The sequence below is a fragment of the Salimicrobium flavidum genome, assembly GCF_900156645.1.
Classification (GTDB): Bacteria; Bacillota; Bacilli; order Bacillales; family Halobacillaceae; genus Salimicrobium; species Salimicrobium flavidum.
In genome coordinates this window covers 1-57,671 of sequence record NZ_FTOC01000007.1, presented here as the reverse complement: position 1 = coordinate 57,671, position 57,671 = coordinate 1, and the positions used below count along the sequence as shown (strand labels likewise).

At 44.8% G+C, this 57,671-nt stretch carries 52 protein-coding genes, 2 tRNA genes, 2 pseudogenes, 1 riboswitch and 1 other annotated feature (1 of these 58 running past the window's edge); of the genes and pseudogenes, 53 read left to right on the top strand and 3 right to left on the bottom strand.

The window, feature by feature from the left end; translation table 11 throughout:
• The 9 genes from BW944_RS10375 to uvrC form a co-directional block, all read left to right on the top strand.
• Positions 1-904 carry the final stretch of an endonuclease MutS2 gene (locus BW944_RS10375; protein WP_076559404.1) on the top strand. The gene continues 1,436 nt to the left of window position 1, outside the view, so only the last 904 of its 2,340 coding nucleotides appear in the window; its start codon lies beyond the left edge, outside the window; the stop codon is at positions 902-904.
• Between the two features lie 21 nt (positions 905-925).
• Positions 926-1,333, top strand: coding sequence for a DUF350 domain-containing protein (locus BW944_RS10370; protein WP_076559402.1), 408 nt, complete (start codon positions 926-928; stop codon positions 1,331-1,333).
• A 602-nt stretch (positions 1,334-1,935) separates the two neighbouring features.
• Positions 1,936-3,630 carry a long-chain-fatty-acid--CoA ligase gene (locus BW944_RS10365; protein WP_076559400.1) on the top strand — a complete coding sequence of 565 codons (1,695 nt, stop codon included), beginning with the start codon at positions 1,936-1,938 and terminating at the stop codon, positions 3,628-3,630.
• A gap of 76 nt (positions 3,631-3,706) precedes the next feature.
• On the top strand, positions 3,707-4,291 hold the full coding sequence (locus BW944_RS10360) for a TetR/AcrR family transcriptional regulator (RefSeq protein WP_076559399.1): 585 nt from the start codon (positions 3,707-3,709) through the stop codon (positions 4,289-4,291).
• A gap of 17 nt (positions 4,292-4,308) precedes the next feature.
• Complete coding sequence (locus tag BW944_RS10355; protein WP_076559397.1) at positions 4,309-5,076, top strand: enoyl-CoA hydratase; 768 nt, start codon at positions 4,309-4,311, stop codon at positions 5,074-5,076.
• A gap of 18 nt (positions 5,077-5,094) precedes the next feature.
• Complete coding sequence (locus BW944_RS10350; RefSeq protein WP_076559395.1) at positions 5,095-5,868, top strand: electron transfer flavoprotein subunit beta/FixA family protein; 774 nt, start codon at positions 5,095-5,097, stop codon at positions 5,866-5,868.
• Positions 5,869-5,897: 29 nt separating this feature from the next.
• Positions 5,898-6,878: an electron transfer flavoprotein subunit alpha/FixB family protein gene (locus BW944_RS10345; RefSeq protein WP_076559393.1), complete on the top strand. Its 981-nt coding sequence runs from the start codon at positions 5,898-5,900 to the stop codon at positions 6,876-6,878.
• Positions 6,879-7,062: 184 nt separating this feature from the next.
• Entirely contained in the window at positions 7,063-7,377 is a 315-nt protein-coding gene (trxA, locus tag BW944_RS10340) for a thioredoxin (protein ID WP_076559391.1), read from the top strand.
• 88 nt (positions 7,378-7,465) lie between these two features.
• Positions 7,466-9,262: an excinuclease ABC subunit UvrC gene (uvrC, locus tag BW944_RS10335; RefSeq protein ID WP_076559389.1), complete on the top strand. Its 1,797-nt coding sequence runs from the start codon at positions 7,466-7,468 to the stop codon at positions 9,260-9,262.
• A 125-nt stretch (positions 9,263-9,387) separates the two neighbouring features.
• Here uvrC and BW944_RS10330 read toward each other — a convergent pair whose 3' ends face one another.
• Positions 9,388-9,822: a DUF2507 domain-containing protein gene (locus BW944_RS10330; RefSeq protein WP_076559387.1), complete on the bottom strand. Its 435-nt coding sequence runs from the start codon at positions 9,820-9,822 to the stop codon at positions 9,388-9,390.
• 269 nt (positions 9,823-10,091) lie between these two features.
• Between BW944_RS10330 and BW944_RS10325 the strand changes: the two genes are divergently transcribed.
• From BW944_RS10325 to BW944_RS10240, 18 genes are all read left to right on the top strand, one after another.
• Positions 10,092-10,712: a succinate dehydrogenase cytochrome b558 subunit gene (locus BW944_RS10325; protein WP_076559385.1), complete on the top strand. Its 621-nt coding sequence runs from the start codon at positions 10,092-10,094 to the stop codon at positions 10,710-10,712.
• Positions 10,713-10,751: 39 nt separating this feature from the next.
• The gene (sdhA, locus tag BW944_RS10320) at positions 10,752-12,503 is read left to right on the top strand and encodes a succinate dehydrogenase flavoprotein subunit (RefSeq protein WP_076559382.1); all 1,752 of its coding nucleotides are present in this window, start codon (positions 10,752-10,754) and stop codon (positions 12,501-12,503) included.
• Positions 12,504-12,517: 14 nt separating this feature from the next.
• Positions 12,518-13,276: a succinate dehydrogenase iron-sulfur subunit gene (gene sdhB, locus BW944_RS10315; protein ID WP_076559381.1), complete on the top strand. Its 759-nt coding sequence runs from the start codon at positions 12,518-12,520 to the stop codon at positions 13,274-13,276.
• A gap of 75 nt (positions 13,277-13,351) precedes the next feature.
• A complete protein-coding gene (locus BW944_RS10310) occupies positions 13,352-15,517 on the top strand; it encodes a sensor histidine kinase (protein ID WP_076559379.1) in 2,166 nt (721 codons plus the stop codon).
• A complete protein-coding gene (locus tag BW944_RS10305) occupies positions 15,495-16,151 on the top strand; it encodes a response regulator transcription factor (protein ID WP_076559378.1) in 657 nt (218 codons plus the stop codon). The genes BW944_RS10310 and BW944_RS10305 overlap by 23 nt, the downstream gene beginning before the upstream one ends.
• 165 nt (positions 16,152-16,316) lie before the next feature.
• Positions 16,317-16,754 carry a MarR family winged helix-turn-helix transcriptional regulator gene (locus BW944_RS10300; protein WP_076559376.1) on the top strand — a complete coding sequence of 146 codons (438 nt, stop codon included), beginning with the start codon at positions 16,317-16,319 and terminating at the stop codon, positions 16,752-16,754.
• A 26-nt stretch (positions 16,755-16,780) separates the two neighbouring features.
• Positions 16,781-17,596 (top strand): glutamate racemase, encoded by an 816-nt coding sequence (racE, locus tag BW944_RS10295; protein ID WP_076559375.1) that lies wholly within the window; start codon positions 16,781-16,783, stop codon positions 17,594-17,596.
• Between the two features lie 116 nt (positions 17,597-17,712).
• Entirely contained in the window at positions 17,713-18,474 is a 762-nt protein-coding gene (gene rph, locus BW944_RS10290; RefSeq protein WP_076559373.1) for a ribonuclease PH, read from the top strand.
• Positions 18,471-19,067, top strand: coding sequence for an XTP/dITP diphosphatase (locus BW944_RS10285; RefSeq protein WP_076559372.1), 597 nt, complete (start codon positions 18,471-18,473; stop codon positions 19,065-19,067). Before rph ends, BW944_RS10285 begins: the two co-directional genes overlap by 4 nt.
• A 2-nt stretch (positions 19,068-19,069) precedes the next feature.
• Positions 19,070-19,600 carry a metallophosphoesterase family protein gene (locus tag BW944_RS10280; RefSeq protein WP_076559371.1) on the top strand — a complete coding sequence of 177 codons (531 nt, stop codon included), beginning with the start codon at positions 19,070-19,072 and terminating at the stop codon, positions 19,598-19,600.
• A gap of 86 nt (positions 19,601-19,686) precedes the next feature.
• Positions 19,687-19,760, top strand: a tRNA-Gly gene (locus BW944_RS10275).
• A gap of 2 nt (positions 19,761-19,762) precedes the next feature.
• Positions 19,763-19,836 (top strand) — tRNA-Arg (locus tag BW944_RS10270).
• A 222-nt stretch (positions 19,837-20,058) separates the two neighbouring features.
• On the top strand, positions 20,059-21,039 hold the full coding sequence (locus BW944_RS10265; protein ID WP_076559370.1) for a tetratricopeptide repeat protein: 981 nt from the start codon (positions 20,059-20,061) through the stop codon (positions 21,037-21,039).
• A 145-nt stretch (positions 21,040-21,184) separates the two neighbouring features.
• Positions 21,185-22,471 (top strand): trigger factor, encoded by a 1,287-nt coding sequence (gene tig / locus BW944_RS10260; RefSeq protein WP_076559369.1) that lies wholly within the window; start codon positions 21,185-21,187, stop codon positions 22,469-22,471.
• Between the two features lie 286 nt (positions 22,472-22,757).
• Positions 22,758-24,029, top strand: a complete 1,272-nt coding sequence (clpX, locus tag BW944_RS10255; protein WP_076559368.1) for an ATP-dependent protease ATP-binding subunit ClpX — start codon at positions 22,758-22,760, stop codon at positions 24,027-24,029.
• A gap of 139 nt (positions 24,030-24,168) precedes the next feature.
• A complete protein-coding gene (lon, locus tag BW944_RS10250) occupies positions 24,169-26,502 on the top strand; it encodes an endopeptidase La (protein ID WP_076559367.1) in 2,334 nt (777 codons plus the stop codon).
• A complete protein-coding gene (gene yihA, locus BW944_RS10245; protein ID WP_076559366.1) occupies positions 26,489-27,076 on the top strand; it encodes a ribosome biogenesis GTP-binding protein YihA/YsxC in 588 nt (195 codons plus the stop codon). The genes lon and yihA overlap by 14 nt, the downstream gene beginning before the upstream one ends.
• Before the next feature lie 91 nt (positions 27,077-27,167).
• Positions 27,168-27,902, top strand: a complete 735-nt coding sequence (locus BW944_RS10240) for an amino acid ABC transporter ATP-binding protein (protein ID WP_076559365.1) — start codon at positions 27,168-27,170, stop codon at positions 27,900-27,902.
• 69 nt (positions 27,903-27,971) lie between these two features.
• On the opposite strand, the gene BW944_RS10235 is transcribed toward BW944_RS10240, so the two are convergent.
• Positions 27,972-28,439, bottom strand: a complete 468-nt coding sequence (locus BW944_RS10235) for a hypothetical protein (RefSeq protein ID WP_076559364.1) — start codon at positions 28,437-28,439, stop codon at positions 27,972-27,974.
• Positions 28,440-28,682: 243 nt separating this feature from the next.
• Here BW944_RS10235 and hemA point away from each other — a divergent pair, with 243 nt between their 5' ends.
• From hemA to BW944_RS10180, 11 genes and pseudogenes are all read left to right on the top strand, one after another.
• On the top strand, positions 28,683-30,056 hold the full coding sequence (gene hemA / locus BW944_RS10230; RefSeq protein ID WP_076559363.1) for a glutamyl-tRNA reductase: 1,374 nt from the start codon (positions 28,683-28,685) through the stop codon (positions 30,054-30,056).
• A gap of 14 nt (positions 30,057-30,070) precedes the next feature.
• Positions 30,071-30,892 carry a cytochrome C assembly family protein gene (locus BW944_RS10225; RefSeq protein WP_076559362.1) on the top strand — a complete coding sequence of 274 codons (822 nt, stop codon included), beginning with the start codon at positions 30,071-30,073 and terminating at the stop codon, positions 30,890-30,892.
• A gap of 18 nt (positions 30,893-30,910) precedes the next feature.
• The gene (hemC, locus tag BW944_RS10220; protein WP_076559361.1) at positions 30,911-31,840 is read left to right on the top strand and encodes a hydroxymethylbilane synthase; all 930 of its coding nucleotides are present in this window, start codon (positions 30,911-30,913) and stop codon (positions 31,838-31,840) included.
• On the top strand, positions 31,840-32,607 hold the full coding sequence (locus BW944_RS10215; protein WP_076559360.1) for a uroporphyrinogen-III synthase: 768 nt from the start codon (positions 31,840-31,842) through the stop codon (positions 32,605-32,607). The genes hemC and BW944_RS10215 overlap by 1 nt, the downstream gene beginning before the upstream one ends.
• 6 nt (positions 32,608-32,613) lie before the next feature.
• Positions 32,614-33,588: a porphobilinogen synthase gene (gene hemB, locus BW944_RS10210; RefSeq protein WP_076559591.1), complete on the top strand. Its 975-nt coding sequence runs from the start codon at positions 32,614-32,616 to the stop codon at positions 33,586-33,588.
• 19 nt (positions 33,589-33,607) lie between these two features.
• Positions 33,608-34,894, top strand: coding sequence for a glutamate-1-semialdehyde 2,1-aminomutase (gene hemL / locus BW944_RS10205; protein WP_076559359.1), 1,287 nt, complete (start codon positions 33,608-33,610; stop codon positions 34,892-34,894).
• A gap of 115 nt (positions 34,895-35,009) precedes the next feature.
• Positions 35,010-35,234 (top strand) — a binding site (T-box leader).
• Positions 35,235-35,277: 43 nt separating this feature from the next.
• Positions 35,278-37,914, top strand: coding sequence for a valine--tRNA ligase (locus tag BW944_RS10200; protein WP_076559358.1), 2,637 nt, complete (start codon positions 35,278-35,280; stop codon positions 37,912-37,914).
• 64 nt (positions 37,915-37,978) lie between these two features.
• Positions 37,979-39,238, top strand: a complete 1,260-nt coding sequence (locus BW944_RS10195) for a bifunctional folylpolyglutamate synthase/dihydrofolate synthase (RefSeq protein ID WP_076559357.1) — start codon at positions 37,979-37,981, stop codon at positions 39,236-39,238.
• Between the two features lie 64 nt (positions 39,239-39,302).
• Positions 39,303-39,494: a hypothetical protein gene (locus BW944_RS15055; protein WP_076559356.1), complete on the top strand. Its 192-nt coding sequence runs from the start codon at positions 39,303-39,305 to the stop codon at positions 39,492-39,494.
• An 8-nt stretch (positions 39,495-39,502) separates the two neighbouring features.
• The gene (locus BW944_RS10185; protein ID WP_076559355.1) at positions 39,503-40,600 is read left to right on the top strand and encodes a sensor domain-containing diguanylate cyclase; all 1,098 of its coding nucleotides are present in this window, start codon (positions 39,503-39,505) and stop codon (positions 40,598-40,600) included.
• 12 nt (positions 40,601-40,612) lie between these two features.
• A pseudogene (locus BW944_RS10180) lies at positions 40,613-40,987 on the top strand (GGDEF domain-containing protein); the annotation flags it as partial.
• Between the two features lie 381 nt (positions 40,988-41,368).
• On the opposite strand, the gene BW944_RS10175 reads toward BW944_RS10180, so the two are convergent.
• Positions 41,369-42,718, bottom strand: coding sequence for a PulJ/GspJ family protein (locus BW944_RS10175; RefSeq protein ID WP_076559351.1), 1,350 nt, complete (start codon positions 42,716-42,718; stop codon positions 41,369-41,371).
• A gap of 40 nt (positions 42,719-42,758) precedes the next feature.
• On the opposite strand from BW944_RS10175, the gene BW944_RS10170 reads away from it, so the two are divergent.
• The 15 genes and pseudogenes from BW944_RS10170 to BW944_RS10100 form a co-directional block, all read left to right on the top strand.
• Positions 42,759-43,253, top strand: coding sequence for a type II secretion system protein (locus tag BW944_RS10170; protein ID WP_076559349.1), 495 nt, complete (start codon positions 42,759-42,761; stop codon positions 43,251-43,253).
• A complete protein-coding gene (locus tag BW944_RS10165; protein ID WP_076559347.1) occupies positions 43,243-44,193 on the top strand; it encodes a hypothetical protein in 951 nt (316 codons plus the stop codon). Before BW944_RS10170 ends, BW944_RS10165 begins: the two co-directional genes overlap by 11 nt.
• 5 nt (positions 44,194-44,198) lie before the next feature.
• Complete coding sequence (locus BW944_RS10160; protein ID WP_076559345.1) at positions 44,199-44,873, top strand: hypothetical protein; 675 nt, start codon at positions 44,199-44,201, stop codon at positions 44,871-44,873.
• A complete protein-coding gene (locus BW944_RS10155) occupies positions 44,870-46,279 on the top strand; it encodes a VanW family protein (RefSeq protein WP_076559343.1) in 1,410 nt (469 codons plus the stop codon). The genes BW944_RS10160 and BW944_RS10155 overlap by 4 nt, the downstream gene beginning before the upstream one ends.
• A gap of 11 nt (positions 46,280-46,290) precedes the next feature.
• Entirely contained in the window at positions 46,291-47,910 is a 1,620-nt protein-coding gene (locus tag BW944_RS10150; protein ID WP_076559341.1) for a GspE/PulE family protein, read from the top strand.
• Positions 47,911-47,922: 12 nt separating this feature from the next.
• Positions 47,923-48,957, top strand: coding sequence for a type IV pilus twitching motility protein PilT (locus BW944_RS10145; protein WP_076559339.1), 1,035 nt, complete (start codon positions 47,923-47,925; stop codon positions 48,955-48,957).
• Between the two features lies 1 nt (position 48,958).
• Entirely contained in the window at positions 48,959-50,164 is a 1,206-nt protein-coding gene (locus BW944_RS10140) for a type II secretion system F family protein (protein ID WP_076559337.1), read from the top strand.
• A gap of 58 nt (positions 50,165-50,222) precedes the next feature.
• A riboswitch (cyclic di-GMP riboswitch) is annotated at positions 50,223-50,305 on the top strand.
• A 263-nt stretch (positions 50,306-50,568) separates the two neighbouring features.
• A complete protein-coding gene (locus BW944_RS10135) occupies positions 50,569-51,036 on the top strand; it encodes a competence type IV pilus major pilin ComGC (protein ID WP_076559335.1) in 468 nt (155 codons plus the stop codon).
• A gap of 67 nt (positions 51,037-51,103) precedes the next feature.
• Positions 51,104-51,844, top strand: coding sequence for a prepilin peptidase (locus BW944_RS10130; protein WP_076559333.1), 741 nt, complete (start codon positions 51,104-51,106; stop codon positions 51,842-51,844).
• Positions 51,845-51,856: 12 nt separating this feature from the next.
• Positions 51,857-52,801 (top strand): type IV pilus biogenesis protein PilM, encoded by a 945-nt coding sequence (pilM, locus tag BW944_RS10125; RefSeq protein ID WP_076559331.1) that lies wholly within the window; start codon positions 51,857-51,859, stop codon positions 52,799-52,801.
• An 18-nt stretch (positions 52,802-52,819) separates the two neighbouring features.
• A complete protein-coding gene (locus BW944_RS10120; protein ID WP_076559329.1) occupies positions 52,820-53,425 on the top strand; it encodes a hypothetical protein in 606 nt (201 codons plus the stop codon).
• The gene (gene pilO, locus BW944_RS10115; protein ID WP_076559327.1) at positions 53,403-54,038 is read left to right on the top strand and encodes a type 4a pilus biogenesis protein PilO; all 636 of its coding nucleotides are present in this window, start codon (positions 53,403-53,405) and stop codon (positions 54,036-54,038) included. Before BW944_RS10120 ends, pilO begins: the two co-directional genes overlap by 23 nt.
• A gap of 340 nt (positions 54,039-54,378) precedes the next feature.
• A complete protein-coding gene (gene radC / locus BW944_RS10110) occupies positions 54,379-54,933 on the top strand; it encodes a RadC family protein (protein ID WP_076559326.1) in 555 nt (184 codons plus the stop codon).
• Positions 54,934-55,484: 551 nt separating this feature from the next.
• Positions 55,485-57,368, top strand: coding sequence for a reverse transcriptase/maturase family protein (locus BW944_RS10105; RefSeq protein WP_076559324.1), 1,884 nt, complete (start codon positions 55,485-55,487; stop codon positions 57,366-57,368).
• Positions 57,369-57,447: 79 nt separating this feature from the next.
• A pseudogene (locus tag BW944_RS10100) lies at positions 57,448-57,594 on the top strand (JAB domain-containing protein); the annotation flags it as partial.
• Positions 57,595-57,671 lie beyond the last annotated feature (77 nt).

Below are 57,671 nucleotides of genomic sequence, written 5' to 3'. Positions count from 1 at the left end.
TGGAGTGCCCGGGAGAAGTAACGCTTTTGAAATCTCCAGGCGGCTCGGCCTGCGGGAACACGTGATCAGTGCTGCGAAGGAAAGGGTAGGGGTCGATTCAGAGAGTGTAGAATCTATGATTGCGTCCCTTGATGAAGCAAGAAGAGAAGCGGAAGCGGACTATGAAAAAGCGGAAGATGTGAGACAGGAAGCAGAGCAGGTATATAAGGAATTACGCGAACAATGGAAGCAGTTCGAAGACCGGAAAGAGAAACTTTATCAACGTGCCGAGGATAAAGCGAAACAGTCGGTAGAGAAAGCCAGACAGGAAGCTCAGGATATCGTAGATGAATTGAAGAAAATGAAGAGCTCCGCTGAACTGAAAGATCACGAATGGATTGAAGCTAAGAAAATGCTGGATGAAGCTGAACCCGAGCTTGTCGAGAAGAAGCCTGAGCGGAAGCAGACGGATGAAACGAGAGACCTGCAGGTAAATGATGAGGTGAAAGTCCTGACGTTCAACCAGCAAGGGGTCGTCGTAGAAAAGATTAGTGAAAAAGAATATCTGGTACAGGTAGGTTCGATGAAAATCAAGGCGAAGCGCAAAGATCTTGAATTCATTAAAGCACCGAAGCCTAAGCAGGAGAAGCCGCTTTCTACTGTGAAAGGGCGCTCTTCACACGTGAAGCCCGAGCTCGATCTCCGGGGTGAGCGCTATGATGAGGCTCTGCATCAATTGGAAAAATATCTCGATGATGCTCTTCTGGCCGGTTATCCGCAAGTCTCGATCATTCACGGCAAAGGAACCGGGGCTCTTCGTCAAGGTGTACAGGCGCTTGCGAAGAGACATTCAAAAATAAACGCTGCCAGAGCAGGTGGTATGAAAGAAGGAGGAAGCGGAGTAACGATTCTCGAGCTCAAGTAATCACAGGAAAGGAGGGGGAATATGAACGATTTTTGGGAAATAGCCATCGTAGACACGGCAGCTACATATAGCGTCGTCGTTCTATGTATGATCGTGTTCCTCACCGTTTTTGAAATGGTGACCAAGTATGATAACTGGAAAGAAATTAAAAAGGGGAATACCGCCGTAGCTATGGCTACTGGAGGGAAAATGTTCGGTATCTCCAACATCTTCCGTTTTTCTATTGAGCATAATGATACACTGTTCCAAACAATCGGATGGGGTGTTTTTGGATTCGTACTTCTGTTGATCGGGTATTTCATGTTCGAATTCTTGACCCCTTCTTTCCGAATTGATGAAGAGATTGAACGCGGGAATCGGGCGGTTGGACTTCTTTCTCTGATCATCTCTGCAGGGTTGTCCTATGTTATAGGCGCCACTATCATTTAGGCTCTGTTCCGACGGATGGTTGATTTTAGCACGAAAAGGAGATGTTTGGCTGCACGGGCATAAACTGACAGATACAGGAAACCAACTATATGGAATTTACTGTAATTCTGCAAACATGACCCCGGCGAGCATCCTTCTGGATTATACGGAAATCAATTATGAACGGTAACAGAGCCATTTTTTAAGGAGAGACTGGCATTGCGCACATTAGCTATTATATTGATGATCGTGGCTGTCCTGTTCTTTATTGCAGGCGTCATTTTTCTGTTGTAAGCGTTTGGAACACATGGAGTAGGGTAGCTTTAAACCTTTACCTTCAAATCGTGTACCATGAGTAGTAATAGAAGAAAAACACGGAGTTTTTGTGGGAACAGATCGTCCCTGCGGATAGCGACGTGTTTTTTTGACTATGATTTTACGATCAGAAGCAACTTTTGTCCCTGTCATTTTTGATCGCCAATATATTTCAGCTGAGTAACTACCATTTTCATAGGTGTTTAGTCCTTTGAAGAGACGATGGTTATTTAATTATTTGAAAAATTATTCATTTTTTCTAGTCCAGCCGTTATAATGTAAGTAACTCACTTAAAGGAGGGGAAGGAATGACCCAGACAGAAAAGCTGTGGCATCAACATTACCCGAAAGAGATTGAAGTCGAAAAAGAATATGAAGAGAGACCGTTGCATGATTATCTGAAAGAAAGCGCTACTGTTTACGAAAAAAAGAAAGCGCTTTATTTTTTAGGTAAAGAAATGACTTACAAGGAAGTATATGAAGAGGCTTGTCATTTGGCCGGTTACTTACAGGAAAACGGATTGAAAAAAGGAGACCGTGTCTCCATTATGCTTCCGAACTGTCCGCAGTCTGTCATCAGTTACTATGCCGTGCTTATGGCAGGGGGGATTGTCGTGCAAACAAACCCGCTTTATACAGAGCGGGAACTTCAGTATCAGCTCAAAGACTCAGGAGCCAAGATGATCATTTGCTTGGATGTGCTGTATCCGAAGGCTGCATCCGTAAAACCGGACACGGATCTTGAACACATTTTAGTTACCGGGATCAAGGATTATCTGCCTTTTCCGAAAAGTACGCTTTACCCGTTTGTGCAGAAGAAAGAGTATAAGATGATCGTGAGACCTGAACATGGCAAGGACACTCATCTATGGAGGAAGATTTTCAAATCAGAAGTCCCGGCCGTGGTCGAAGTTCCTATAGATGCCAAAAATGATTTGGCATTACTCCAATATACAGGAGGCACTACAGGTTATCCGAAAGGGGTCATGCTCACTCATTACAACCTGGTCGCGAATACACAGATGTCTGTAGATTGGATGTACAAATGTAAAAAAGGAGAAGAAGTGACGCTCGGGATGCTTCCGTTTTTCCATGTGTATGGTATGACTGCAGTTATGAACTTATCCATTATGATGGGATCCAAGATGCTTCTCATACCGAAGTTTGAGGTGGAAGATGTTCTGAAGACGATCGATAAACAGCGTCCGACCCTCTTCCCGGGAGCACCGACCATCTACATCGGGTTACTGAATCATCCGAACATCCACAAGTATGATCTGTCTTCGATCGAAGCGTGTATCAGCGGCTCAGCTCCGCTACCTGTAGAAGTGATGGAACAATTCGAACAGGTGACAGGAGGTAAACTTGTAGAGGGGTATGGCCTGACGGAAACATCTCCGGTTACACACTCCAACCTGTTATGGGGAAAAAGGGTGCCTGGAAGTATAGGAATCCCTTGGCCTAATACAGATGCGAAGATCATCGAACTGTCCGGAGAAGGAGATGCAGAAACGGGAGCGATTGGAGAAATTGCTGTAAAGGGACCTCAGGTGATGAAAGGATACTGGAATAAACCTGAAGAGACAGAAGAAGTCCTGAGTCCGGACGGCTGGTTCAAAACAGGAGATATCGGCTATATGGATGATGAGGGTTATTTCTATATCGTAGACAGGAAGAAAGATATGATCATAGCCGGAGGGTACAATATTTACCCGAGGGAAGTGGAAGAGATTCTATATGAACATAGTGATATCCAGGAAGCTGTCGTCGTAGGTGTGCCTGATCCTTACAGAGGAGAAACGGTGAAAGTTTTCGTCGTTCGTAAGGAGAACAGTACTCTTACGGAAGAAGAATTGGATGCTTTCTGCAAAAAGAATATCGCTGTCTATAAAGTACCTAAGCTGTATGAATTCAGGGATGAACTGCCGAAGACGGCTGTCGGTAAAATTCTTCGCAGGAACCTTGTGGAAGAAGAGAAAGAAAAGCTGAGTACACACAGTTGACAGAATGACTGTGTGTAAGTAGAATGAGAGATGAATGATGATTCATTCACTATTTCAAAAGGCAGGAGAACAGACCATGAAACACGATAAACCAAAATATAAACAAATCATTGATGCCGCTGTTGAAGTCATTGCCGAAAATGGATATCATTCATCTCAAGTTTCTAAAATAGCTAAACGGGCAGGAGTAGCAGATGGAACAATCTATCTTTATTTCAAAAACAAAGAAGATATTCTCGTCTCCCTTTTTCAAGAGAAGATGGGGCAATTCATAGAGAGGATCCAGAATGCAACGACCTCCAGACAGACCCCTTCCGAGAAATTATTCACACTGATCGAAAAACATTTCGAACAGCTATCTGAAGACTACCATCTTGCGGTAGTCACCCAGCTGGAGCTCCGACAGTCGAATAAAGAACTGAGACTGAAGATCAATTCTGTATTGAAAAAATACTTAGACGTCATCGACGAAATCGTCGAAGAAGGAATAAGGGAAGAAGTCTTCCGCGAAAACATAAACAGAAAACTGGTTCGTCAGATGATCTTCGGAACAATAGATGAAGTAGTCACGAACTGGGTAATGAAAGAGCAGCATTACGACATAAACAATCAGGCGAAGGAAGTACATGCGTTGGTTGTGGAAGGATTGCTCAAACGTTAAAAGCAGGGAGAGATTTTATGGAAACGTTAACGTACGAAGTGAACGACCGGGTTGCTGAAATTACGATCGAGAGCCCTCTGGCAAATGCTCTCTCAAGCACGATCTTGACAGAGTTGAATGAGATTTTGAATGAACTGGAGGCCGAAGCCTCTCTTAAAGCTGTCATTTTGAAGGGGGAAGGGAAGTTCTTTTCCGCCGGAGCTGATATCAAGGAATTCACTGAATTCCAGGGCGGAAAAGAAAATATGGCTTTTAAGGGTCAAGCGGTTTTCGATCGCATTGAACAATTCCATGCCCCTTTCATAGCAGCGATCCACGGTGCGGCCCTTGGGGGAGGGCTGGAACTGGCGATGGCCTGTCACATGAGATTTGTGACTAAAAAAGCCAAAATTGGTCTGCCGGAACTAGGACTCGGCATTATTCCCGGATTCGGTGGAACGCAGCGTCTTCCGAGATATGTAGGAGATGCAAAGGCTTATGAAATGATCCTGACGGCAGAACCGGTTGAAGGGGAAGAAGCTGCGGCGATCGGACTGGCCAATCAGGCTGTGGAAGAAGAAGAACTTCTCGATCATGTTCGGAGAATAGCTGCTTCGATCGCTTCGAAGAGCAAACCTTCGATCGAACACGTGCTGAGACTTGTCCCGAATGTGTATGAGTCCACCCTGAATGCAGGGCTCAAGGATGAGGCGGCCCGTTTTGAAGAAGTGTTCAGGACTGAAGATGCGTCTGAAGGCATCAAAGCCTTTATTGAAAAAAGAAAACCGGAATTCCGGGATAAATAGAAACAGGAGGGAACTGCAATGAATATTTACGTATTGCTGAAAAGAACCTTTGATACAGAAGAGAAAATATCCATCAGTAATGGAAAAATAGAAGATGACGGTGCTGAATATATCATCAATCCATATGATGAGTATGCTGTGGAAGAAGCTATCAATCTGAGAGACGCCCACGGCGGTGAGGTTACGGTAGTAACTGTTGGAGAAGAGGATGCCGAGAAACAGCTCCGCACGGCTCTCGCCATGGGAGCTGACAAAAGCGTACTGATCAACACGGAGGATGATCTTGAAGAAGGAGATCAGTTCACTACGGTTCGTATTCTGGAAGCATATTTCAAAGAAAATGAACCGGATATCATTCTAGCAGGTAACGTCGCTATTGACGAAGCCAGCGGGCAAGTAGGGCCACGACTGGCTGAGAGGCTCGATATACCTTTTGTCACTACAATTACTGACATATCGATTGAAGGCGACACTGTAAGTATTGAACGGGATGTAGAAGGGGATGTCGAGAAGGTGGAAACGTCACTTCCACTTCTGGTCACATGTCAACAGGGGCTGAACGAACCTAGGTATCCATCTCTTCCGGGAATTATGAAAGCGAAGAAGAAACCATTGGAAGAACTTGAGATTGATGATCTCGATCTTGAAGAAGAGGATGTAGAAACGAAAACGAGGACACTTGAAATCTTTCTTCCTCCTGAAAAACAGGCAGGAAAGATACTCGAAGGAGACGCAGACGAGCAGGTAAAAGAACTCGTAGGTCTTCTGAAAAACGAATCCAAAGTACTGTAAAGATGTATAGGAAAGGAGAAGGGTGAAAAATGAGTAAAAATATATTAGTGATTGCAGAAGCAAAAGACGGGGAACTGAGAAACGTTTCTTTCGAAGCAATAGCCCTGGGTAAAAAACTTAGTGAAGGCGGGGAAGTCATCGCGACGATCTGTGGAGATGGAAACCTTGAGAACTATGGGGAAGAACTTATTCAATATGGGGCGGACCGTGTAGTCACTGCTGTGAACCCTGAATTGAAAACGTATACACCGGATGGATTCACTCAAGCTTATAAGGCGGTTATAGACCAGGAAAACCCGGATGGTATTGTAATGGGACATACATCCATCGGGAAAGATGTCACTCCTAAACTCGCCAGCCAGCTTGAAACTGGGTTGATCTCTGATGTAACGGAGGCGGAAGAAGGCGATGATGGCTTCGTATTTACCCGTCCAATTTACTCCGGCAAAGCCTTCGAGAAGAAAATAGTGACCGAAGGACTCACCTTCGTAACTATTCGTCCGAATAACATCGCTTCTCTTGAAAAAGATGGAAGCAGGAGTGGGGATATTTCGTCCATAGACGTGGATGTACAGAATATCCGGACTATTATCAAAGAAGTCATCCGTAAGACTTCAGAGGGAGTGGACCTTTCTGAAGCGAAAGTGATTGTAGCGGGCGGTCGTGCTGTAAAAAGTTCTGAAGGATTCGAGCCTCTTCAGGAGCTTGCAGACGAACTTGGCGGCGCGGTAGGTGCTTCCCGTGCGGCATGCGATGCCGGGTATTGCGACTACTCTCTTCAAATAGGTCAGACAGGAAAGGTCGTTACACCGGACTTGTACATCGCTTGTGGAATTTCCGGAGCTATCCAGCACTTAGCGGGGATGTCGAACTCGAAAGTGATCGTTGCCATCAACAAAGATCCGGAAGCGACTATTTTCAACATTGCTGATTATGGACTCGTCGGGGATATATTTGAAATAGTCCCTAAACTGACTGAAGAAATCAGAAATATGAAAGTGAATTCATAGTAGTGTGCCGGGAGGTTACTTCCGGCATTTTCCTTTGGGAAGTTTGAGCTCCGGAAGCTTCCACCCGTAGAACGAAAATCAACAATGAACAATAACAGAGAGTTCTTTTTAAACAAATTATTAGTCACGTATCATAGTGAATGATATACTCAATACAAACATAAGTTGATAGGAGGAATTATTAATGGCAACTGTAACAGCAACAGATCAGAACTTTGAACAAGAAACGAACGAGGGGCTCGTACTGGTAGACTTCTGGGCTCCATGGTGTGGCCCTTGTAAAATGGTGGCTCCTGTACTTGAAGAAATCGATGAAGAGATGAACGATGAGATAAAAATCGCAAAACTTAACGTCGACGAAAACCAGGAAACAGCAAGCAAATACGGGGTCATGAGTATTCCGACAATGCTACTGTTCAAGAATGGTGAAGTTGTCGATCAGGTTGTCGGCTTCCAACCGAAAGAGCAGCTCACAGAAGTTATCAACAAACACGCATAAATCATATAGGCCATGCTGTTCAACGCAGCATGGCTTTTTTTGACGATTAATGCATAGACGCATTCAAATAAAAAATGGAGTGAATGGAATGAACCATGCGATCAAAGAAAAATTAGCTGTTCTTCCTGATCAGCCTGGTTGCTACCTGATGAAAGACAGGCATGGAACCATTATCTATGTCGGTAAATCGAAAGTGTTGAGAAATCGTGTACGTTCTTATTTTACCGGGGCACACGATGGAAAAACGCAACGACTGGTCAGTGAAATTACAGATTTCGAATACATTGTGACCACTTCTGAAATCGAAGCTCTCATCCTTGAGATGAATTTGATTAAAAAACATGATCCTAAATATAATGTATTGCTGAAAGATGATAAGACGTATCCGTATTTGAAGATCACAGCTGAAGACCATCCCCGGCTGATTGTTACGAGAAATCTGAAAAAAGATAAGGGGAAGTATTTCGGTCCTTACCCTAACGTCGTATCTGCCAGGGAAACGAAGAAATTATTGGACCGCTTATATCCATTGCGGAAGTGCAATACGATGCCGGATAGGGTGTGTCTTTACTATCATATGCACCAGTGTCTCGGACCTTGCGAATTTCCTGTTTCCAAAGAGCAGAACAGGGAAATCGTCCAGCAGATCACCTCCTTTTTGAATGGAGGACACGGAGAAATCAAAAAAGACTTAAAGAGCAAAATGTATGAAGCCTCCGAAAAAATGGATTTCGAACGTGCGAAAGAATTACGGGATCAGGTGACTCATATCGAGTCCGTAATGGAACAACAGAAAATGACGATGAACGATCAGGTGAACCGTGATGTTTTCGCCTATGCGTATGACAAGGGCTGGATGTGTGTGCAGGTCTTTTTCGTGCGTCAGGGGAAATTGATCGAAAGAGATGTTTCCGTGTTTCCGTTTTTCGACGATCCCGAAGAAACATTCCTTTCATCTATCGCCAGTTTCTATCTTCACCAGAATCATCTTTATCCTAAACAGGTTCTCGTACCTCTTGGCACAAACACGAAGGTTTTGGAAGGCGCTATCGACACTGAGGTCAGTGTCCCTATGAGAGGTAGAAAAAAAGAACTCGTGGAACTTGCTGAAAAGAACGCAGAAATCGCGATTCAGGAGAAGTTCGCTTTGATTGAAAGAGATGAAGAACGTACTGTGAAAGCAGTCGATGCTCTCGGGGAAGCTATGAATATAGCGGCTCCTCTCCGGATCGAAGCGTTCGATAACTCTAATATACAGGGGACCGATCCCGTTTCTGCGATGGTGACCTTTGTAGATGGGAAGCCGAGCAAGAAAGACTACCGTAAGTTCAAAGTGAAAGATGTGACTGGTCCAGATGATTATGAAACGATGCGTGAAGTTGTCAGAAGAAGGTATACAAGAGTGTTGAAGGAAGAGAAACCTCTCCCTGATCTTATACTTATTGATGGAGGGAAAGGACAGATCTCATCGGCGAAAGATGTATTGGAAAATGAGCTTGGTCTTGACATCCCAATGGCGGGCCTTGCCAAAGACGAAAAGCACAAAACCAGTGAGTTGCTTTATGGAGATCCTCCTTCTCCTGTGGATCTCGATAGAAATTCTCAAGCCTTTTATCTCGTGCAGCGGATTCAGGATGAAGTCCACAGATTCGCTATTTCTTTTCACCGCCAACTTCGTGGAAAAGGAGCTTTGCAATCCGAGCTCGATGATATACCCGGAGTGGGAGAGAAAAGGAGAAAGCTGCTTTTGAAGCACTTCAAATCTATTAGTGCGATAAGAGAGGCTGATATTAATGAAATAGTGAAATTAGGGGTTCCTGAACCGGTGGCGCGCACCGTACAGATCAATTTGAACAGCAACGAAGAAGAACCGGCAGAGGAATAGTCCGCCGGTTCTTCTTTGTACTTATTAAAATTGTTTATCATCCTATGTCGGAAAATAGAACCGTTTGTTACCCTTGGCAGATAGTTACCAGGTAGAGAGGGGAGAGCAAGGGAAAACAGAAATAATCAAAAGTGAAATGCGGTAAGCACTGCCTGATTATCCTTACCATCTATCTCTTCACTACACTCGAACAGTTCATTTTCCAAGTTGCTGAGGCATTCGGCTAAAAAGCCTGATTCAAGTTTCAAATTGATATCGAGCGTCTCCTGATTGAGCCTTTTTTCTATTACATGACCGGAGAGAGTGAACTTTCTTTCTTTGTTTGAAGCTTTCCATTCTGTAAGTTCCCCCCATCCCAGGTACTGGAAGAAATAAACGATATCTTCATAAGAGTTTATCTCGGCTTGCCTTGCTATGTTTCTTCCCATTATGTATAAAATGTTCTCTGCATCTTCTCCGAGCAGATCAGGAAGAGTGAAGTAGCGGAGGATATCGAATCCTGAGCCTGTCGTCACGAGGGAGGCAATATTTTCTGTCGTAAACGTTGGTCCATTTTTCAAGAGGAATCCTTCCTTTCTCTGTCTTATTATTACTTGAAATAACAGTTTGTGCAATAGGGGAAGAGTGGAAAGAATTGTCTTAAAGAGCAAGTTGCCTTCTTGACGGTAATGGTCTATAGAAGTACAATAAGAATGTTACAGATTGTACGTTTTCAGAAGTATAGGGAGAAAAGAATCTCCTTTCTTATTTTAAGGCTCTGATAAAGCGCTTTATTTTCTGGAAATGGGTACATAAATTCAATCACATATAGGAGTTGAGGGGGGTAAATATGGCAGGATCACGAGGCTATGTAAACAGGAGATTGCATTCACTTTTGGGGGTTATACCTCTCGGAGTATTTTTATTCCAGCATTTAACGACAAACTTTTTTGCCACGAGAGGACCGGAAGCATTCAACACGGCGGCTCATCTTATAGAAGGTTTGCCATACCGCTATGTTTTGGAAATTTTCATTATCTTTTTGCCATTGCTGTTCCACGGGATCTATGGAGTGTATATAGCATTTCAGTCCAATTTCAACGTGAACAGGCAGGGTTATTTCCGTAACTGGATGTTTGTATTGCAGCGAATCACAGGGATTCTGACGCTGATCTTTGTTGCCTGGCACATATGGGAAACAAGAGTAGCGATAGGGTTCGGATGGGAAGAGCTTAACTATCAGTTGATGGAAGATATACTGACTCAACCATTCTTTTTCTGGTTTTACATAGTGGGGATACTTTCCGTAACGTTCCACTTCGCTAACGGACTATGGTCTTTCTTCGTCAGCTGGGGGATTACAGTTACACCAAGGTCCCAACGTATAATGACCTATGTATCACTGGTAGTGTTTTTAGCGCTGGCTTACATCGGTGTCCGTACAGTAATTCAGTTCGCTTACGGCGTATAAACAATGGATAGATAGTGATCAAGGGAGTGAACTTTTATAATGTCAAATAAAAATATCGTTGTTGTCGGAGGAGGCTTAGCCGGTCTCATGGCAACAATCAAAGCAGCAGAAGAAGGGGTGCACGTGGACCTCTTATCCATGGTGCCTGTAAAACGTTCCCACTCCGTGTGTGCACAGGGTGGTATTAACGGCGCTGTAAATACAAAAGGGGAAGGGGATTCTCCTTGGGAACACTTTGATGATACCGTTTATGGAGGGGATTTCCTGGCTAACCAGCCTCCGGTCAAAGCGATGTGTGACGCTGCCCCAGGAATCATTCACCTTCTGGATCGTATGGGAGTTATGTTCAACCGTACGCCGGAAGGTCTCCTTGACTTCCGACGTTTCGGCGGAACCCAGCATCACCGTACGGCCTATGCCGGGGCGACGACAGGCCAGCAATTGCTCTATGCTCTTGACGAACAGGTGCGCAGACATGAGGTGAACGGTCTGGTAACTAAGTATGAAGGATGGGAGTTTCTGTCAGCTATAGTTGATGACGGTGGCGTGGGCCGCGGAGTCGTAGCTCAGGATATAAATAGTCATGAAATCAAAGATTTTCCCGCTGATGCCGTAATAATGGCTACTGGGGGACCTGGTATCATCTTCGGTAAATCCACCAACTCGATTATCAACACCGGGTCTGCAGCTGCTTCTCTATATCTGCAAGGCGTGAAATATGCAAACGGAGAGTTCATCCAGATCCATCCTACAGCGATCCCCGGAGACGACAAACTTCGACTGATGAGTGAGTCGGCCCGCGGAGAAGGTGGACGTGTCTGGACATATAAGGACGGAGAACCATGGTATTTCCTTGAGGAGAAATATCCTGCTTACGGAAACCTTGTTCCCAGGGATATTGCAACCAGAGAAATATTCGATGTATGTGTGAATCAGAAATTAGGTATCAACGGAGAAAACATGGTGTACCTCGACCTATCTCATAAAGATTCCAAGGAGCTGGATGTTAAGCTGGGAGGAATCATAGAGATTTACGAGAAGTTCGTAGGCGAAGACCCTCGTAAAGTTCCGATGAAAATATTCCCTGCTGTACACTATTCCATGGGCGGAATGTGGGTAGACTTCGATCAGATGACCAATATACCTGGCATCTTTGCCGCCGGAGAATGTGATTTCACTCAACATGGAGGCAACCGCCTGGGAGCGAACTCTCTATTGTCTTCTATTTATGGTGGTATGGTGGCAGGACCTAATGCCGTCAAATATACGGAAACTTTAGAAGAACATGTAGAAGATATGGACCAAGATGTATTTGATAGACAACGCCAGGCAGAGCAGGATCGTTTCGAGGAAATCATGAAAATGGATGGAGACGAAAATGCTTATCAGATTCATAAAGAGCTCGGAGAATGGATGACAGACTATGTTACTGTCGTTCGTGAAAACGACAATCTTTTGAAGACGGATGAGAAGATAAAAGAATTGATGGAACGATATGAACGCATCAATATCAATGACACATCCCGCTGGAGTAATCAGGGTGCAATGTTCACTCGACAGCTCGAAAACATGTTACAATTAGCAAGAGTGATAACATTGGGTGCTTACCATCGTAATGAAAGTCGTGGTGCCCACTTCAAGCCCGAATTTCCGGATCGTAACGACGAGGAATTCCTTAAGACGACAATCGCAACATTTGATAAAGAGAAAAACGAGCCTGTCATCAGCTATGAAGAAGTAGACACTTCGTTGATCGAGCCACGTAAGCGAGACTATTCGAAGAGTAAATAAGGAGGACCTTCATCGTGAGTGAAGAGAAGAATATAACGTTGATCGTCACAAGACAGGATGATCCTGAGAGTGAACCATATAAAGAAACCTTCAGTGTACCCTACCGACAGAATATGAATGTCATTTCGGCTCTTATGGAAATCAGGAGAAATCCTGTAAATGCAGACGGAGAAGCCACTACCCCGATATTCTGGGAAATGGGTTGTCTGGAGGAAGTTTGTGGAGCATGTTCTATGGTCATTAACGGAGAGCCCCGTCAGTCGTGTACAGCTCTTGTGGACCAATTAGAGCAGCCTATTAAATTGGAACCTATGACTACGTTCCCTGTCGTCCGCGACTTGGCTGTAGATCGAGCGAGAATGTTTGACTCACTTAAAAAAGTGAAGGCATGGGTACCTATCGACGGTACGTACGACCTAGGTCCTGGACCACGCGTGGCAGAAACAAAAAGACAGTGGGCGTATGAACTGTCCAAGTGTATGACATGCGGTGTATGCCTCGAGGCATGCCCGAATGTGAACAGCAAATCCGACTTCATCGGACCGGCTGCATTATCACAAGTACGTCTGTTCAATTCCCATCCTACTGGTGAAATGCACAAGAGTGAACGTCTTCAATCCATTATGGATGAAGAAGGGATCATGGGATGCGGGAACGCACAAAACTGTGTAGAAGTTTGTCCGAAAGGCATACCTTTGACGACTTCCCTTGCAGCCTTGTACCGTGATACGGCACTTGAATCATTCAAGAGCTTTTTCGGAAGCGACAGATAAATTCATTGCAAAAAGCTGTGTCCCTAGTGGACACAGCTTTTTTTAATCATTAAGATGAAGAAGGGAGGAATGGCTATGCATAAAAGATGGTTTTATTATTTTTTAAGTGTGACTATATTGCTCGGTGTCGTTTTGGTTATCCATTCATATGCTGAAGAAACGGCCCACCTTTTCAGGGATGAAAACCATGCGATGATCAAGTTACATGCATCAATTTCATCGTACGCGTTTTATCTTCTGTTTTTCATTATTGTTCCTTCATTTTATTTTCTGATCACCGTATTCATCAGCACGTTTATTCATCGCCGCATGCCGAATACATTCTCCATCAGGCTGTTGATCACTTTTTTTCTCCTATTGGCCCTGGGTTATATCAGTACAGGAGGAGCCATACTCGGAGTGACTTTCAATATTTTCGTGAATTCAGTCTGCTTCATCAGTGCTCCCATTCTTTTCATCCACTTTTTATATGTATATTTCAAGGAAGTGGACATGTATTTGTTTCCGAAAAAAATTTACCAGTTCGGATATATGATCCTCTTGCTATCTTTGGTGTTTGACATCTTCAGCTTAATGACAGGGAGAACCGTTCTCTGGATGGACCATGTGCAATATATTATTCTGTTGTTCTTTTATTTTTTGATGTTCGGGGTAGTCTGTTTTGGTATGATCAGGGTACGCGACACCACTTACCGTTCGTTTTTTAAATACATAAGTTTTGGTGTTACTGTAACTTTCGCTCCTTATGTGCTTTTTTATCTGATACCACGACTACTTATAGGAACGCCGATAGTAGGTATAGAGTTTGCTGCTTTCTTCCTCATAGCACTACCGATTACATTTACGTACCTGTTATCAAAGGAACAGCTGATTGATATCAATTTCATCTTCCAGCGATTAAGGTATCATGCACTGATTTCTTTGATGCCAAGTATCCTTATAGCATTCATAGCCAACTTGATTATTGATTGGTCTTTATCATTCGTAATGTTTATGCAGTTGTTGGTGTCGAGTTTCACTGTTCTTGCTTTTGTGCTTACGATAGCAGAGCTTGTTAATTTCCGTGTCCAACGTGTTCTGTTCTCCAATCGTACAAACTTTCAGGAAAGTCTTCATAAAGTCACGAAAAACTTCAAAGATCAGTATAGTGCTGTGTCTCTGATGAATGGAATATGCGGAGAAATAACAGAGACGCTGAACTTAGCAGAGACCCAGGCTTATTCGTATAATACAAACCGCGAAATGTTCTGCGTGAATGACCCGCTGCCTGAAGATCTTCTTTATCACTTGCAGCATTCTTTCCATAACAGGGAGCTAGGAGTAGGGGAAATAGTGGAAACGGAAAAAGGTTTCGGGTTAGTCGTCTCCGAGTCTTTGAATAAGGTTACAGTGATTTTCAGCAGAGGGAAGCAGGATTTCACGACGTTGAATAGGGAAGAGAAAAAGTATTTGCAAATTATTTCTATGAACGCGAACATCGCTATAGAAAATATGAGCCACATCGAAGACTTGATGAAACAATTGCAATCATTGAAAAATGAACATACCAATCAATATCCCGCCTGGCTCTCAAGATTATTGTTCCAGATAGCGGAGGAACAGAGAAAACAACTTTCGATTGACATTCACGATACGGTATTGCAGGAACTGCTTTATCTTTATCGTCGTATGGACGAGTTATACTCTAATCGGCAGGAGCTTCCGCTCACCTTACGTTCGGAACTGTCTGTCTATAAAGAACAACTTCTAGACAGTATCCATCTGACACGAGAAACCTGCAGTGAATTGCGACCTACATTTTTAAAAGAAATAGGGATCGTTCAGTCCCTCGATAATCTCATCCAACAATATCAACTCCGTTCCAATTTTACCGTTTATCTCTATGCCAAACATTTCCATGCAGAGATCGATCAGGAAATGATGTTGACGGTTTATAGAATCGTCCAGGAATTTTTATCGAACACGATGAAACATAGTGGAGCTAAGCACGTTCATTTAAGGCTTGAAGGGGACGAAGAGGAAGTGAGACTCTACTATGAAGATGATGGAGTAGGTATGGAAGATAATTACAAATGGGATGCCTTCACTCATATCGGTCTGTCGGGGATAGAACACCGGGTGAACGGACTTAGAGGTTCCCTGCATATAGATACTGCCAAAGGTGAAGGTTTCAGGGCAGAGGTAAGATTCCCGATCCAACAGAAAGGAAAAGAAAACGATGACGAATATACTGATTATTGATGATCATCCCGCTGTAGGAACAGGTACAAAAGCGATGATTGAACAGAATAGTGAAATGAAAGTGGACGTCGTGGAGAAAGCGACTGAGGTAGAGGCTATGGTAAGTCAGGGAAACTATGAAGTACTCCTGATCGATTTGTATATGCCGGGAGTGAACGGGCTTGAATTGTCGAAACGGATCAAGAAAGAATGGCCGGAGATCACTACTCTCATTTACACAGGGTTTGATCTCAGTACACATTTCAATATGCTGGTGGAAGCGGAAATTGACGGTTTTGTAAGTAAAACTGCGTCACAGGAACAATTATTGACAGCTATCCGCTGTGCTATGAGAGATGAAGTTGTGGTCCCCCTTCACCTGTTCAAGCAGCTGCGCCGGACAGAGGCGAGTGCCACTTCTATCAGAATGAACTGGACGAAAGAAGAAGAGGCCCTATCCCTGAACGAAAAAGAACAGGCGATCCTGAAAGAAGTGTCGAAGGGATTGACGAATAAGACGATTGCTACGAACCTCCACATGTCACAGCGTAGTGTGGAGTATACGCTTACAGGCATATTCAATAAATTGGATGTCCGATCCCGTACGGAAGCCCTCTATAAAGCACAGGAATTAGGACTGATTTCCAAGGTGTAGACAAAATATCTATAGATACACAAAAGGAGGTCATGTTTCCGGGGGGGGGGGGGATGGTCTATTCTGAAGAAAAGTTGAAATTGTTCATCTTTTTTCTTGATATTTCGTCAGTAACCCGAGAGAATATACTTCATAGACTTTAATTGATATGGAGGGGGACCATTCATGGCAGATAAGATCATTGAAGATCTCGAGATATATTTACGTTTTGTGGCGGCCGGTGTCAAAGACAAAGGAAGAGAAATACTTGAGAACTACCACGTATCTCCTCCTCAATTCGTAGCCCTGCAATGGGTTTCGGATGAAAAAGGCATTACGATAGGAGCCATAGCTAAACATATGCACTTGGCACATAGTACCACCACTGATATGATAGATCGGTTGGAAGACCTGGAATTGGTAGAGCGTCAGAAAGATGAAGAAGACCGCAGGGTGGTTCGTGTTTACATAACACCCTCCGGAGAAAGAGTCATCCAGGAAGTGATAGACAAACGCAGAAGTTATATGAATGAATTGCTCGAGGGCTTGGAAGAAGATGAATATCATCAATTCCTCGCGCTTATGAAACATATGCATGAAAGAATGACTCAAGTCACTAACTGAACTACAACGGGAGAAGAGGTATGAGAATGGATCGACCAATTGGAGTGATCGACTCGGGTGTAGGTGGCATGACAGTAGCCAAAGAGCTGATGCGACAGCTACCGAAAGAATCTATAAGCTATATCGGTGATACGAAACGTTGCCCTTATGGCCCCCGTACGGCAGAAGAAGTGCAGAGATTCACCTGGGAGATGGTAGAACATCTGAAGAAACACGATATCAAGATGCTCGTAGTTGCATGCAACACAGCGACGGCTTTTACGCTTAAAGAGCTCCAGCAAAAACTCACTATTCCGGTGCTTGGTGTCATAGAGCCGGGAGCGAGAGCCGCCATTTCGTTCAGCGAGAATAGACGTATAGGTGTAATCGGTACGGAAGGGACGGTCCGGAGTGAAGCTTACCCGGAAGCATTGACGGCTATAGACAGTTCCATCTTTGTGAACAGTCAAGCCTGCCCTTCTTTTGTTCCTCTCGTGGAACGTGGGATATTCACAGGACCGGAAGCCTTGGCGATTGTAGAGAAGGAACTCCAGCCCCTCAAAGATAAAAATGGTATTGATACACTCATTCTTGGTTGTACTCATTATCCGCTGATCAGGGATGTCATCCAGGAAGTGATAGGTGCTTCGATAAATGTTATCAGTTCGGGAGAAGAAACGGCACGTGAGGCCAGTCTTATCCTTTCCTACAATCAACTTCTGGCTCAAAGCGGAGAGGACCCGACTTTCAAGTTTTATACTACAGGTGATTATCAGAAATTCAGGAAGATAGCCGACGAATGGTTTGAAGGACCGCTTGATATATTTGAAGTCATCGAACTCGAACCTGTCCCGCCTATGTAGCGGAGAAGGCATAACAGCTACTGCGTTATATAGCAGTGGCTTTTTATATAGGTGAGATGCCTGATGATTTGTGTTATGATAGGCAGGAATTAATGGTAATCGGAGGAGGAATTTTTGTGCGAAATGATGAACGTAAAGTAAAAGATTTAAGAGCGATAAAAATAGAGACTGATTATATCAAACATCCGGAAGGTTCGGTGCTTATAGAATTCGGAGATACGAAAGTGATTTGCAACGCCAGTATAGAAGATAGAGTTCCTCCGTTCCTTCGCGGGCAGGGCAAAGGATGGATCACTGCAGAATATGCAATGTTACCACGTGCCACCGAAACCCGGAACATACGTGAATCCTCGAAAGGTAAAGTTACTGGACGCACGATGGAAATCCAGCGATTGATTGGAAGAGCATTGCGTTCTGTGATTGACCTGGAAGCACTCGGGGAAAGAACATTATGGGTGGATTGCGACGTCATCCAGGCTGATGGTGGAACGAGAACAGCCTCCATCACCGGAGCTTTCATTGCAGTTGTGCATGCGCTTGGCACACTGGTGGATAAAGGGAAAATCAAGGAGCTTCCCGTCATGGATTATTTGGCAGCCATTTCTGTTGGTGTCCTGGAAGGGGAAGAAATCGTCGATCTTTGTTATGAAGAGGACAGCAGGGCAGATGTCGATATGAATATCGTCATGACAGGTGAAGGTGAATTCGTAGAAGTTCAGGGGACTGGAGAAGAGGCTACGTTCTCTATGAAACAGCTTACTACGATGCTTGAACTGGCTTCAGAAGCGATATCTGAACTGAAACTCCGCCAGAAAGAAGCGATCGGTACTTGGGCGAGTGCAATCGAGAATTATAAAGAGCGGGAGGATCAACAGTGAAAGAAGTCGTCATAGCAACGAATAACCAGGGAAAAGTGAAGGAATTTGAACAGATGTTTTCCGCTTATGGTATTACAGTCAAATCACTGAAAGACTTTGAGGAAGATATAGATGTGGAGGAGACGGGCGACACTTTCGAGAAGAATGCCCTGTTAAAAGCAGAAACGATTTCCAGTCAGTGGAACATCCCTGTTCTTGCTGATGATTCCGGGCTGGAAGTGGATATACTTCAGGGAAGACCCGGGATTTACTCGGCAAGGTACGCCGGTGAAGAGAAGAACGATAAGAAGAATATAGAGAAACTTCTAGAGGAACTTGGGGAAACCACTGTCAAAGATCGGTCAGCTCGTTTCGTTTGTGTAATCGCGGTTGCGAGACCTGGACAGGCATCATTCACAAAACGAGGTACGTGCGAAGGGGCGATTGCACTTCAGCCGAGAGGGGAGCATGGCTTCGGTTATGATCCGATTTTTATTCCGGAAAATTACATGAAGACGATGGCTGAGCTTCCTGCCGAAGAGAAAAACAGCATCAGTCACCGCCACAATGCCCTCGTGAAGATTGAAGAGTGGTTGGAAGAGAAAGGAGAGTAAACATGCCGAAAGTTTTAGTGATCAGCGACAGTCATGGTATGAAAGAAGAGCTTATGCAAGTGAAAGAACGTCATGAAAACGAGACTGACGCAATGATTCATTGTGGAGATTCGGAACTTTCCACAGACTCAGAGGAGCTCCAGGGGTTTCATTATGCAAAAGGAAACTGTGACTTCGAACCGGATATGGAAGAAGAACAAGTCGTGGATGTCAAAGGTGTGCGCTTCTTCGTAGCACATGGACATCTGTTGCAGGTGAAACAGACCCTCATGCCCATATTCTACAGATCAGAGGAAGTCGGAGCGGACGTAGCATGTTTCGGACATTCTCATATGATAGGTGCAGAAAAGGTGGGGGATAAGCTTGTGATGAATCCTGGAAGTTCACGTTTACCTCGGGACCGGGAAGAACCTACCTATGCCATCATACACTGGGTGGAAGGATCGAAAGAAATGACTCTGGCTTATTATCACATCGATGGTACAAAACTGGATGATCTGGAGATTGAAGTTGACCTTGGTAGCAGGAATTAATTTTTCTTCCTGCTACCATTGACATTTATACACAAACATCGTATACTTTTTCTTGTCGTCGCAATACATATATCAACCGGATAGATGCGGGTGTAGTTTAGTGGTAAAACCTCAGCCTTCCAAGCTGATGACGGGGGTTCGATTCCCCTCACCCGCTCCATTGTCCCAATAGCTCAGCTGGATAGAGCAACAGCCTTCTAAGCTGTAGGTCGTAGGTTCGAATCCTACTTGGGACACTATTTAAAACGCTGAACTCTTTTGATGTACAAAAGGTTCAGCGTTTTTGTTTTTGAAGGGTATGGATCAAACAATTATGGTTTTATCCATGAGCATCAGGGACAAACAGGTCTCGATCTTTATCGACAAATTAAACAAAGTTTTCTTCAAGAGAAACTCATGTTTGATATAATGAAAAAAGGGCATACTTTACTAAATATGTTTGCTGGGAAGGGTGTACTATGGAAAATAATAAAGGAGAAGTCGTACTTTTTCCGAAATGGAAAGAAAAGTTACGCAAAGAAGGGCTTGAAGCTGTTACACAGCACAAGTATGAAGAAGCGGTCGAATCATTGGAGCCATTGCTTCAACATGATGAGGCCGATGATGAAGTCACTACCGGACTGCTGATCGCCTGGGTTGGGATAGGAAGATACGAAGAAGCGGAAAATGTCTGTCTGAACCGAATGAAGGTCTCGGAATCCAATTATTTTCAATACCTGCATATATACATAACGATTCTTTTTCATGACGGGAAGTATAAGGAATTGATGGACCTCGTCGATGAAGTACTGGAGCGGGAAGATGTTCCTCATGATGTCCGGACGCAGTTGTGGCAAATGTACAATGTGAGTAAAGATATTGAAGATACTCAAAAGAAAGCGGAGGAAGCCTCGCTGGTTGAAGAGCTTCAGAAAGCCTGGAAAAAGAAGGATGCCCCAAAACAGTACGCACTCATTAAGAGACTGATCACCCACTCTCCGGAGGCGCAATGGGAATTTCTATGTGAATGGTTGAAGGATGAGGAAACCCATCCTGTAGTCAAGACAGCCATTATCGAGTGGTTTCAATCATGGAATATCAACAACTCTGCAGAAGTACATAAGTTCAATAACTCAATCTCGATCATTCCTGTGGAGACCGGCACTCCTTTCTCTCATTATATTGTCAAACATATAGAGTTTCGCCTGGCTTCCATAGAACAGAACAATCCTGCAATGTACGAGATCATTGCTACAATGCTTCACCGCTACATATATATACGCTATCCTTTCCTCCCTACGGAAAATGAAGTTCCGCTTATCATAGAAGCACTGAAGACTATCGGCAACGAGTATTTGCAATTAGATGATGCACCTACTAAAATAGAGGCGGATATTGAATCGTACAAACAGGATATCGAGATTGCCAACCAGGAATATAAGTCTATAACAGGAGAGTAAGACATTTCATGGCTCTGTTGTTGAAACGGAATAACTTTATGTTATAATGTAGAGGTTGTAAATCAGATTCGTATGTATGTCTATCATAGAATCATGTAAAATGGAATCATGTTAAATGAAAATATGACGTTGGAGGGACTTTTTTATGTCAGCGAAATGGGAAAAGAAAGAAGGCAACAAGGGGACTCTTACAGTAGAGGTCTCTGCTGAAGAATTCGATAGAGGTCTGGATGAGGCTTTCAAGAAAGTAGTGAAAGATGTCCAGGTGCCAGGTTTCCGTAAAGGGAAAGTACCACGTAAAATCTTTGAAGGTCGTTTCGGTGTAGAATCCCTTTATCAGGATGCACTCGATATCATTCTGCCACAGGCATACACAGAAGCTGTCCAGGAAACAGGCATTGAACCTGTGGACCAGCCTGATGTGGATGTTGATCAGATTGAGAAAGGCGAGCCGCTCATTTTCAAAGCGGACGTAACAGTCAAACCTGAAGTGGAGCTTGGAGAATACAAAGGTCTTGAAGTAGAACAGGCAGACACTGAGGTTACAGACGAAGACGTGGAAGAAGAACTGAAGCGTCAACAGGAAAATCAAGCCGAGCTCGTTGTGAAAGAAGAGGGAGAAATCGAAGAAGGCGACACGGTCGTCATGGATTTCGAAGGCTTCGTAGACGGAGAAGCATTTGAAGGCGGACAAGCCGACAACTATTCTCTTGAAATCGGATCCGGTACTTTCATCCCAGGATTCGAAGAACAGCTGACAGGTAAGAAAGCCGGGGACGAGCCTCAGGTTGTCATTACCTTCCCTGAAGACTATCACGCTGAAGAACTAGCCGGAAAAGAGGCGACGTTCGAGGTGAAAATCCATGAAGTGAAAGGAAAAGAACTTCCTGAACTTGATGATGAGTTCGCGAAAGATGTGGATGAAGAAGTGTCATCCCTTGATGAACTCAAGAAGAAAACCCGTGAAAATCTGGAGCAGCAAAAGCAACAGGATGCTGAGAACCAGAAACGGGAAACTCTTGTCAACAAAGCAAGCGACAACGCTTCTGTTGAAATTCCACAGGCAATGGTCGATTCTGAACTCGATCGTATGATCAGTGAATTCGAACAGCGTCTGCAAATGCAAGGAATGACAAAAGAAATGTACTTCCAGTTCACTGGCCAGGATGACAATCAGCTTCGTGAACAAATGAAGGAAGATGCTGAAAAGCGTGTGAAAACGAACATGACTCTCGAAGCTATTGCACAGGCAGAAAACGTTGAGGTTACTGAAGAAGACATCGATAAAGAACTTGAAAACATGTCTTCGATGTATCAGACAGACGTTGAGAACCTGAAACAAATGCTTGGTGGAAATACAGACATGGTCAAAGATGATCTGAAAATCCAGAAGGCGATTGACGTTCTGGAGCAAAACAGCAAAACTGTATAACAAAAAGAGAACAAGGTGAGGGCTTTCCCTGCCTTGTTTTCTCATATTATTTGCAATTCCCTATGGATACATAATACTATGAAGAGAATCGAATCTACATAAGCTTAATAATCTGTTAATAACACTGCTTAGCGTTTGACTTCTTTTCATACTCTCTACATAATAATAAGTGATGCAGGGGAAAAAGATGGACGACCCTATTACTTTTTAATTCTAGAGTTATTTGGTATGATTAGCGAAAGAATGTGCGGATAACCTTGGCATCATTTTGGAAAGGGTGACAGAAATGTTTAAATTTAACGAAGAAAAGGGCCAGCTTAAATGCTCGTTTTGTGGTAAGAGCCAGGATCAGGTTCGCAAACTTGTAGCTGGACCTGGTGTATATATTTGTGATGAGTGCATTGAACTATGCACAGAGATCGTTGAAGAAGAGCTTGGAAACGAAGAAGAGACGGAATTCAAAGAAGTACCGAAACCGGAAGAAATCCATACGATTCTAGGTGATTATGTCATTGGTCAGGAGCAGGCCAAGAAGAACTTATCGGTAGCCGTCTACAACCACTATAAGCGTGTCAATGCGTCTACTACGAAAAGTGACGATGTCGAGCTTGCAAAAAGTAACATCCTTATGCTTGGACCGACCGGTAGTGGGAAGACTTTGCTCGCACAAACTCTCGCACGCATACTGAATGTTCCTTTTGCGATTGCTGACGCGACCTCTCTTACAGAAGCGGGTTATGTCGGTGAAGATGTTGAGAACATTATCCTGAAATTGATTCAGGCAGCGGATTACGATGTTGAAAAAGCTGAAAAAGGTATCATTTATATTGATGAAATCGACAAAGTAGCCCGTAAGTCCGAAAACCCTTCCATCACTCGTGATGTATCCGGAGAAGGTGTACAGCAAGCACTGCTGAAAATTCTTGAAGGAACGCAGGCAAGTGTGCCTCCTCAAGGAGGACGTAAACATCCTCATCAAGAATTTATCCAGATCGACACGACGAATATTCTCTTCATCGTCGGAGGAGCCTTCGATGGAATCGATCAGATCATTAAACGCCGTCTTGGAAATAAAGTGATCGGATTCGGATCTGAACAGGAGCAGTCCGATGCAGACAAACAGGAATTATTGACGAAAATTCTTCCTGAGGACCTTCTTAGCTATGGTCTGATACCGGAATTCATCGGTAGACTTCCAGTTATTGGAGCCCTTGAACAACTGGATGAAGATGCTCTTGTCGAAATTCTTACCCAGCCGAAGAATGCTCTGGTCAAACAATACCAGAAACTTCTCCAGATCGATGATGTTGAACTGGAATTTGAAGAAGAAGCACTTCGGGAGATTTCCAGGCTGGCTATCGAACGGAAAACCGGTGCCCGTGGCCTGAGATCGATCATTGAAGGTATCATGCTTGATGTAATGTTCGATCTTCCTTCGAGAGATGATATCGAGAAATGTATCATCACAAAAGAAACGGTAGAGATGCAAGGCGGACGTCCTCGTCTTATCTTGACGGACGGTACGGTGGAAGAACCGAAAAGTCCAAAAAGTGCCTGATGAATTTCGGGTATCAAAAAGCTTAGCCGCGCTAGAGTAAGCGCGGCTTCTCTTTTCCTTTTTTTAAATGGAAATATCCTTACATAACCTTTGTCCATGAGGAACGAACAATAGAAAAAGAAAGCTGGAGGTGCCGCAGATGGCGGAGAATCAAACACTGACATATCCCCTTTTACCGCTTAGAGGATTACTCGTATATCCTTCTATGGTCCTTCATTTGGACGTAGGACGCGAAAAATCCGTAAAAGCATTAGAAGAAGCTATGGTTAATGATAATCATATTATGTTAATTGCGCAGAAAGAAACGAATATGGATGAACCGCAAAGGGAAGACCTTTATTCCATTGGCACAATCGCATATGTCAAACAAATGGTGAAGCTTCCTAATGGGACGCACCGTGTTCTTGTCGAAGGTGTGGATCGTGCGGAGGTTGAAGAAATCAATGAGAAGGAAGAGTATTTCGAAGTAGCTGTAAGAAAATTGGAAGACGTCTCCGAAGATCAGAATGAAGAAGAAGCACTCACTCGTACGCTGATGGAACAGTTTGAACAATACGTGAAGGTATCGAAAAAGGTGACTCAGGAAACGTACGACACCCTTGCCGATATTGACGACCCTTCTCATCTTGCTGACATGGTGGCTTCCCACTTGCCGATCAAAGTGAAAGAAAAACAGGAAATCCTTGAAATCAGCGAAGTGAAACAGAGGTTGAAGAGAATCATTGATATCATCGGCAACGAACGTGAAGTATTGCAGATTGAACAGAAGATCGGCCAGCGGGTAAAGAAATCCATGGAGCGTACTCAGAAAGAATATTACCTTCGGGAACAGATGAAGGCTATTCAGAATGAACTCGGAGATAAAGATGGTAAATCCGGTGAAATCGCTGAACTGAAAGAAAAGATAGAAAATGCGAGTATGCCTGAGAGAGTAGAACTGGTAGCTCTCAAAGAACTGAGAAGGTATGAAAAAATTCCTCAGAGTTCAGCCGAAAGCTCGGTTATCCGTAATTACATCGAGTGGCTTGTTGTTCTCCCGTGGACGACAGAAACGGAAGACAACCTGGATGTGCCTCATGCAGAACAAATCCTTGATGAGGATCATTATGGTCTTGATAAAGTGAAGGATCGTATTCTTGAGTATCTTGCAGTTCAACAGCTGACTCAATCCATCAAGGGACCGATTCTCTGTCTGGTAGGGCCTCCGGGAGTCGGAAAGACTTCTTTGGCTAAATCCATCGCGAGAGCCATCAATCGTCAGTTCGTAAGAGTTTCCTTAGGTGGTGTGAGAGATGAAGCGGAAATCCGCGGTCATCGTCGTACATATATAGGTGCGATGCCAGGAAGGATTATCCAGGGGATGAAGCGTGCTGAGACGATCAACCCTGTATTCCTTCTTGATGAAATAGATAAAATGGCCAGTGATTTTCGCGGAGATCCTTCCTCAGCCATGCTTGAAGTCCTTGATCCTGAACAGAATTCCACCTTCAGTGATCATTTCATAGAAGAGCATTATGATCTGTCGAACGTCTTATTTGTGGCTACTGCAAATACGATGTCTACGATACCCGGCCCGTTGATGGACAGAATGGAAGTTATTCAGATTGCAGGTTATACGGAAGTGGAGAAGCTTCACATTGCGAAAGAACACCTTCTTGGGAAGCAGATCAAGGAAAACGGACTGACAAGGAGTCAGGTCCAGTTTCGTGATGACGCTCTGATGAAGCTGATTCGCCGCTATACCAGAGAAGCGGGTGTACGTGGTCTGGAGCGTGAAATAGCAAATGTTTGCCGGAAAGCTGCAAAAATCATCGTTTCCGGTGATAAGAAGCGTGTGATCGTGACCGAAAAAATGGTGGAAGATCTGATTGGACGTCCTAAATTCCGCTACGGGCAGGCAGAGCTTGAGGATCAGGTGGGAGCAGCTACCGGTCTTGCCTATACAGTTGCCGGAGGAGATACACTTTCCATTGAAGTCCTCATCTCGCCCGGAAAAGGGAACCTGACGCTTACAGGAAAACTCGGAGATGTTATGAAAGAGTCGGCTCAGGCTGCTTTCAGTTACATTCGCTCCAGGGCTGACGAGTTGAAGATCGACCCTGAGTTCGTGGAGAAGAATGATATCCATATCCATGTGCCGGAAGGAGCGACACCGAAAGATGGACCGTCTGCCGGGATTACTATGGCGACAGCTCTCGTCTCAGCACTGACAGGCAGAGCCGTCTCTAGAGAAGTGGGGATGACCGGGGAAATCACTCTGCGGGGCCGTGTGCTTCCGATCGGCGGCTTAAAGCAGAAAGCTCTAAGCGCTCACCGGGCAGGTCTGACGAAAGTGATCATCCCGTATGAAAACAATAAAGACCTCGAAGACATTCCGGAAAGCGTGAAAGAAGATCTGACTTTCATCCCCGTCAAACATCTGGATGAGGTGCTCGAGGTAGCATTGAAAGGTGAAACGAATGAGAGTTCATAGTGCAGATATTGTAATCAGTGCTGTCAGTAAAAAACAGTACCCGACTGCTCCGATGCCGGAGATTGCTCTAGCCGGCCGCTCAAATGTAGGAAAGTCCTCATTTATTAACACGATGATCCAACGGAAGAACCTGGCACGTACTTCAGGGAATCCGGGGAAGACTCAGACGCTTAACTTTTATATAATCAACGATTCTTTCCATTTCGTTGATGTCCCTGGTTACGGTTATGCGAAGGTATCCAAGACAGAGCGGGCCCGCTGGGGGAAAATGATGGATGAGTATTTCGGAGAACGAGAACAGCTGGTATCAGCTGTGCTTGTAGTTGATTTGAGACATGAACCATCTGATGAAGACTGCATGATGTATGATTATTTTAAGTATTACGATCTTCCGGTTACGATTATCGCTACCAAAATGGATAAAGTGAAAAAAGCCAAACGGTCTGCGCAGGAAAAGCTGGTTCGTGAAGTTTTGGACGTAGAAGAAGAAGATCCGCTCATCATGTTCTCCTCAGAAACAGGAGAAGGAAAAGAAGAAGCGTGGAAATCGCTGCGTTCCCATCTTAAGATGTAGAAAAGCTCCTTCCCTGACCCGGAAGGAGCTTTTCATTTTACTGAACACATGGTATTTTGAGTGAAAAGTGTTGATATTAGGAGGAAACTTTATGAATACTATTATAGATGTTCAATCCTTGAATAAATCTTTCGGAGACTTACATGTACTGAAAGACATAGATTTCAGTGTGGAGAAAGGAGAAGTTGTAGTGCTTATAGGGGCGAGCGGCTCCGGCAAGAGTACGCTTCTCCGTTGCCTCAATTTTCTGGAAATGAAAGGTGGCGGTGAGATTTCTCTTCACGGAAAGCTCGTTGACGAAAAAGAGGCAAAATTAAGCGAGGTAAGACAGAATATCGGAATGGTTTTTCAACATTTCAATCTTTTCCCTCATAAAACGGTATTGGAAAATGTGATGGAGGCTCCCATCCAGGTGAAGAAAATGAATAAAGCTGAAGCGAAAAAGATAGCCCGGGAGCTGTTGGAGAAGGTGGGGCTGAAAGAGAAGGAAGATATATTTCCGAATCGTCTCTCCGGAGGGCAGAAACAACGGGTGGCTATTGCCAGAGCTCTGGCGATGAATCCATCGATTATGCTTTTCGACGAACCCACTTCAGCACTGGACCCTGAATTGATCGGAGAAGTCCTCCAAACGATGAAAACACTAGCGAGCGAAGGGATGACTATGGTCGTCGTAACTCATGAGATGCGTTTTGCAAAAGAAGTCGCTGACCGGGTCATCTACATGCACGATGGTAGAATTGTTGAACAAGGGCCTCCTCAGGAGCTTTTTGAAAGTCCTGAAAATGAACGGACAGAACAATTCCTTCAATCGATTTACGTATAAACTCGGTGGTCAAAACTGAAAAAAGCACGCGGTAGCCAGGAAGAACCGGCTTTCGCGTGCTTTTTTAATTTATCTGAGTTTATAAAAGTAATACCCGGCAAGAAGCAAAAAGAATACGCTGAAATACAATTCTATGTATTGGATGACTGGAGGCAACCAGAAGAACAGTGATTCTATAGCAGGGATGAACATAATGCCGAGACCGATAGCGAACGGTACTATGGCAATTTTAGGTTTCCTTGCAAGAGCCAAAGCCACGCCGGAGTAAATCACATATATAGCCCAGTGGGAAGGCCAGGCACTGATGCGGGGTTCAGCGAATAGCTGCCATAGTATAAGAAGAACCATCGACTGGAAGAACAACAGTAGAGTATCTCGGGAACGGCGAGCATGAATGAACAATCCTACACTCAGGAATACGAGTAGTGAAACTTCTGCCAGCCTGTCACTGAGAACGGGGATGGAGAATTGACGGAAGAAAAAGAAAGCCCCCATCGCGGAAAGAACGATGGCTAACAAAGAATAATATCTTTTCATAAAAATGATGCACCTCCGGAGTGTGATTTGCTTGTGAAAAGGGTAAGCTTTTGATATATTGATAACAGTTCTTATTTAAATTAATTCTAATCTGGTATTGAATTTTTAGAATCTTCCTTACCATCGTATCATAACAGCTTCATAATCTGTTCAAAAATTGGTCTAACAGAAGCAATTATTCGTGTTATAATAGAAGATATGGAATTATGATAAGGTACGGGACACATGATGGGGGTATATGTCATGCATATTTTAGCTGTAAGCATTAATTACCGCACTGCCCCTCTTGCTATTCGGGAGAAGCTTACGTTCTCAGAAGCTGATCACAGAGAAGCTATGGAAGCTTTGAATGATCAGAAAAGTATTCTCGAGAACGTGATATTATCCACTTGCAACCGCACAGAAATATATGTGGTGGCGGACCAGATACATACGGGACGATACTACATCAAGGATTTTCTGGAGAAATGGTTCAACATCGAAAAGCAGGAGTTTTCTCCTCACCTGATTGTTTATGAATCGGATGGGGCAATTGAACATTTAATGAGAGTGTCATCGGGATTGGATTCCATGGTATTGGGGGAAACCCAGATTCTTGGACAGGTGAAACAGGCGTTTCAGCTTTCTCAAAAATCGGGCACGACCGGCACAGTCTTCAATCAATTGTTCAAACAGGCGGTTACGTTAGCGAAAAAAGGTCATAAGGAAACGGCTATCGGAGAGAATGCCGCTTCTGTAAGTTATGCGGCGGTAGAACTGTCGAAAAAGATTTTCGGTGAGTTGAAAGATAAGCATATCGCCATCATCGGAGCAGGGAAGATGGGCGAACTGGCTGCGAAAAATCTTCACGGCTTCGGTGTCGGACAGGTTACAGTTCTCAACCGCACGCTTGAGAAGGCGGAATCGGTAGCGGAACAATTTCACGGCAGTGCCGGGACGATGGAAAAAAGGGATGAGCTGCTTGAAAAAGCGGATATCGTCATCAGTTCTACGGGCTCGGATAGCTATGTAATCACCAAAGAAATGGTGGAGAAAGCACACAAAAAAAGAAAAGGGAAGCCTTTGTTTTTTGTGGATATTGCTGTGCCTAGAGATCTCGACCCGGGAATCGCAGAGCTTGAGAGTATGTTCCTTTATGATATTGATGATCTCCAGGGAATCGTCGATGAGAATCTTGCTGAACGCAAAAAAGCCGCTGAGTCGATTGAACTCATGATCGAAGCGGAAATCGTCGAATTCAAAGAATGGTTGCAGACCTTAGGGGTAGTTCCGGTCATCTCCGCCTTACGCCAGAAAGCACTCGGAATCCAGGCGGATACGATGGAAAGCATCGAACGGAAATTGCCTGAATTGACCGACCGCGAGAAGAAGATCCTGAATAAGCATACCAAAAGTATTGTGAATCAGATTCTGAAAGAGCCGATCACTCAGGCAAAGGAACTCGCTAATGAGCCCGGAGCAGAAGAGTCACTGCAATTGCTCACACAAATTTTCGGTATCGAAGAAGAAGTGCAGGAGCAAGTGAAAATACAGGAAGAAAAAAATAACCACGCTGTTAAGGTCGACGATACAGGGGCTTTGATGTTCCCGACACTGCAGAAAATGACACAGGCTTAAAAGGTGGACAACCTATGACACTGGACCTTAAGTGGATTTATGAAATTATCATTTTATTTTATGGTCTCAGTCTGACCGGCTATTTTATAGATTTTATCCAGGGAGACCGGAAAGCGAACAGAATCGCTTTCTGGCTACTTGGGGTTGTATGGATTTTGCAGACGATCTTCTTATTATCTCAGATTTTTATCAGGGACGACTTTCCTGTTATGACCGTTTACGACGGTCTTTATTTTTATGCCTGGATTCTTGTTACGTTTTCACTCGTGCTGAATAAGCTCTTCCGTGTGGATTTCATCATCTTTTTCACGAACGTCATTGGGTTTTCCGTGATGATCATCCATTTGATGACCCGTGCTCAAAGTACGATGGGGAGAGGAGGAGTAGAGCTCGTCAATGAAATGCTGGTGGTACACATCACCCTTGCCATCATTTCTTACGGCTTTTTCACTCTTTCTTTCATATTTTCCGTGCTGTATCTCCTGCAGTATCGGTGGCTTAAAAGTAAAAAATGGCGAAATCGTCTTGTGCGACTCGGTGATCTACCGAGACTCGAACGACTTTCCTACCTATTCATTATACTTGCCGTTCCCCTTCTGCTTATTGCTATTGTTCTCGGAGTCGTATGGGGATATGTGTCTGAGGATACATTTTACTGGCTGGATTTCAAGACGGTAGGGTCGATCATCGTGTTTGTGGTCTACATGGTCTGGCTGTTCCTGAAGGTCGTACAGGGTTTCCAGGGAAGACTCATTTCTATATATAACGTAGGAGCGTTTCTGCTTCTTCTCATCAATTTTTTTCTATTCAGTTCACTTTCGAACTTTCATTTTTAACTACTAGGAGGAACTATTGTGCGTAAAATCGTAATCGGATCAAGGAAAAGTCAATTAGCTATTAAACAGACGGAATGGGTGATTGATCAGCTGAAGCAGATTGATTCTTCTTATGAATTTGAAATCAAGCGCATTTCCACCCGCGGAGATGAAATCCTGAACGTCACGCTTTCCAAAGTGGGGGGCAAAGGACTATTCATCAAAGAGATTGAAAATGCAATGTTTGATGAAGAAATAGATATGGCTGTCCACAGTATGAAAGACATGCCGGCAGTGGTGACAGAAGGTCTGTCTTTAGCGTCTGTCCCGCTGCGTGAAGACCACCGGGACGCGTTCGTTTCGAATAACAATGTGACTTTGAAGGATCTGCCTGAAGGCGCAGTGATAGGAACGAGCAGTCTCAGGCGTTCGGCTCAGATCAAAGCAGTACGTCCGGATGTCGAAGTGAAATGGATCCGGGGGAATATCGATACACGTCTTCGCAAATTGAGAGAAGATGAGTTCGATGCTATCGTACTAGCAGCCGCCGGACTGAAGAGAATGGGCTGGACTGAAGACGTAGTCACGGAATTTCTGGAACCGGACGTCTGTGTGCCGGCTGTCGGACAAGGGGCACTCGCCATTCAATGCCGGGACGGAGACAGCGAACTTCGTGAGCTGGTAGCCAAATTGAATCACGAGTACACAGAAGCTACCGTCACAGCTGAGCGTAAATTTCTCCATGATCTGAACGGAGGCTGTCAGGTTCCAATCGGAGGCTATGCTTACCGCGAAGGTGAAGAATTCACTCTTTCCGCTCTAGTAGGTACTCCGGACGGGGAGACTATTCTCCATGAAACGGTGACAGGGAATGACCCAGTGGCTGTGGGGAAAGAAGCGGCCGACCGTCTGAGAGCACAGGGCGCTGAAAAAATCATTGAAGATGCCAAAGAGGAGTTTGACCAGTAATGTCGGTACTCTCCGGGAAAGAAGTCCTGATTACCCGCGCAAGCTCTCAGGCTGATCCTTTAAAGAAACGTCTGATAAGCAGAGGGGCCGGGGTTACACTCCTCCCTCTGCTTACTTTCGTTAAAAGAAAAACCCGGGAAAACTTTCGTCTTCTGAACAAGCTCGATACGTATGATTGGGTACTTCTGACCAGTTCGAACGGTGTCCGTTTTTTCGAGGAGTTGTTATGGGATGCCGGGGTCCGTGCTCCGTACCATCTCAAGTATGCAGTCGTTGGTCCAAAGACAGAGCTGGCTCTGGAGGAGAGGGGGATGTCAGCTGCTTTTCTTCCCTCTGTCTATTCTGCGGAAACCCTGGTGAAAGAATGGATTCCGCAATTAAAAGCTCGGGAAAGAATCCTTTATGTCAGGGGGAACCTTTCCAGGGAAACGATTCGGGAAGGATTGAACCATCAGCATATTTCTTTTGATTCCCTGACAGCCTATGATACGTTAATAGTGGAAGAAAACGAATATGATGTGCAGTATGGATTGAAGCACAGGGAGTGGGAGGCACTGACTTTTTTCAGTCCTTCCGCAGTAGATGCTTTTTATAAGCTTGCAGGACCTTATATCAACGAGGGCCTACACCTTCCCTGTTTTTGTATAGGACCGACGACAGAGCAGAAAGCTGTGCAACTCGGTTTTTCGAACATAAGTACTCCTGGCACATACACAGCAGAAGCGCTTGTTGAAACTATGGAGGAGTATTTTACGGAGAAAGGATGAATGGAAATGACGAATGAATTCAAAAGACATAGAAGACTGAGACAAACTCCTTCCATCAGGTCGATGGTCAGGGAGACACACCTTCACCCCGAAGATTTCATTTTTCCTCTCTTTGTTGTAGAAGGAGCGAAAACGAATAATGATGTGGCCTCCATGCCGGGGGTTTATCAGGTTGCTTTCGACAATTTGAAAGAAGAACTCGATGAAATCGTCGGCCTCGGACTGACTTCTGTCATCGTGTTCGGTGTTCCAAAAGAGAAAGATCCTTACGGAAAAGAAGCCTATAATGAGCAAGGAATAGTGCAAAAATCTATCCGTTTCATCAAGGATTATGCCCCTCAGCTGACAGTGATCGCTGACACTTGCCTCTGTCAATATACCGACCATGGTCACTGCGGGGTTGTCAGAGAAGGAGTCATCGAAAATGACGCATCGTTGGAGCTACTTGCAAAGACAGCTGTGACGCAGGCGGGAGCCGGGGCCGATATCATTGCGCCGTCGAACATGATGGATGGATTCGTTTCCCATATCAGGGAGGAACTTGATGAATCCGGCTACCCTCATGTACCTATCATGTCCTACGCCGTCAAATATGCTTCTGCGTTCTACGGTCCTTTCCGTGATGCAGCTCATAGCACACCTCAGTTCGGAGATCGCAAAACCTATCAGATGGATCCTGCGAACCGTATGGAGGCGAAACGTGAAGTCGAATCCGATCTGGCTGAAGGAGCGGATTTTCTGATTGTAAAACCGGCTCTCAGTTATCTGGACATTATGCGGGAGACACGCGAAGTGTCCAACGTGCCGATTGTCGCTTATAATGTAAGTGGGGAATATTCGATGATCAAAGCTGCAGCAGAGCAAGGATGGGTTGATGAGAAAGCGATCGTTTCAGAAAAGCTCCTTTCCATGAAACGTGCGGGAGCGGATATGATCGTTACTTATCATGCAAAAGATATGGCAAAATGGCTGAAAGAATAAATGACAAGGTGGTGGCACAATGAAAAGATTCGATAAATCGATTGAGGAATTCAAAACGGCTGAACAGGTGATGCCAGGGGGTGTGAACTCTCCGGTCAGAGCTTTCAACTCAGTGAATATGGACCCGATTTTTATGGAAAAAGGGGAAGGTTCCAAAATCACGGACATCGACGGAAACGAATATATCGATTATGTACTGAGCTGGGGACCGCTGATTCTTGGCCACGCCAATAAACAGGTCGTCGACTCCCTGCAGGAAACTGCGGCGAGAGGCACAAGCTTCGGTACTCCGACGATTATGGAAAACAAGCTTGCAGAGCTGGTGATTGAGCGGGTACCTTCTATTGAAATGGTGCGTATGGTCAACTCCGGTACAGAAGCTACGATGAGCGCATTGAGAGCTGCGAGAGGATATACCGGAAAAAATAAAATCCTCAAGTTCACAGGAAATTACCACGGACACGGGGACTCGTTATTGATTAAAGCGGGGTCCGGCGTAGCGACACTGGGTCTTCCGGATTCTCCAGGTGTTCCGGCTTCTGTAGCTGAAAATACCATTACCGTACCTTACAATGATTTGGACAGCGTCCGTCATGCGTTTGAACAGTATGGAGATGATCTGGCGGCGGTCATCGTCGAGCCTGTGTCCGGGAATATGGGAGTCGTTCCTCCGAGCAATGAATTCCTCCAGGGACTCCGGGATGTGACGAACGACTATGGCTCTGTCCTCATTTTCGATGAAGTTATGACAGGGTTCCGCGTCGGGTATAATAGTGCGCAGGGACACTTCGGGGTGACACCGGACATGACGTGTCTCGGTAAAGTGATCGGTGGTGGTCTTCCGGTAGGAGCCTACGGCGGGAAACGCGAGATCATGGAAACGGTCGCTCCGACGGGAGACGTTTATCAGGCAGGTACGCTTTCCGGTAACCCTCTGGCCATGACTGCGGGTTATGAAACGCTGCGTCAGATGACGAAGGAATCCTATGATGCTATCGAGAAGAAAGTGGATCGTCTCGTGGAAGGATTCCGTGAAGCGGCAGAGGAGAATGATATCCCTCTTGCTATCAACCGCGCAGGTTCTATGGTCGGCGTTTTCTTCAATGATAGTGCTGTCACCGATTTTGAAACAGCAGGGAATTCAGACACCGATCGGTTCGCAAGCTACTACCGTGGAATGATCGAAGAAGGAATATTCCTGCCTCCTTCCCAGTTCGAAGGACTGTTCCTGTCTGTAGCTCACACGGATGAGGACATCGAAAAAACGATAGCAGCGGTGAAAAATGTATTCAAAACATTGAAGTGATCGGGACAGAGTCCGGCAGTACTTCAAAGACTTACCGGACTTTTTACATCCGTTCAACTTTCCGTTGACGAAACAGGTTATGGTTCTATACAATATGTAGTGTGACAGGAATATAAAAAATGCCACGATGGAGAAGAGTATGTCTATACGTTTCAAGAGAGGAAAACACGTGCTGGAAGTTTTCTAAGCCTCTGTAGACAGAAGGTAGCTCTACTAGCAGCTTTTCTGAACGCGATGTAGTAGGAAAAGCCGGCGATGGACCGTTATATCCAAACGAAGTGTACAGAAATTTTCTGTAAATTAAGGTGGTACCACGGAAATGAACCCTTTCGTCCTTAGCCGGATGGAAGGGTTTTTTGTATGGAAAAAGAGGAGGATGAGCGATGAAGGATATAGAAATGTCTACGAAATATGATCCCACTGAGGTGGAGAAGGATCGTTATCAGTTCTGGCTTGACGGAAAGTATTTTGAAGCGGAAGGTGGAGGCGAGAAAGAGCCGTATACGGTCGTCATTCCACCCCCGAACGTAACGGGTAAATTGCACTTGGGTCACGCCTGGGATACGACGCTTCAGGATATCATCACCCGCGTGAAGAGGATGCAGGGGTATGACGTACTCTGGCTGCCGGGCATGGACCACGCCGGTATCGCAACGCAGGCGAAAGTGGAAGCCAGGCTCAAAGAACAGGGGATGTCACGGTATGAGCTCGGTCGTGAGCAGTTCCTTGAGAAATCATGGGACTGGAAAGAGGAATACGCCGATTTCATCCGCTCCCAGTGGGAAAAACTTGGCCTGGGTCTCGATTATTCACGTGAGCGGTTCACGCTGGACAGCGGGCTTTCTGAGGCTGTGAAAGAAGTGTTTGTACGTCTTTATGAAAAGGATCTGATTTACAGAGGACAATATATCATCAACTGGGATCCTGCTACCCAGACCGCTCTCTCCGACATTGAGGTAGAGTATAAAGATGTCCAGGGGGCATTTTACCACATGAACTATCCCTTGAAAGATGAAGAGGGAGCGATTGCTGTGGCGACGACAAGACCTGAGACGATGCTCGGGGATACAGCTATCGCTGTTCATCCGGAAGATGAGCGTTATAAGCACCTTATCGGGAAAAAAGCGACGCTACCGATTATCGGAAGAGAATTGGCCATCGTTGCGGATGACTACGTAGATCAGGAATTCGGTTCCGGCGCTGTGAAGATCACGCCTGCACACGACCCGAATGATTTCGAGATTGGAAATCGCCACAACCTTGAACGTGTCCTCGTGATGAATGAAGATGGCACCATGAATGAAAATGCCGGAAAATATGAAGCTATGGATCGTTTTGCATGCAGAAAGCAGCTCGTCAAAGATCTTCAGGAAGAGGGAGTCCTTTTTGACATCGAGGAACACACGCATTCCGTCGGTCACTCTGAACGCAGCGGAGCCGTCGTCGAGCCTTACCTGTCCACCCAGTGGTTCGTCAACATGGTACCGCTCGCGAAAGAAGCTGTGGATCAGCAGCATACCGATGATAAAGTCAATTTCGTCCCGGACCGCTTCGAGAAGACTTATCTCAACTGGATGGAGAACATCAGAGACTGGTGTATTTCACGTCAGCTATGGTGGGGACACCGGATTCCTGCCTGGTACCATAAAGAGACCGGTGAATTATATGTCGGAAAAGATGCACCGGAAGACAGCGAGAACTGGGAACAGGACGAAGACGTCCTCGATACGTGGTTCTCCTCTGCCCTATGGCCTTTCTCTACGATGGGGTGGCCAGATGAAGAGAGTGAAGATTTCAAACGCTACTTCCCGACGAATGCTCTCGTTACGGGATACGATATCATTTTCTTCTGGGTGAGCCGGATGATTTTCCAATCGATCGAGTTCACTGATCGTCGTCCGTTTGAAGATGTGCTCATCCATGGTCTTGTCCGTGACGGAGAAGGACGTAAGATGAGTAAATCACTCGGTAATGGAGTGGACCCGATGGATGTCATCGATAAATACGGAGCGGATTCTCTCCGTTACCTATTGTCCACGAGCTCCGCCCCGGGGCAGGATATGCGATTCACCTGGGAGAAAGTGGAGTCTACGTGGAATTTCGCAAACAAAATTTGGAACGCTTCCCGTTTTGCTCTTATGAACATGGGAGATCTGCGCTATGAAGATATCGATATTACGAAAAACAGATCTGTCGCCGACGACTGGATTTTGACCAGGCTGAACGAAACGATCGAAAAAGTGACGAAAAATATCGATCACTATGATTTCGGAGAAGCAGGTCGTCACCTCTACAATTTCATCTGGGATGACTTCTGTGACTGGTATATCGAAATGGCGAAGCTTCCTCTCTACAGCGAAGATGAAGAGCGGATCCATACGACACGTTCGGTTCTTGCTTATACACTCGACCGCACGATGAGAATGCTTCACCCGTTCATGCCATTTATTACAGAAGAAATCTGGCAGCATCTCCCTCATGAAGGCGAGTCGATCACTATCAGTGAGTGGCCGGTGGCGGAGACGTCTCTGAATGATCAGCAGGCCGTAATGGAAATGGAAAGACTCGTTTCGATCATCCGCTCCGTGCGTAATACCCGTGCGGAAGTTGATACTCCGATGTCGAAACAGATCAAGCTCCTCATCCAGCCGGAAAGTGAAGAAGTGGTTCAGGAACTCGAGAACAATCGCAACTATTTGGAAAAGTTCTGTAACCCGAGTGAACTGACAATCGCCACTTCCGTCGAGGTTCCGGATAAAGCGATGTCTTCTGTTGTTACGGGGGCTTCGTTGTACCTTCCATTAGAAGGTCTCATGAATATCGAGGACGAGATTGGGCGTCTCGAGAATGAATGGGAGAAATGGAACAAGGAAGTGAAGCTTGTACAAGGGAAACTGTCGAACGAAAAATTCGTCGATAAGGCACCCGCTCACATCGTGGATGCAGAAAAAGAAAAAGAAGCGGATTATCTTGATAAACGGGCAAAAGTGGAAGCGCGGATCAACGAGTTAAAAGCATAGCAGAAAGGGCACCGGTTTTTTCAGGTGCCCTTTTTATAAATCAGGAGAAAGGTGACACGCATACATGGATAAAAATGAGGCATTGGCTTGGATCCACGGTCGCAGCAAATTCAAAATCAAACCCGGGCTCGAACGGATGGAATGGATGGCGGAGAAGTTGGGCCATCCGGAGAGGAGGGTACCGGCCATTCATGTAGCCGGTACGAATGGAAAAGGCTCCACGACGGCATTCCTGAAATTCCTACTGATGGAGCAGGGATATAGTACAGGTACGTTCACCTCCCCCTATATCACACATTTCAACGAAAGAATCAGCATTAATGGCGTCCCTGTGCCGGATGAGGACTTGATCGCTCTCATCAAAAAAGTGAAGCCGCTTGTGGAGGAAGCCGCGAATCTACCTATCGGAGAACCGACAGAATTCGAAGTGATAACGATGATGAGTCTCCTTTACTTCAGTGAAAAAACAGTCGATATAATGATTTTGGAGACGGGGCTCGGTGGACGATATGACTCTACCAACATTATCCATTCGCTCGTTTCGATCATAACGAATATCGGCCTGGATCATCAGGATATCCTGGGTGAGAGCTATGCGGAAATAGCCGAGCAGAAGGCCGGTATCATTAAAGAACGTGCTGCAGTGATCAGCGGCGTCGACCAGACAGAAGCGAAAAAAATTGTAGAGGAAACTTCAAAAGAGAGATCCGCTCCTTTATTCCGGTTAGGAGAGGAGTTTTCCATCACACAAGCAGAAGACGAGCAATCATTCCGATATAAGTTTCACCACGAAGCGCAGTATCAGATTTCGATGCTTGGAGACCACCAGAAGAACAACGCATCCCTGGCGATCACGACGATGGATATATTGAAAGAAAGCGGGTGGATGATCAATCGTTCCTTATACGGCCAAGCATTGTTGAAAACCTGGTGGCCCGGGAGAATGGAAGTTGTGAGACAACATCCCTACACCTTGTTGGACGGAGCCCACAATTATGAAGGGACCCTAGCTCTCGTGAAGGCCATAGAGACGCTGTACAGGGGTAGGACCATTCATGTCATTTATGGAGCTATTGCGGGGAAACCGGTTAAAGAGATGCTGAATATGATAAAAAAGGTCGCTACTACCGTGACGGTGGTTACTTTCGATTTTCCGAAAGCCCTGACTAAAAACGACTATCAGTCGATCGATGCCGGTCTCGTTCATTATGAAAATTCGATGGATGCTTATGAACAGGTGAAACAGGAAGCAGCGGAGGAAGACATCATTCTTTGTACCGGTTCTCTTTACTTCATTTCCGAAATAAGGAATTTATTTGATTAAATAGAAGTAGTGTGATAAGTTTTAATTATCTGACAATATGTGGGCGGGGAGAGGTGGGTAAACAATGAACCGGAACATACAAGTGGTCATTTGGCTAGTCTGGATTTTCGTATGGCCAATTTCTCTTTTTCTCGTATACATAAACACCTCTCCCGCTTTTCATCCACACATATTACTGTTTGCTCTGTTGGCATCTCTCGTAGCTCTGTTTCCGATCGTCATCAGCGACAGACCGATTTTTTTACCTATGGTATAGCGTTCGCTGTGTTTCTCAGTGAAGGACTTTTTTATGAAATAGATATTACGCAGCTCGGACTGTGGATTCTTCTTTACAAAATAAAATTGCGTAAAGAAGACTGGTACCGTGTCCCTTTGAATATGCTGATGTTTCTCATCATTTCCCTTGGTAGCGCTTTCGTCTACTATCAGCTCGGCGGGGTGCATGGAAGAGAAATTCTCCAATCTCCACAGGCGATCGGAGCAGCTGTGGTATACGCGTTGGTTCAGATAGCTTTGAATCAATCGTTCGTTAAAGGAATCAGTAACTGGTTGTATAAAAAGCATGAACCTTGGGTGACACTCGGAGATGTGTGGGAGTACTTTACCAGTCTGGCAATCCTACCACTCGGATTTCTTCTTTTTTTACTTTACGTAGATATTGGAGCCCAGGCCCTTCTTTTTGTCGGCTTGCCGTTTCTGATTGTATCGGCCACGCTCGGATATCTTCATCACAGCAGGACGATGAACGGATATTTGAGAAAATCCGGAGAAATAGGACAGGAACTAGCGTCCTTTGCGATGGTGGACCAGGTGCTGGATATTTTCACGAAAAGGGTGAAGCCTCTATTTGAAGCGGATGAACTGTATATTTTGGATGTGGAGGACAAAGAGACTCTTACGCTTATCCGTAAAGTGGACGGGGAAGGGATGACGAAAAACGAACGGAGAGACGTAACGAACATAGCTAGTATAAGCAGGGAAACGTGGCATAATCAAAAGGGCTGTATATACCGGGATCGTCGTTTCTGGAATATTTCGATGGAACGGTACAAACAAATGAAAAAGGAAAGTGCCATGGCAGTGCCCATGTTCCGCTTCGGAAAAGTGGTCGGAGTGATAACCCTTTTTTCTTCAAGGAAGAGGAATTTCAGCAAGCCTCAATTCCAACTGTTGAAAATTCTGAGTAATTATCTTGCCATAGCTATCGAAAATGCCCGGGTGTATGAAAAGTTGAAGGATAGTGAGGAACGTTGCGGGCTGACGGGAGTTAATAACTATCGCTATCTTGAGAAGGTTATCTCGAGCTATGGGAATAATGCTGTATTCTCGGTGATTATGATGGACCTTGATCATTTCAAATAAGTCAATGACAGGTATGGTCATGAAAGCGGGAATGAAATACTTATTCAACTGGTGGATCGACTGGTGAAAAATCTCGACTCGGGTTCTCTTGTGGAAAGGTATGGCGGGGAAGAATTCGTCGTAGTTTTTGAGAATCTGTCAGAAGAAGAAGCTAGAGAGAATGCGGAAAACATAAGAAAACTTATTACACTACAGCCGTTTGTCGTACATCATCATATAGGTGAAGAAGATGGCCCTTTGGAAGTGGAGTTGACAGCGAGTATAGGAGTAGCGATGTATCCGTTTCACGGGGTACATCCAGAAGAGATATTGCAAAAGGCTGATGAAGAGATGTATAAAGGAGCGAAGCAGCGCGGTAGGAATCGTGTCGCTGTTGTGGAAATATGAAGGCTCGTTCGAATACTTATTACGGAAGTGCTTCGGAAGTCAGGCTGGAGAATTTCTCAGTGCTTTGTATTATAAGAAACCCTAAAACTTTGCTGGAGCCGTTTTAGGGTTTCTTGATCTTCCCGATTAGTAGGAAATCTTTACGGAAGCCGTTTAGAGTCATCTAGATGCGGCAGGAGAAAGCAAGGAGCAATTTCTCCTGAAGATTTGCTCAGGCTCCGTTGCCGTTTATGGTTAAATTTCATCTCTACAGGTGGAAGCTTTCCACGGGTTATCCGAATCCCTGAGGTTGATTTGGCTGATTTTCCGTTCATGCTAGTTCTGCACGCGTCTTCACCCGTCGTTCTAAAATCAAAAACCGACTTTAACAAAGCTAAGAAATCATTTACAACTATTGTAACTGTTTCCATTGTCCTTAATTTCTATATTATCGTCAACGTTTCCTTCAATATTAACAGTACCCTTGGCACAAATATAAGCTTTTCCTCCATATTCGACCTCTGCATTGCCTACTATATTAATGTCTCCCTCACTTATTAAAGATGCTCCATTATTCAAATAGACTGGGCCTTGGAGATACATAGTCCCTCCAGATGTAATCGAGGATTGATTTAAAGTTACTTTATTATTCAGATACATATCTCTTTCAGCTTCAACAAGACTATTGGCATTTTGTAAATTCACATTTCCGTCCACAAATAGATATCCTTTCGTTCGAATCTCATCATTGCCTGTTTTCAAAGTGGCACTCCCACCGATTCTAATGCTTCCATCAGTGTTAATCTTTGTGCCGTTAGTGATTTCTAGATCTTTCATGAAATATGTGTTGAAAGCAGAGAATGTTAAAGTGTTGGTTGCTGTGAAGTTCTCTTTGATCAGTGCATTACCACCTACATTCAGGGTATTATTGTTCATGAAGTAGGGTTGATGATCGATGTACATATTTCCATTAATGGATATATCCTGATTGTTTACAGACATATTGTCACGTTTCGCCCAGAAACTTTTTTGGAAGGCTGTCTCTCCGCTATAGTTCTGGTCGAAGGATTCGTCTAGTATCGTGTTTTCTGGTAAAGTGTAGCCGTTACTTTGATCAGGGTGATCCTCCACCCATCCGGAGATATTATCGGGATCTAGTGCTTCAAATTGCTCCTTGTTGGTAAAAATAACATTGGAGGGGGGGGGAGAATTATCGTTTCCTTCCTCTCCGGAGTTATCAGAATTATCTTCAGTCGGTGTTTCTATTGTGAAACTTCTGTTCGGATCTTCCAGACCGGGAACGACACTTGAGATTTCATAGTTAGAAGATCTATCGGCTGTCGTGATTGTCATATTAATAGCCAATGTTTCTGAGACTTCCGATGTAAAAAGAAAGGAATCTTCTTCCTCCTGCCACTTTTTCTCATCAAGAACTTCTCCATTTTTTCGGTTTTCGGCATGAAAATAAGTTATAATAAGGCCATCTTTTCTAAGTATATCTTCTTTGTTAGCAAGAAGAGATTCATCATCGATTATGTTTATTATAATCTCCTCTTCTTGTGCCTTTTCACGTATAGAGGTTAAGATGATATTAGCTTCCTGTTTCAAGGAAATATCATTCTGAGTGATAGAATTGGCTGTAAACATCCCGGTTAGAAGCCGAAAAGCCAAGACCCCAATGATACCAAGGAGTGCGATGGCAGCGAGCAATTCCACCAGAGTGATTCCTTTTTCATTAAACAAACGACCCATAAAATGATTCTCCTCTATTAATCGAAGGTAGTGATACTGCGTGGCAAATGACAAAGGACTGACGTTAATCGAAATTTTAGCGGCTATTACACTTTTCGGTGTGATTATTTCTATATTTCTTTCATTATTCAGTGATAATCTTCTTTTGTCGAACCGTGTAGAGAATGAACTGGATGCGATTCACGTTGCTGAAACTGCCGCAGACGCTTCCTTAGCGTCTGGAGAGGTGAGACAGCAAGTTAGAACGCAGGGAAAATCCTGTGAAGATAACGAAAACGCTGAAGTTGTGCCTCTTGATTCTATCATTGGAGGTGGGGTGGATGCCCGTTTTTCTGAAGGACCTGCAACTTACGTGAATTATACCACGGCTCAGGGAGAGACGTATAACCTCCAACTTATTACTCACTGTCGACAAACGTATGAAACGAATTTATATCCTGTATCTATAGAAGTATATCGGTCAACTGACGAGGAACCTAAATTTCTCGCCGAAACTTACCGATATGTTAAGGGAGAAAACAGTAATGAACAATAACAAAGGAATGGCACTCGTTACAGTACTTCTCACTATTGTAGTCACAATGATTCTTTTGGGGACACTTACGAGTATCATACTTTCTACAGGAGAACAGACGCAGCGAACCCAGGAGAATATTCAGGCAGATAGTCTTGCGATGATGGGACAGGAATATATTGTATCGAGTTTTCAAGTTGCCGCAGAAAGGGCTGCTGCTCAGGAAGATGAGCCAGTGGATGTTAAAATGAACGGGTGGGCAGTAAAACATGCCTCGACAGAGAGAAGTCTCGGCGAAGGCAGTTACAAAGTCGAGGTACCTTGTTCAGTTCCTGACGCTGAGTCTGAACCTTGTCCTGACTCAGAATCTAATAATGTTTCTGAAGAAGTGATGACGTATTCCTACTCGTCTACAGGCATTGTGAATGGTCAGGAAGAGATAATCACCGGAGAGCTTTCAGTGACCGAAGAAGTGACGGAAATCTCATGGCAGGATCGCATAATAAATGAAAAAAATAATATCGAAAACTCTTTTACCGAAGAAGATCAGATTGATGCCTGTGACGGTACTAAAAATAATGATGATTTCGAAAGTGGCGATTACTGGCTTACATTAGAAAGTTGTAAAAAAGGACCAAATGAAAACCTTACTTTTGAAGACAGAAGCAGGGTATGGTTGGAAGGAAGTCTGGAGATGAAAGGGAACAATAGGATGACCATTAACGGTTTTGCGTATTTTGACCTCGCAGATCTCTATATGAATGGCGGGAACACAATCATCGTCAATGGGGATGCGTTCATAGAAGTTGGGAATTTAAATGTTGATATGAAAAACAATACGGGTATTTCCATTTCGGGAGACGCTTATTTCGAGAACGCTGATCCTGGGACGCTTTCAGAATTGAATATTTGCGTAGACGGAAACACCAACGTGGAAAATATACCTAGTTGTGAGGAGTGAAGCCATTGGGAAGTCTTATTGGTCTGATAACCGGAATTGTCATCGTTACAATTCTTTTGTTTATGCTTGATATGGGCATTTCTATGAAAAATAAAATCACCCTTCTCATCAGTGCTGCTGTGGTGGCCGGGCTCACGCTTCTTGCCTTTATTACTTTCCCCCCAGTGTTCGCTATTGTAACCGGTGCTGTAGTCCTGGCAGCTGTATACGTACTGATGAAAAGCCGGGTAGTAGAAACAAACGAAGCCGAAACACTTCCTCAGAAATTTAGGAACGAGTCAGATAAAAAGACGGTGGAAGAACCGGAAGACCGGGAGGAAGAGGCAAGTGAGATAGAAGCAGACGAACCCGAGGAGCTACCGGCAGAAGACACTTATGTTCTACATGATAATCCGGAACTCTCTTTATCTGATACAGGTCAGGTCTCAGATAGTGAAGACCTCCCTGTGCCGAACGAAAAAGTTCAGGATTCTCCTTCTGTAAACCTACGTACTCCGAAACCTTTGGATGAGCTGGATGTGGAAGAGGAATTACTTGCTGCAAGAAGTAATCAAAAACAGAAGAATATGACAGAAGAGAAAGAATCGTCGAACCGGGAAAAACCGGATTCAAGAAATATAGAGGAAGCATTTGAACTTGAAGACATTAAACCGGCAGAGGAAAGAGAGGTGGACCGATGAACGACAGAAAAATACTCGTATTATTAAGCAGTATAGTGGTTGTTCTTTTGATTTTCAGCTATGGCGGTAATTATGCCTGGTCTGCTGCGGTCGAAAAAAATAAAACACTGCCTTCTTCTGTGACGGTTGGAAACACCGATATCAGTGACATGGATAGAGAGAAGGCTTCTGAACTTTTAAAAGCTGAAGTAGCGGGGTGGAAAGAAAGTGGGGATATCCATCTGGAGACAGGAAGCAGTTCTGTAGTTATCCCTGCTTCCTACGTCACTTTTGAGACGGAAGCTACACTTGAAAATGTGTCAGGGAATGGGGAGTACGGATGGACTGTAAGCCTTGCTGCCGATTTCGAGCAGGAGATCCGTGAGAACCTATCTCCCAAAATCAGAGACCATTTTCAAATGGACCGATTCACGGAACAGGTAAAACTAGAAGCGTCCCGGCTTCCGGAAGAAAGGCTCATTTTCAATGCCTACGCGTTTGTACCAGAGCATACAGAAGAACTTTATGAAGAAGTAGCGACGTATTCGATTTCTATCGATGGGTCTCCGGAAATCGGCAACATCATCAATCGTATCGGAGAGTGGAGAGTCCCCGGGAAATCGACGGTCTCCCTGTTGGAGCGGGTTGGCGAAACAGCTGAAGCTTTAGAAAAAGAAGCTTTGAACCAGGCTTCCACCGCTATATACGGCTCGCTACTTGAGACACCGTTTGTGACGGAAGAAAGACATATAAGTCTGCGTCTACCTGACTACGCAGATGCTGGTAAAGAGGCTGCTGTAGACGTGTCAGGTGAAGAGGACTTGAGATTCCGCAATACTACTTCGATGGATTATTTCGTTGAGCTTACCTTAAATGGCTCCAATTTACTGGCGACGTGGACAGGATATCCCTTGACTGAAAAAGGAAGAGTCGTTGTCTCGAACGCTGAAGAAGTAGAACCGAGAAAAACGATTCGTTATTCGACGTCCGTAACCCCGGGGACAGAAAATGTTCTCGAGGAAGGGGAAGTCGGAAGGGTAGTCGAAGTCTACCGGGAAGAAACGGGAGATGAGGAAAGAGAGCTTGTCTCCGAAGATTACTACCCTCCTGTAGATACGGTGGTCGAACGGTACCCGGTCCAGGATTCAACTGGTGAGAACAGCACTGGGGCGCCGGAAGATTCCACTGATAATCAGTCGGATTCACCGGGTGAAACCGATACGGAATCTGAGCAGCCAAGTTCGGAGACTGACGCAGAGGACTCCGGAGACTCTCCGCAGGCGAGCGAAGAAAGCAGTGACAGCGGGTCTTCCACAGCAGAAAATGAAAATGATGAGGAACAGGACGGCACGGGAAGTGATGGTTCTGAAGGAGAAGGTAACGCTGAGGATCCGCCTCTGTGGGAACCTGGAAACGATAAGAAATAAGAGGTGATTCGGTGGTCGAACGAAGAAGACTCGGTGATATTTTAAAACAGTCCGGTCATATAACAGAGGAACAGATTCAAAAAGCATTGGAATTGAAAAAAGACGATCAGAAACTGGGGGATGTGCTTCTCGAACGGGGGCTGATTTCAGAGCAGCAGCTGATACAGGTGCTGGAGATCCAGCTCGGTGTTCCGAGAATCTCGCTGTACCAGTATCCGATCGATGACTCTCTGCTTCATCTCGTATCGAAAGAATTCGCTCTAAGAAACGTCGTGATGCCTTTGAAGCAGCAGGGTGAGAAACTAATATTGGCGATGAATGACCCGATGGACTACTATACGATCGAAGATTTGCAGATTGCTTCCGGTTTCCAGATTGAACCGGTCATTGCAACGAGAGATGAAATCATTCAGACCATCAACAGACAGTACAACTTGAAGGAAACAAAAGAGGAACCGGAAGCGGACCCAGATAGCGCTCCGGCTATCAAAACGGTCGATCAGCTTCTTCAGGCAGGCGTTCAGATGAAAGCCAGTGATATTCACCTCGATCCCCAGGAAGGAAAAGTTCTGGTCCGTTACCGGATTGACGGGATGCTGCGTACGGAAAGATCGTTACCAAAACGCATCCAGAATTCCATGGTCGCTAGAATCAAAATCATGGCGAACCTGAATATAACAGAGAATCGACTCCCGCAGGATGGGCGCATCAAAACCACGGTAGGATCGACGCCGGTCGATTTGCGGATATCGATTATGCCCACCGTCTACGGAGAGAAGATCGTCATTCGTATTCTCGACCTTGGTAGTGTCCTCAACCGTCTGACAGAACTTGGGTTCAACAAGATAAATTACCGGCGTTATCTTGATCTTGTGGAGAGAAGTTCCGGTCTGATTTTGCTGACAGGGCCGACCGGGTCGGGGAAATCCTCCACGCTGTATGCTTCTTTGAATCATCTGAATAATGATGAGAAGAATATTATTACGATTGAAGATCCGGTGGAGTACCAGCTTGAAGGCATCAATCAGGTGCAGGTGAACAGCCGTGTAGGGCTGACGTTCTCGCATGGTCTGCGATCGATACTGCGTCAGGATCCGGATATCGTCATGGTCGGGGAAGTTCGTGATTCTGAAACGGCGGAGATCGCCGTTCGTGCTTCATTGACAGGTCACCTCGTATTTTCGACGCTTCATACCAATAGTGCTATCGATTCCATACCGAGGCTGATCGATATGGATATTGAACCGTATCTCGTCGTCTCTTCGCTAGCGGGAGTTGTCGCACAGCGTCTGGTCAGGAAGATCTGTAACGAATGTAAAGTGAAACAGGCGCCTACAGATATGGAAGTCGAACAGTTTGAGAAACGTGGACTATCCATCGATCATGTTTACTACGGAGAGGGGTGTGAGACTTGTCATCAATCCGGTTATCGGGGTCGTATGGCGATTCAGGAAGTGCTGGTCATCGATGAAGAAATACGAACACTCATGATGAATAACCGTTCCACCTCGGAAATAAGAAAACATGCCTGGGATCACGACATGATTTTTCTCCTCGATGACGGACTGTTGAAAGTGAAGCAGGGAACGACAACTATGGAAGAAATCTTACGTGTAGCGCTAAGTGACTAGGAGGGAACTATTGTGAAAGATAGAATAGAAGAACTGATGAAAGCAGCTCACCAGCTGGAAACCTCGGATATCCATCTGACAGTAGGGATGCCTCCGATCTTTCGCCTGCAAGGGAAATTGAAACAGTATGGGAAAGAGCCTCTGACTCCGGAAGATACGGATGAAATGGTTCGCGCGATTCTTCCAGAAGGACTACAGGAGAAAGTGGACGAGCAGGGAGAAATCGATTTTTCCTATGGGATCCCTGGCGTATCCAGATTCCGTATTAATGCCTACAAGCAGCGGGGCTGTTTTTCGATGGCTATACGTATCATTCCGACATATATTCCTTCCATCGAGGAATTACATATGCCTGATATTTTGAAGGAAATCGCTGATAAAGACCAGGGGCTCGTGCTGGTGACGGGACCTACAGGAAGCGGGAAAAGTACGACGCTTGCCAGTATGATCGATTATATGAATCATCGCTACCCGAGACACATCATTACTCTTGAGGACCCGATCGAATATTTACATAAACACCGTTATTCGATTATCGACCAGCGTGAAGTCGGGTTTGATACGAGTAATTTCGCGAACGGGCTTCGTGCCTGTCTTCGCCAGGATCCTGATGTGATTCTGGTGGGTGAAATGCGTGACCTAGAAACGATTTCAACAGCCATCACTGCTGCCGAGACCGGCCACCTGGTACTGGGTACACTGCATACGAGAGATGCTGCTCAGACGATCGATCGTATCATCGATGTGTTTCCGCCTTCGCAACAGTCCCAAATACGTGTTCAGGTAGCAGGGATTTTAGAAGCGGTCGTTTCACAGAGGCTATTCGTGACCAAAGATGGCAAAGGGCGGAGAGCCGCTACGGAAATATTACGAAATACATCAGCGGTCAAAAACCTGATCCGGAATGACAAGATCCATCAGCTCCAAAACGTCATGCAGACCTCAAAACGGGACGGGATGCACACGCTTTCGATGTCGATGCAGCAATTGATCGATGATGGAATTATCGATCAGTCACGACTTCCAGAAGAAAGTCAGGAGTCCTGACATGGCTTATTTTACATATGAAGGTCGTAATAAGCGTGGCAAAATCGTCCGTGGCAGAAAAAAAGCTGACAGTGAGAGAGAAGCCCGTGCTTCGCTGGCCGAAGAGGGGGTCTATATAAAGAAACTGAATCAGCTCGACAGTCTTCTATTCAAGGAAATTACGCTCGGGAAGAAAGTGAAAAATCAGCATTTCATTTTATATTTGCGGCAGTTTTCGACGCTCATCGAAGCTGGTGTTTCACTCGTAGAAGCTACGAAAATCCTGGTAGAACAGACCCCCAACAAAACACTGAAAAATACACTGATTCACATACAGCAGGATATCGAAGGCGGCATGCCATTTTCCGATGCGGCTGCAAAGCATGATCAGGTGTTTCCTCCCATGTTCATCCAGATGATGAGAGCGGGGGAATTGAGCGGGAACCTCGATGAAGCGCTGAACCGTATGGCTGACTATTACGAAAAGCAGTATGAATTGCGGCAGAAAATCTATTCTGCCCTGACCTATCCGGCAGTGGTGGGGGCGATAGCGATCGTGATCGTCGTGTTCATGCTCACGTTCATCGTGCCCAGGTTCGCTTCGATGTTTGAATCGTTCGGCAGCGAAGTACCTCCCATCACCCAATTTATTTTATCGGCAGGCAATTTGTTCAGCTCGATTTGGTGGCTGATTCTTTTCCTGCCACTCCTGTTGATTTTGCTGCTTAAAACACTGGAGAAAAAAGAGAAGCCCGCCTACTACATTGATTATATGAAAATGCGTATGCCTCTCTTCGGTCCGATTATCCAGAAGGCAGCTCACGCCCGTATGGCCCGGACGCTCAGTTCCCTGTTCCAGAGTTCGGTTCCGGTACTGCAGTCGGTGGAGATGGTGCAGCGTGTCGTTCAGAATAAAGTGATTGAAGAGAAACTGAAAGAAGTTTACGCCTCTTTAGAACGCGGGGAATCGATGGCGGTCCCCCTTGAGAATCACTGGGCCTTTCCGGTACTTGTGACTCAGATGATTACAGTAGGAGAAAAGACCGGGACATTGGACCAGATGTTCGAGAAGGTAGCGGTCTTTTATGAACGGGAAATCGACCACGTCACCGATCGTATCAAAACCCTCATTGAGCCTATTATGATTGTCGTATTATCCATAGTGGTCGGTGTGATCATTCTGGCTATTGCTGTGCCGATGTTCAGCCTTTTTGAAGAAATTCAGTAGTGGACAAGGGAGAAATTGTTCATTATAATGTGTTTAGGACTAAAGGAATCGTGGAAATCCATCTCTAGGAAGCGTCGATTGACTATCCGTATTTGGGCACTTGGATGGTCAGGAGCTAGTAGTGCAACCGGCCAGAGGACCATTGCCGGTTTTCTGGTTTTTTAGTAGCAATGCATGGTTAGAGTATTCTTCCCAGCATTGCTTTAGTGAAGAATCTGTTGAAACATGTTTTTTGATGCTTAAGGCGGACGCTTTCCGCGGGCAACGCTTCAACTCCTTGAAAGCAAATAACTTTCAAGGGATTTTCAGCTGTTGCTGTTCCCGCAGGAGTCGCCGCCTTCCGCTTCTCGACCGAAACAATAGTTCAGTAGATTCTAATTTAAAAGAGGAAAAGGGGAGTCAACATGACGAAATTCAGAAGAATGTTGAAAGATGCGAAAGGTTTTACGCTGGTGGAGTTGCTTGCGGTTATCGTTATTTTGGGAATTATCGCAGCGATTGCCGTTCCGAGCGTGACAGGACTTATCGAAAGGTCCGAAAAAGATGCTACTATCTCTAATGCTGAACAAATGATTGAGGCTGCAAGGTTAAAATCTACTCAGGATGGTGTGCCTGAGGGGGGGTCTATTACCCTTAAAGAATTAATTGATCAAGGTTATCTAGAAGATGGAGAAATTAGTGAAAATTCCGGAAAAGTCTTTTATACTTCTTCAAATGGCTCAGATTCGGTAGGATATGCAGTTTATTTCCAAGGTGATAATTACACTATTGGTTCAGATGATAGTGGGGTTGCGCGGTCTGATTTAAATCGAGAAAATTTTGATGGTGATACATTGACCGCTCCTTCTACAAACGAAGAAAGCGGTGAATGAATTTAATTATAAAAAGTCCCTCTTTCACGAGGGGCTTTTCTATACATAACGAAAGCATGGTGAACACATGACAGCATTCTTCTTTCTATTCGGATTAATCTTCGGTTCGTTTTTCAACGTCGTAGGACTCAGGGTACCTGAGCGAAAGCTATTTTCAGAAGAACGATCCTACTGTCCCCATTGTCATAAACCCCTGCAGTGGTATGAACTCATACCTGTCTTCTCCTGGCTGGTTCTACGTGGAAAATGTTCTGGATGCAGACAGCCCATTTCTCCGATGTACCCCGGAATGGAACTTTTCTCCGGGAGCTTTTTCGCTCTTTCCTTCTGGTTCCACGGCTGGTCCCCTCTACTTATTTATGCTCTTTTGCTGGGAGCCCTCACACATATCCTCATCGTCTCCGATATAAAATATATGGTGCTCCCGACACCGATCATCCTTTTTTTTCTGGCAGCGTTTGTCGGGTATTTCTTTGTTGCTCCTCCCGATCCGCTCTGGTCGCCGATTGCAGGCGGGTTGCTCGGAGCAGGCATGACCGCTCTCGTTATTCTTGTGAGCAAGGGTGGTATGGGAGGCGGAGACTTGAAATTGTTCGGATTGCTCGGTGTAGTGATGGGGGTAAAGGTTCTCCTGCTTACTTTTTTTCTGTCTGCGTTACTAGGCGCGCTTGTCGGAGGGGTTCTGCTTATTACAAAAGTTATTTCACGGAAACAGCCGATCCCTTTCGGACCTTTTATCCTGATCAGTGCCTGTATCGCCCATTTTTCTGGTACGATGATTATAGACTGGTATCTTGGCAGCTTCTGAGGAGAGACAACTATGTTTAGAAATAAAAAGGAATTGTACATAAGCTTCAAAAATCACGTTCTCCGGTATGGTGTTATAGAAGAGGGAAGAATGGAGGGGTTCGGCGAGCTCCGTCTGCCATCTTCTGTCGTCGATGAAGGAACCATTCATGATGAAGGCAGGTTTCAGCGCATCGTTGAAGAGATAGTGGATGAACACGGTCTAAAACGGTCGGAAGCGGTTATTCAACTGCTGGACCAGCATGTGTTGGTACGTACTGTGGAAATTCCGGAATTTGTGCCGGAAGAGGAAATCAAAGGGTACATATACAGTCAGCTCGGGGAAACGATTCATCTGCCCTATGAGGATCCGGTCGTAGACTACGCACGGATAGAGAAGAGCGACTTTATATTATTGTTCGCTTATCCTTCCTTCCATGTGAATCAGCTGGAAGGTTCGTTAAAAAAAGCGAAACTCAAAGTGCGTGCCGCAGATGTGTCTTTTCTCTCTCTCTACAGGTGCTACGAATACGGCAGAGTCCCTGAGAAAGACGAACATCTGTTGTTTGTCGACTGGAATCTGGATGGTGTCTCTGTAACCGGTTATTACAAAGATATCCCCCGGTTCTCTCGTTTTATGAAATCCGATCTACCTTCCGACTACTGGGAAGTGAAGGAAAACAGTGGTGAAGTTCATTTCAAGGCTAAAGAAGAGGAGATAGATTTCGTAAGGGATTATATCCAGGAACAGATATCCGAATTGGATAAGCTGATGAATTTTTACCGATATTCCGTCAGCAAAGATCAAAAGCCCGTGACCGGGATAGTGCTAAGTGGAGATTTTCCGGAAATCGAGTATGTAAGGAACGCTGCAGAAACGCAGTTGCGTGTATCTGTCGAATATATAGCCGGTGATGTACTTGAGAACGGAGTTCCTTTCAAATATGCCGATGTCACAGGTCTGTCCTATAGAGAGTAGGGGAAAGGAGGAGGAATCATGGCGACCGTTCAGATCAATCTGTTAGAAGAAAAGGAAGAGAAAAATTGGACGCCGCTCCTGATGATCGCCTCTGCTGTCATGCTGATGCTTCTTCTTCTTCTGGTTTTCTGGTGGCAGGCGAACAGTATCGAAGAACAGACGATGGAACTGGAATCGGAGTTGCAGCAACTCGAACAAAGAGAAGCCGAATTGAACGCTGCTTCCACCGATGAATTGGCCACTCAGCGTCAAACACTCCAGGAAGCTGTCGCGGATCTTGAAGCTCGTGACTTCTCGGTCGCAGAGACGGTGCGTGAAATGGTGGCGCTATTGCCGGAGAGAGGATACATAGATTATTTCGCTCTACAGGAGGATGGAACGGTGTCCATCGATGTACGGGTGGATAACCTCCAGCAGACCGCTACCTATCTGGACGGCCTCGACACGTATGAAAAAACCGGGGAGGTCGAGCTATCCGGTGTGACGGGGGAAGAACCGGCTGTCGACGTCGATCCTTTTGAGTACCGGGCTCCTTATCTTGCTTCTTATAATATAAGCATACCTGCTATCACTGAAACCGAAGCAGAGGAGGTGGCCGGGGATGACGAACAACTGGACCCGTAATCAGTGGCTTCTTCTTGTATCTTTGATCGTAATCGTAGGGATTCTCGGAGCGATCCTGTACACCTTATGGATTGTGCCGTTGAATGAGAATAGAGAAGCGCTTGAGAGCCAGATTGAATCCAAAGAAGATACGATCAGGGTGCTTCAGAATGAAACTGACTCCTCTGCTGTGTCGGAAAGTGAATCGAGGCGTCTTCAGGAGACGTTGCCCGTCAAAGAACAGGAGGATCAGTTTCTCATCATGCTCGAACGCGCAGAAGCCGCTTCAAGAACATCGATCCAGTCGATATCTAATGTAGGGACTCAGACGCCGGTTCAGACTGCGGAAGCACCCGGCGAAGAGAAGCTCACTTATGAACTGGAAATGATTTCTGGATCGTTCGGGGATCTGATGCAGTTTTTATTCAATCTTGAAGAAATGGAAAGATATTCGCTCGTGGAATCGATCAGTTTCGACAGCTCAACAATCGAACAGGGGGATGAAGAGGCGTTGTACTACTTCGTCACGGTGTCGACGTACTATTATCCTTCCCTGGAGCTACTCGAATCAGAAGCGCCACAATATGACTTCGGAACTCCTGGCAATAAACAGAGCCCTTTTCAGACGGATTGAGGTTCTTCTACCCCCCTGCACCTTGCTTAATCCGGTGTTCAGGGGGTTTTTGCATGCCTAGGATCGAAGGCAGGTACGGAAAAAAGACGCACCTCCATCCCCCAGTAGTTGATGCTGAGTCTGACGGAATACTTACACTATCTTGAAAAATAATGGTTTTCCGGGTATTGGAAGGTTCAGTATCGGAAAAAAGAAATTCCTGACGTTTATTTTCGCTTTTCATGAGGGGGCTATGCTTCTTTATTAGATAAAGGAAAGTTTTTAAATACTCTCCTACTCGGATATAATAACGGTACTTCGACGTGCACGGAGAAGAATCAGCCATAAAAGGAGAGCGGTCTTGAATAAAGTTACTCACATAAGAGAAGAAGGTCCGAGAGAAAGGTTACTTATGTATGGAGCTGATCACTTAACGGTCCGGGAGTTATTGTCTGTACTTCTGTCAAAAGGCACGAAAGGTATGCCTATAGAAAGGCTCTCACGTGAGATACTCATGTATTTACAGGGGACAGAGGGGCTGAGAGAAGCTACCATTGACGACCTGACGACCATTGAAGGTGTAGGACCTGCAAAAGCGATGCAGATCATCGCTGCGATAGAATTGGGGCGAAGGGTCCATTTTGAAAAGAAAGAAGAGGGGTATCTGATCCGTAGCCCTGAAGACGGAGCGGAATACGTGATGGAAGAGATGAGACACTTGAAACAGGAGCACTTCGTAGCTCTCTTTCTGGACGTGAAGAATCGGGTGTTGTCCAAACGGACTGTGTTCGTCGGCAGTCTGAACAGTTCGATTGTTCATCCTAGAGAATTGTTCAAAGAGGCTGTTAAGCGCTCGGCCGCTTCCGTTGTCTGTGTGCACAATCATCCTTCGGGAGTGCGCCTGCAAGGTGCGTAAATTTAGTGGTTTCAACTGAAATCTAGAACTTCTTACAATGTTCTATGGTCAGCATCTTACCTTGAGAGGAAACTCATAGAGGGAACATAGCATGATGTGAAAAGGAGAAAAGACAGGCAAGCTATCTACGCCTGAGTCAGTTCTTCAGACCAAGTGATGTACGGTAAAAGCTATACTGCTTTAATCCTAGACGAATGAGCGATGGGTGCGCCATTACCTACGATAGCTAACAGGTAATGAGGATAAAATGGGAGACGTATCTCCAGAGTGTCTGTTGGAAATTTTCACTTTCCTGTCCATAGTAAGATTTATCCTTCAATCTTTCACTAGAAGAAACCGTCGAAAGGGGTACCTAACCATCACATTTCTAAATTTATGTCATAATGCAGGGATTATCTACGTGCGAGTGCCTTCTGGCTATTAGACGCAGGTCTCTGAAAAACGCATAGGATAACGGAGTTTTTATAGTACCCGACGTTTGCTCGTAATGAGTTTAGCAGGGGGAAGAAAAACAGGTTGATGTTGACGTCAACGATAAAGGAGTCATGAATATGGCAACTAATCCATTTCGTCAGTTGGACGTTATAAGGGATGTCTCTTTCCATGGTCGCAAGGTAACAGATTGTTATCGTCTAATGTACAACAAAGAGTTATGGATAAAGGCATACGCCAAGTTATATCCGAACGCAGGAAATCTTATGAAGGGAACTACGGAGGAAACAATTGATGGGTTCACCCTACAAAAAATTGATGAAATCATTGAGCACTTGAAAGCTGGTACATTTCGTTTCTCACCTGTAAGAAGAGTCTATATTCCAAAATCCAATGGTAAGAAACGACCATTAGGAGTGCCGAATTTCCAAGATAAACTTGTCCAAGAAGTTATGAGAATGATTATAGATAATATCTACGCACCTGTCTTTTCAAGCAATTCACATGGGTTTAGAGAAGGAAGGAGCTGTCACACAGCTCTTTCTCAAATCAAGAACACTTGGAAAGGATTAACTTGGTGCATTGAAGGCGATATCAAAGGTTTCTTTGATAACATCAATCACCAACTCCTTATTAAGTTCATTTCCAAGAAAATTGAGGACAGAAGGTTTCTGCTTCTCATTCACAACGCACTCACATGCGGTGTAATGGAAGATTGGCAGTTTAACAAAACGTACAGTGGTACGCCACAAGGAGGAATTATTTCTCCGCTCCTGGCGAACATCTATCTTCATGAGTTTGACCTGTTTATGGAAGAACAAATGAAGAAATTTGATAATGGAAAATTCCGAGCGAGGAGCGAAGAGACGTCAGTCCTTAAATCAAAGATTCAGACGACTAAAAGAAAAATTAATCGGTTGGATGAAAAATATGGGCACAAACTATGGGAGGAACGAGCACCTCTAGTAGAGGTGATACAAGATCTTAAGAAAATAAGTTTGAAAGTTCCTTCTGTTGATCCGATGGATAAGAATTATCGAAGAATGAAATACGTTCGATATGCTGACGATTTTGTTATTGGAATTGCAGGGAATAAAGAACATGCAATGAAGATAAAAGGGCTGGCAGGAAAATTTCTTGAAAAGGAATTGGCATTGGAATTAAGGGAAGAAAAGACACTTGTTACACATCTGGAAAACCCCGTTCCGTTTTTAGGATATGAGTTCCGAAAGTGGCAAGAAGTGAAGGTAAAGCGAGTGAAATATAATAATTACGGACAGCCACTGAAGAAAAGGACCTTATCGGGCGCAATTAAACTAGAAATTCCTTCAAAGAAAATAAAAGATTTTGCGTTAAAAAACAACTATGGAAACTTAGACGATTTCAAGATTACGCATAGGACAAAACTTATTAATAATTCAGAGTTAGAAATAGCCATGACCTACAATGCGGAACTGCGGGGCATCGCTAATTACTACAAACTAGCGAATAACTATCACCATCTAGATAGATTATTCTACTTAGCGGAGAGTAGTTTTATCAAGACGATGGCTAATAAACGACGAAGCACCTCGGCAAAGGTAGCCAATAGTATGAGGAAGCACAAGCAAGGTGTGTTATGCCTTTTACGCTACGATAAAATGGGCGATGAAATTCTACATCCATTTGTAAGGTTGAAGGATATGCCGAAATCTAGTGGTGCAATCCAAGCGGACTCGACTGAATCAGATACTTTCCCGAATACGCTAAAGTATTCGAGCAGAACAGAGTTTGAAAAACGATTATTAGCAAACCAATGTGAAGCTTGTGGGACAACTAAAGGTCAAATGGAAGTTCATCATATAAGAAAGCTAAAAGACTTGAAGAATAAGAAAAACCTCAAGTATTTAGAACGAATTATGATGGAACGAAACCGAAAAACCTTAGTTCTATGCTACGACTGTCACCATAAACACCATGAAAAACAAGTTCCGATTAATCAACTAGAGAGCCGTATACACTGAAAGGTGTACGTACGGTTCGGTGGGGGGAATTGTGAAACCTATTATGGAAACATATTAAGGCGTATGATTCCTACCCTACGACCCGGCTCCTTCACAGGAAGATATCCAGGTCACCAAGAGGCTCACCGAGTGTGGCAAGCTTCTCGGTATAGAACTGCTTGATCACCTGATCATCGGCGATAAAGCCTTTATTTCACTGAAAGAAAAAGGGTGTGCGACCTGTTAAGTGAGGAAGCCTGAAAGAAGGCGAAAACACTTGGACTTACTGATTCGTAAGTTTAACTTCTGATTTGATGGTTGAAA

Excerpts from the sequence above, each read along its gene's own strand:
- BW944_RS10300 (WP_076559376.1), top strand. The coding sequence starts at position 16,317 with ATGGCAGATAAGATCATTGAAGATCTCGAGATATATTTACGTTTTGTG.
- BW944_RS15055 (WP_076559356.1), top strand. The coding sequence starts at position 39,303 with ATGAACCGGAACATACAAGTGGTCATTTGGCTAGTCTGGATTTTCGTA.
- BW944_RS10370 (WP_076559402.1), top strand. The coding sequence starts at position 926 with ATGAACGATTTTTGGGAAATAGCCATCGTAGACACGGCAGCTACATAT.
- pilM (WP_076559331.1), top strand. The coding sequence starts at position 51,857 with ATGTTTAGAAATAAAAAGGAATTGTACATAAGCTTCAAAAATCACGTT.
- sdhA (WP_076559382.1), top strand. The coding sequence starts at position 10,752 with ATGTCAAATAAAAATATCGTTGTTGTCGGAGGAGGCTTAGCCGGTCTC.
- BW944_RS10140 (WP_076559337.1), top strand. The coding sequence starts at position 48,959 with ATGGCTTATTTTACATATGAAGGTCGTAATAAGCGTGGCAAAATCGTC.
- BW944_RS10130 (WP_076559333.1), top strand. The coding sequence starts at position 51,104 with ATGACAGCATTCTTCTTTCTATTCGGATTAATCTTCGGTTCGTTTTTC.
- BW944_RS10165 (WP_076559347.1), top strand. The coding sequence starts at position 43,243 with ATGAACAATAACAAAGGAATGGCACTCGTTACAGTACTTCTCACTATT.
- hemA (WP_076559363.1), top strand. The coding sequence starts at position 28,683 with ATGCATATTTTAGCTGTAAGCATTAATTACCGCACTGCCCCTCTTGCT.
- BW944_RS10235 (WP_076559364.1), bottom strand. The coding sequence starts at position 28,439 with ATGAAAAGATATTATTCTTTGTTAGCCATCGTTCTTTCCGCGATGGGG.
- BW944_RS10120 (WP_076559329.1), top strand. The coding sequence starts at position 52,820 with ATGGCGACCGTTCAGATCAATCTGTTAGAAGAAAAGGAAGAGAAAAAT.
- BW944_RS10355 (WP_076559397.1), top strand. The coding sequence starts at position 4,309 with ATGGAAACGTTAACGTACGAAGTGAACGACCGGGTTGCTGAAATTACG.
- trxA (WP_076559391.1), top strand. The coding sequence starts at position 7,063 with ATGGCAACTGTAACAGCAACAGATCAGAACTTTGAACAAGAAACGAAC.
- BW944_RS10225 (WP_076559362.1), top strand. The coding sequence starts at position 30,071 with ATGACACTGGACCTTAAGTGGATTTATGAAATTATCATTTTATTTTAT.
- BW944_RS10365 (WP_076559400.1), top strand. The coding sequence starts at position 1,936 with ATGACCCAGACAGAAAAGCTGTGGCATCAACATTACCCGAAAGAGATT.
- tig (WP_076559369.1), top strand. The coding sequence starts at position 21,185 with ATGTCAGCGAAATGGGAAAAGAAAGAAGGCAACAAGGGGACTCTTACA.
- BW944_RS10305 (WP_076559378.1), top strand. The coding sequence starts at position 15,495 with ATGACGAATATACTGATTATTGATGATCATCCCGCTGTAGGAACAGGT.
- BW944_RS10350 (WP_076559395.1), top strand. The coding sequence starts at position 5,095 with ATGAATATTTACGTATTGCTGAAAAGAACCTTTGATACAGAAGAGAAA.
- lon (WP_076559367.1), top strand. The coding sequence starts at position 24,169 with ATGGCGGAGAATCAAACACTGACATATCCCCTTTTACCGCTTAGAGGA.
- BW944_RS10360 (WP_076559399.1), top strand. The coding sequence starts at position 3,707 with ATGAAACACGATAAACCAAAATATAAACAAATCATTGATGCCGCTGTT.
- BW944_RS10105 (WP_076559324.1), top strand. The coding sequence starts at position 55,485 with ATGGCAACTAATCCATTTCGTCAGTTGGACGTTATAAGGGATGTCTCT.
- BW944_RS10155 (WP_076559343.1), top strand. The coding sequence starts at position 44,870 with ATGAACGACAGAAAAATACTCGTATTATTAAGCAGTATAGTGGTTGTT.
- yihA (WP_076559366.1), top strand. The coding sequence starts at position 26,489 with ATGAGAGTTCATAGTGCAGATATTGTAATCAGTGCTGTCAGTAAAAAA.
- BW944_RS10175 (WP_076559351.1), bottom strand. The coding sequence starts at position 42,718 with ATGGGTCGTTTGTTTAATGAAAAAGGAATCACTCTGGTGGAATTGCTC.
- BW944_RS10215 (WP_076559360.1), top strand. The coding sequence starts at position 31,840 with ATGTCGGTACTCTCCGGGAAAGAAGTCCTGATTACCCGCGCAAGCTCT.
- uvrC (WP_076559389.1), top strand. The coding sequence starts at position 7,466 with ATGAACCATGCGATCAAAGAAAAATTAGCTGTTCTTCCTGATCAGCCT.
- hemL (WP_076559359.1), top strand. The coding sequence starts at position 33,608 with ATGAAAAGATTCGATAAATCGATTGAGGAATTCAAAACGGCTGAACAG.
- BW944_RS10240 (WP_076559365.1), top strand. The coding sequence starts at position 27,168 with ATGAATACTATTATAGATGTTCAATCCTTGAATAAATCTTTCGGAGAC.
- BW944_RS10200 (WP_076559358.1), top strand. The coding sequence starts at position 35,278 with ATGAAGGATATAGAAATGTCTACGAAATATGATCCCACTGAGGTGGAG.
- BW944_RS10265 (WP_076559370.1), top strand. The coding sequence starts at position 20,059 with ATGGAAAATAATAAAGGAGAAGTCGTACTTTTTCCGAAATGGAAAGAA.
- pilO (WP_076559327.1), top strand. The coding sequence starts at position 53,403 with ATGACGAACAACTGGACCCGTAATCAGTGGCTTCTTCTTGTATCTTTG.
- clpX (WP_076559368.1), top strand. The coding sequence starts at position 22,758 with ATGTTTAAATTTAACGAAGAAAAGGGCCAGCTTAAATGCTCGTTTTGT.
- BW944_RS10195 (WP_076559357.1), top strand. The coding sequence starts at position 37,979 with ATGGATAAAAATGAGGCATTGGCTTGGATCCACGGTCGCAGCAAATTC.
- BW944_RS10325 (WP_076559385.1), top strand. The coding sequence starts at position 10,092 with ATGGCAGGATCACGAGGCTATGTAAACAGGAGATTGCATTCACTTTTG.
- racE (WP_076559375.1), top strand. The coding sequence starts at position 16,781 with ATGGATCGACCAATTGGAGTGATCGACTCGGGTGTAGGTGGCATGACA.
- BW944_RS10280 (WP_076559371.1), top strand. The coding sequence starts at position 19,070 with ATGCCGAAAGTTTTAGTGATCAGCGACAGTCATGGTATGAAAGAAGAG.
- BW944_RS10345 (WP_076559393.1), top strand. The coding sequence starts at position 5,898 with ATGAGTAAAAATATATTAGTGATTGCAGAAGCAAAAGACGGGGAACTG.
- BW944_RS10135 (WP_076559335.1), top strand. The coding sequence starts at position 50,569 with ATGACGAAATTCAGAAGAATGTTGAAAGATGCGAAAGGTTTTACGCTG.
- hemB (WP_076559591.1), top strand. The coding sequence starts at position 32,614 with ATGACGAATGAATTCAAAAGACATAGAAGACTGAGACAAACTCCTTCC.
- BW944_RS10310 (WP_076559379.1), top strand. The coding sequence starts at position 13,352 with ATGCATAAAAGATGGTTTTATTATTTTTTAAGTGTGACTATATTGCTC.